Annotated in this window: 50 protein-coding genes (2 of these 50 running past the window's edge); 25 read left to right on the forward strand and 25 right to left on the reverse strand. The window is 61.4% G+C overall.

Annotated elements, in window-relative coordinates:
* Positions 1-865: the 5' portion of a rhamnan synthesis F family protein gene (locus ASD50_RS04805; protein ID WP_056236832.1), read on the reverse strand. It extends 305 nt beyond the left edge of the window; 865 of the gene's 1,170 nt are visible here — the first part of the coding sequence; its start codon is at positions 863-865; its stop codon lies off the left edge, out of view.
* Between the two features lie 146 nt (positions 866-1,011).
* Here ASD50_RS04805 and ASD50_RS22275 point away from each other — a divergent pair, with 146 nt between their 5' ends.
* Positions 1,012-1,962 carry a methyltransferase domain-containing protein gene (locus ASD50_RS22275; RefSeq protein ID WP_162251984.1) on the forward strand — a complete coding sequence of 317 codons (951 nt, stop codon included), beginning with the start codon at positions 1,012-1,014 and terminating at the stop codon, positions 1,960-1,962.
* Positions 1,963-1,988: 26 nt separating this feature from the next.
* Here ASD50_RS22275 and ASD50_RS04820 read toward each other — a convergent pair whose 3' ends face one another.
* The 3 genes from ASD50_RS04820 to ASD50_RS04830 all read right to left on the reverse strand — a co-directional run bounded on the left by ASD50_RS04820 (position 1,989) and on the right by ASD50_RS04830 (position 4,315).
* Complete coding sequence (locus ASD50_RS04820) at positions 1,989-2,852, reverse strand: FkbM family methyltransferase (RefSeq protein WP_056236839.1); 864 nt, start codon at positions 2,850-2,852, stop codon at positions 1,989-1,991.
* Positions 2,849-3,766, reverse strand: coding sequence for a class I SAM-dependent methyltransferase (locus ASD50_RS04825; protein ID WP_082549493.1), 918 nt, complete (start codon positions 3,764-3,766; stop codon positions 2,849-2,851). The genes ASD50_RS04820 and ASD50_RS04825 overlap by 4 nt, the downstream gene beginning before the upstream one ends.
* 78 nt (positions 3,767-3,844) lie before the next feature.
* Entirely contained in the window at positions 3,845-4,315 is a 471-nt protein-coding gene (locus ASD50_RS04830; RefSeq protein WP_056236844.1) for an Lrp/AsnC family transcriptional regulator, read from the reverse strand.
* 247 nt (positions 4,316-4,562) lie between these two features.
* On the opposite strand from ASD50_RS04830, the gene trxB reads away from it, so the two are divergent.
* Complete coding sequence (gene trxB, locus ASD50_RS04835) at positions 4,563-5,537, forward strand: thioredoxin-disulfide reductase (RefSeq protein WP_056237012.1); 975 nt, start codon at positions 4,563-4,565, stop codon at positions 5,535-5,537.
* A 53-nt stretch (positions 5,538-5,590) separates the two neighbouring features.
* Positions 5,591-6,487: a LysR family transcriptional regulator gene (locus ASD50_RS04840; protein WP_056236846.1), complete on the forward strand. Its 897-nt coding sequence runs from the start codon at positions 5,591-5,593 to the stop codon at positions 6,485-6,487.
* Between the two features lie 882 nt (positions 6,488-7,369).
* Here the strand turns inward: ASD50_RS04840 and ASD50_RS04845 are convergent.
* The 3 genes from ASD50_RS04845 to ASD50_RS04855 all read right to left on the reverse strand — a co-directional run bounded on the left by ASD50_RS04845 (position 7,370) and on the right by ASD50_RS04855 (position 12,986).
* Positions 7,370-9,421 carry an elongation factor G gene (locus tag ASD50_RS04845; RefSeq protein ID WP_056236848.1) on the reverse strand — a complete coding sequence of 684 codons (2,052 nt, stop codon included), beginning with the start codon at positions 9,419-9,421 and terminating at the stop codon, positions 7,370-7,372.
* Positions 9,422-9,604: 183 nt separating this feature from the next.
* Positions 9,605-11,563 carry a glycosyltransferase gene (locus ASD50_RS04850; protein WP_056236851.1) on the reverse strand — a complete coding sequence of 653 codons (1,959 nt, stop codon included), beginning with the start codon at positions 11,561-11,563 and terminating at the stop codon, positions 9,605-9,607.
* Positions 11,564-11,576: 13 nt separating this feature from the next.
* Positions 11,577-12,986, reverse strand: coding sequence for an HlyD family secretion protein (locus tag ASD50_RS04855; RefSeq protein WP_162251985.1), 1,410 nt, complete (start codon positions 12,984-12,986; stop codon positions 11,577-11,579).
* 223 nt (positions 12,987-13,209) lie between these two features.
* Between ASD50_RS04855 and ASD50_RS04860 the strand changes: the two genes are divergently transcribed.
* A complete protein-coding gene (locus tag ASD50_RS04860) occupies positions 13,210-13,605 on the forward strand; it encodes a cupin domain-containing protein (RefSeq protein ID WP_056236855.1) in 396 nt (131 codons plus the stop codon).
* 24 nt (positions 13,606-13,629) lie between these two features.
* Here ASD50_RS04860 and ASD50_RS04865 read toward each other — a convergent pair whose 3' ends face one another.
* Positions 13,630-14,493, reverse strand: coding sequence for a DMT family transporter (locus tag ASD50_RS04865; RefSeq protein WP_056237014.1), 864 nt, complete (start codon positions 14,491-14,493; stop codon positions 13,630-13,632).
* 85 nt (positions 14,494-14,578) lie between these two features.
* Here ASD50_RS04865 and ASD50_RS04870 point away from each other — a divergent pair, with 85 nt between their 5' ends.
* Positions 14,579-16,042 carry a PLP-dependent aminotransferase family protein gene (locus ASD50_RS04870; protein WP_156464940.1) on the forward strand — a complete coding sequence of 488 codons (1,464 nt, stop codon included), beginning with the start codon at positions 14,579-14,581 and terminating at the stop codon, positions 16,040-16,042.
* A 60-nt stretch (positions 16,043-16,102) separates the two neighbouring features.
* Here the strand turns inward: ASD50_RS04870 and ASD50_RS04875 are convergent, their stop codons facing one another.
* On the reverse strand, positions 16,103-17,305 hold the full coding sequence (locus ASD50_RS04875) for a pyridoxal phosphate-dependent aminotransferase (RefSeq protein WP_056236860.1): 1,203 nt from the start codon (positions 17,303-17,305) through the stop codon (positions 16,103-16,105).
* A 189-nt stretch (positions 17,306-17,494) separates the two neighbouring features.
* Between ASD50_RS04875 and ASD50_RS04880 the strand changes: the two genes are divergently transcribed.
* The 3 genes from ASD50_RS04880 (at position 17,495) to ASD50_RS04890 (ending at position 19,951) form a co-directional block, all read left to right on the forward strand.
* Entirely contained in the window at positions 17,495-18,394 is a 900-nt protein-coding gene (locus tag ASD50_RS04880; protein WP_056237016.1) for an EAL domain-containing protein, read from the forward strand.
* Positions 18,391-19,248 carry an EAL domain-containing protein gene (locus ASD50_RS04885; RefSeq protein ID WP_056236863.1) on the forward strand — a complete coding sequence of 286 codons (858 nt, stop codon included), beginning with the start codon at positions 18,391-18,393 and terminating at the stop codon, positions 19,246-19,248. The genes ASD50_RS04880 and ASD50_RS04885 overlap by 4 nt, the downstream gene beginning before the upstream one ends.
* A 91-nt stretch (positions 19,249-19,339) precedes the next feature.
* On the forward strand, positions 19,340-19,951 hold the full coding sequence (locus tag ASD50_RS04890) for a glutathione S-transferase family protein (protein WP_056236866.1): 612 nt from the start codon (positions 19,340-19,342) through the stop codon (positions 19,949-19,951).
* 1,493 nt (positions 19,952-21,444) lie between these two features.
* Here ASD50_RS04890 and ASD50_RS04895 read toward each other — a convergent pair.
* Complete coding sequence (locus ASD50_RS04895) at positions 21,445-21,657, reverse strand: cold-shock protein (RefSeq protein ID WP_056105757.1); 213 nt, start codon at positions 21,655-21,657, stop codon at positions 21,445-21,447.
* 295 nt (positions 21,658-21,952) lie between these two features.
* On the opposite strand from ASD50_RS04895, the gene ASD50_RS04900 reads away from it, so the two are divergent.
* A complete protein-coding gene (locus ASD50_RS04900; RefSeq protein WP_056236869.1) occupies positions 21,953-22,276 on the forward strand; it encodes a hypothetical protein in 324 nt (107 codons plus the stop codon).
* Between the two features lie 10 nt (positions 22,277-22,286).
* On the opposite strand, the gene ASD50_RS04905 is transcribed toward ASD50_RS04900, so the two are convergent.
* Positions 22,287-22,865 (reverse strand): methylated-DNA--[protein]-cysteine S-methyltransferase, encoded by a 579-nt coding sequence (locus tag ASD50_RS04905; RefSeq protein WP_056237018.1) that lies wholly within the window; start codon positions 22,863-22,865, stop codon positions 22,287-22,289.
* A gap of 178 nt (positions 22,866-23,043) precedes the next feature.
* Here ASD50_RS04905 and ASD50_RS04910 point away from each other — a divergent pair, with 178 nt between their 5' ends.
* Positions 23,044-23,877: a lytic transglycosylase domain-containing protein gene (locus ASD50_RS04910; RefSeq protein ID WP_244484434.1), complete on the forward strand. Its 834-nt coding sequence runs from the start codon at positions 23,044-23,046 to the stop codon at positions 23,875-23,877.
* Between the two features lie 6 nt (positions 23,878-23,883).
* On the opposite strand, the gene ASD50_RS04915 is transcribed toward ASD50_RS04910, so the two are convergent.
* Positions 23,884-24,222, reverse strand: coding sequence for a hypothetical protein (locus tag ASD50_RS04915; RefSeq protein WP_056236870.1), 339 nt, complete (start codon positions 24,220-24,222; stop codon positions 23,884-23,886).
* 143 nt (positions 24,223-24,365) lie between these two features.
* Between ASD50_RS04915 and ASD50_RS04920 the strand changes: the two genes are divergently transcribed.
* The gene (locus ASD50_RS04920) at positions 24,366-24,821 is read left to right on the forward strand and encodes a GFA family protein (RefSeq protein WP_056236873.1); all 456 of its coding nucleotides are present in this window, start codon (positions 24,366-24,368) and stop codon (positions 24,819-24,821) included.
* A 1,184-nt stretch (positions 24,822-26,005) separates the two neighbouring features.
* Here the strand turns inward: ASD50_RS04920 and ASD50_RS22930 are convergent.
* The 3 genes from ASD50_RS22930 to ASD50_RS04940 all read right to left on the reverse strand — a co-directional run bounded on the left by ASD50_RS22930 (position 26,006) and on the right by ASD50_RS04940 (position 32,165).
* On the reverse strand, positions 26,006-27,658 hold the full coding sequence (locus ASD50_RS22930; protein ID WP_156464941.1) for an RNA-directed DNA polymerase: 1,653 nt from the start codon (positions 27,656-27,658) through the stop codon (positions 26,006-26,008).
* 461 nt (positions 27,659-28,119) lie between these two features.
* Entirely contained in the window at positions 28,120-31,602 is a 3,483-nt protein-coding gene (gene carB / locus ASD50_RS04935; protein WP_056236879.1) for a carbamoyl-phosphate synthase large subunit, read from the reverse strand.
* Between the two features lie 230 nt (positions 31,603-31,832).
* Positions 31,833-32,165, reverse strand: a complete 333-nt coding sequence (locus ASD50_RS04940; protein ID WP_056236881.1) for an ArsR/SmtB family transcription factor — start codon at positions 32,163-32,165, stop codon at positions 31,833-31,835.
* Between the two features lie 192 nt (positions 32,166-32,357).
* Between ASD50_RS04940 and ASD50_RS04945 the strand changes: the two genes are divergently transcribed.
* On the forward strand, positions 32,358-33,536 hold the full coding sequence (locus ASD50_RS04945) for an MFS transporter (RefSeq protein ID WP_056236884.1): 1,179 nt from the start codon (positions 32,358-32,360) through the stop codon (positions 33,534-33,536).
* 6 nt (positions 33,537-33,542) lie between these two features.
* Here the strand turns inward: ASD50_RS04945 and ASD50_RS04950 are convergent, their stop codons facing one another.
* Both ASD50_RS04950 and ASD50_RS04955 read right to left on the reverse strand, forming a co-directional pair.
* Positions 33,543-34,208, reverse strand: coding sequence for a dihydrofolate reductase family protein (locus ASD50_RS04950; protein WP_056237021.1), 666 nt, complete (start codon positions 34,206-34,208; stop codon positions 33,543-33,545).
* 128 nt (positions 34,209-34,336) lie between these two features.
* The gene (locus tag ASD50_RS04955) at positions 34,337-35,704 is read right to left on the reverse strand and encodes an Nramp family divalent metal transporter (RefSeq protein ID WP_056236886.1); all 1,368 of its coding nucleotides are present in this window, start codon (positions 35,702-35,704) and stop codon (positions 34,337-34,339) included.
* A gap of 275 nt (positions 35,705-35,979) precedes the next feature.
* On the opposite strand from ASD50_RS04955, the gene mntR reads away from it, so the two are divergent.
* From mntR to ASD50_RS04975, 4 genes are all read left to right on the forward strand, one after another.
* Positions 35,980-36,432, forward strand: a complete 453-nt coding sequence (mntR, locus tag ASD50_RS04960; RefSeq protein ID WP_056236888.1) for a manganese-binding transcriptional regulator MntR — start codon at positions 35,980-35,982, stop codon at positions 36,430-36,432.
* Between the two features lie 116 nt (positions 36,433-36,548).
* Positions 36,549-36,737, forward strand: coding sequence for a hypothetical protein (locus ASD50_RS04965; protein ID WP_056236890.1), 189 nt, complete (start codon positions 36,549-36,551; stop codon positions 36,735-36,737).
* 151 nt (positions 36,738-36,888) lie between these two features.
* Entirely contained in the window at positions 36,889-37,821 is a 933-nt protein-coding gene (locus ASD50_RS04970) for a neutral zinc metallopeptidase (RefSeq protein WP_056236892.1), read from the forward strand.
* 286 nt (positions 37,822-38,107) lie between these two features.
* On the forward strand, positions 38,108-39,379 hold the full coding sequence (locus tag ASD50_RS04975) for a TCR/Tet family MFS transporter (protein ID WP_056236895.1): 1,272 nt from the start codon (positions 38,108-38,110) through the stop codon (positions 39,377-39,379).
* Positions 39,380-39,396: 17 nt separating this feature from the next.
* Here the strand turns inward: ASD50_RS04975 and carA are convergent, their stop codons facing one another.
* Both carA and ASD50_RS04985 read right to left on the reverse strand, forming a co-directional pair.
* A complete protein-coding gene (carA, locus tag ASD50_RS04980) occupies positions 39,397-40,599 on the reverse strand; it encodes a glutamine-hydrolyzing carbamoyl-phosphate synthase small subunit (protein ID WP_056236898.1) in 1,203 nt (400 codons plus the stop codon).
* Positions 40,600-40,806: 207 nt separating this feature from the next.
* Positions 40,807-41,250: an SRPBCC family protein gene (locus ASD50_RS04985; RefSeq protein ID WP_056237023.1), complete on the reverse strand. Its 444-nt coding sequence runs from the start codon at positions 41,248-41,250 to the stop codon at positions 40,807-40,809.
* Positions 41,251-41,507: 257 nt separating this feature from the next.
* On the opposite strand from ASD50_RS04985, the gene ASD50_RS04990 reads away from it, so the two are divergent.
* Both ASD50_RS04990 and ASD50_RS04995 read left to right on the forward strand, forming a co-directional pair.
* Positions 41,508-41,957: a GatB/YqeY domain-containing protein gene (locus ASD50_RS04990; protein WP_056237025.1), complete on the forward strand. Its 450-nt coding sequence runs from the start codon at positions 41,508-41,510 to the stop codon at positions 41,955-41,957.
* Positions 41,958-42,002: 45 nt separating this feature from the next.
* Positions 42,003-42,467: a pyridoxamine 5'-phosphate oxidase family protein gene (locus tag ASD50_RS04995; protein WP_056236900.1), complete on the forward strand. Its 465-nt coding sequence runs from the start codon at positions 42,003-42,005 to the stop codon at positions 42,465-42,467.
* 71 nt (positions 42,468-42,538) lie between these two features.
* Here the strand turns inward: ASD50_RS04995 and ASD50_RS05000 are convergent, their stop codons facing one another.
* The 4 genes from ASD50_RS05000 to ASD50_RS05015 all read right to left on the reverse strand — a co-directional run bounded on the left by ASD50_RS05000 (position 42,539) and on the right by ASD50_RS05015 (position 44,921).
* On the reverse strand, positions 42,539-43,072 hold the full coding sequence (locus tag ASD50_RS05000) for an SRPBCC family protein (RefSeq protein ID WP_056236903.1): 534 nt from the start codon (positions 43,070-43,072) through the stop codon (positions 42,539-42,541).
* A complete protein-coding gene (locus ASD50_RS05005; RefSeq protein WP_056236906.1) occupies positions 43,069-43,449 on the reverse strand; it encodes an ArsR/SmtB family transcription factor in 381 nt (126 codons plus the stop codon). Before ASD50_RS05005 ends, ASD50_RS05000 begins: the two co-directional genes overlap by 4 nt.
* A gap of 121 nt (positions 43,450-43,570) precedes the next feature.
* Positions 43,571-44,464, reverse strand: a complete 894-nt coding sequence (locus tag ASD50_RS05010) for an NAD(P)/FAD-dependent oxidoreductase (protein WP_056236908.1) — start codon at positions 44,462-44,464, stop codon at positions 43,571-43,573.
* On the reverse strand, positions 44,454-44,921 hold the full coding sequence (locus ASD50_RS05015) for an Rrf2 family transcriptional regulator (RefSeq protein ID WP_056236910.1): 468 nt from the start codon (positions 44,919-44,921) through the stop codon (positions 44,454-44,456). Before ASD50_RS05015 ends, ASD50_RS05010 begins: the two co-directional genes overlap by 11 nt.
* Positions 44,922-45,123: 202 nt before the next feature.
* On the opposite strand from ASD50_RS05015, the gene ASD50_RS23760 reads away from it, so the two are divergent.
* Together ASD50_RS23760 and ASD50_RS23765 are read left to right on the forward strand one after the other, a co-directional pair.
* Positions 45,124-45,816 (forward strand): hypothetical protein, encoded by a 693-nt coding sequence (locus tag ASD50_RS23760; RefSeq protein ID WP_244484435.1) that lies wholly within the window; start codon positions 45,124-45,126, stop codon positions 45,814-45,816.
* On the forward strand, positions 45,723-46,655 hold the full coding sequence (locus ASD50_RS23765; protein ID WP_244484436.1) for a WD40 repeat domain-containing protein: 933 nt from the start codon (positions 45,723-45,725) through the stop codon (positions 46,653-46,655). The genes ASD50_RS23760 and ASD50_RS23765 overlap by 94 nt, the downstream gene beginning before the upstream one ends.
* Positions 46,656-46,660: 5 nt before the next feature.
* Here the strand turns inward: ASD50_RS23765 and ASD50_RS05025 are convergent, their stop codons facing one another.
* Together ASD50_RS05025 and ASD50_RS05030 are read right to left on the reverse strand one after the other, a co-directional pair.
* Positions 46,661-47,845, reverse strand: a complete 1,185-nt coding sequence (locus ASD50_RS05025; protein ID WP_056236912.1) for an MFS transporter — start codon at positions 47,843-47,845, stop codon at positions 46,661-46,663.
* Between the two features lie 92 nt (positions 47,846-47,937).
* Positions 47,938-49,602, reverse strand: a complete 1,665-nt coding sequence (locus tag ASD50_RS05030) for a Na/Pi cotransporter family protein (RefSeq protein WP_056236915.1) — start codon at positions 49,600-49,602, stop codon at positions 47,938-47,940.
* A gap of 396 nt (positions 49,603-49,998) precedes the next feature.
* Here ASD50_RS05030 and ASD50_RS05035 point away from each other — a divergent pair, with 396 nt between their 5' ends.
* From ASD50_RS05035 to ASD50_RS05055, 5 genes are all read left to right on the forward strand, one after another.
* Positions 49,999-50,379, forward strand: a complete 381-nt coding sequence (locus ASD50_RS05035; protein WP_056236917.1) for an RcnB family protein — start codon at positions 49,999-50,001, stop codon at positions 50,377-50,379.
* Positions 50,380-50,520: 141 nt separating this feature from the next.
* Positions 50,521-52,458, forward strand: coding sequence for a DNA primase (gene dnaG, locus ASD50_RS05040; RefSeq protein ID WP_056236919.1), 1,938 nt, complete (start codon positions 50,521-50,523; stop codon positions 52,456-52,458).
* A 323-nt stretch (positions 52,459-52,781) separates the two neighbouring features.
* On the forward strand, positions 52,782-54,806 hold the full coding sequence (gene rpoD, locus ASD50_RS05045) for an RNA polymerase sigma factor RpoD (protein ID WP_056236921.1): 2,025 nt from the start codon (positions 52,782-52,784) through the stop codon (positions 54,804-54,806).
* 224 nt (positions 54,807-55,030) lie between these two features.
* Entirely contained in the window at positions 55,031-55,324 is a 294-nt protein-coding gene (locus ASD50_RS05050) for a GYD domain-containing protein (RefSeq protein WP_056236923.1), read from the forward strand.
* A 126-nt stretch (positions 55,325-55,450) separates the two neighbouring features.
* Positions 55,451-56,011 carry the 5' portion of a glutathione S-transferase family protein gene (locus tag ASD50_RS05055; protein ID WP_056236926.1) on the forward strand. 63 nt of this gene lie beyond the right edge of the window, so 561 of the gene's 624 nt are visible here — the first part of the coding sequence; its start codon is at positions 55,451-55,453; its stop codon lies beyond the right edge, outside the window.

Here is a 56,011-nt window from a genome sequence, read left to right on the forward strand (position 1 = left end):
TGATGAGCCGCTCGAGGATCAGACGCACACGCTCATCGGGCAGATAGGCGAGTTCAGTGTTGAGGTGATTGAGTGAGAGCGTTACGTCGTGAGCATATCCGTTCCGGATCACCCATTGTGTAAGCCCGATTTCTCCGCGCCTTACAGTCCGACCCTTGCTACCTGAAATCCACAACTGCTTCCAGTAGCGTTGGAACGATGGCGCACTGAGAAGAGGTTGGGAGATGAGCAGGGCATACGAACAATAATGGAAGTTCTTGTGCTCGGCCGAGTAACGCCAGCGGATTGAGAGGTAGTCCGCCACGTTGACGCGATCGAGGCCATAGTTGGAGGCTGCTCCAACGAAGGGCATGTTCAGATCTTCCGCCCGTTTAAGCCAACTTTGGGAACCCGGGATCGGAAACCATGTGGAGTCATTCAGGATTGCGAGTTTTTCCAGGCGTCCTAGATGTTCCCGCAAAAACAGGATCCCATCGCGATAACCGCCGAAATCATACCCGTAGTTCGGTCGCTCGATTATCTTCCAACAATGTTGGGACAATTCATGCCGGTCCGGTTCACTGAGCGGCAAATTCGATATCACCAGCGGCGCGTAACCACAGCTGATCAGGTATCTTAGCGCCTCCTTGTGCGACCCAAGCAGACCGTGCTGCGGAAAGACAAGATAGATTGCGACGCGAGCATCCAGGGGCACATCTCCGTCAGAGATGCGGGAATTCCTGGCGAGCACAAGGTCGTAAAAGTATGTGGAAAAGAACCGCGACATCAACGCGCCTGGAACGGCCATCGCTTGATGGAGCAGGCGCCTGATTTCTCGTTTCAGTTTCCAAAATGGAAGGGAAGACAACAACAGTGCCTTTTTCATTGCTCAGTCAGGACGCTACGCGATCCTTCCGAATGAGCCGTACCTCAAGATTACCTCCTTCAACACATCGAGGTGCGTTTTACAAGATTGACTGCGGTTGCAACTGTCGTGACTATCGAGTGTTCGATAAATCACACTGGGGCTCCATGGGACGGAAAGAGAAAATTCTTGCGAGGATCGGCAAGCAGGATAAGGGCTTGGAAATAGCGCCTTATCACTCACCGCTTGCGGCCCGGAGCGAAGGATACAACGTCCGGATCCTTGATGTTTTTGATCAGGAGGAGCTGAAAAGCCGGGCGCTTCGGGACCCGCTGATACCTGACGAACTGGTCCATGCAATTGAAGAAGTCGACTATGTCGGTAGCGCCACTGAAATAGTCAAACTGGTGCCCGCCGAAGAACATGCTAGCTTCGATTACATAGTCAGCTCCCACAATTTCGAGCACTTGGCCAATCCCATCAAGTTCCTTCAGGGGTGCGAAATCCTGCTCAAGCAGGGCGGCGTGCTGACAATGGCCGTGCCGGACGCCCGTGCCTGCTTCGATTATTTCCGACCAAGGACCGTGCTCGGCGAATGGCTGGAAGCATATTTTGAAGATCGGCAAAAACCGTCGCACAGGCAGCTTTTCGATTCACGAGCCTATATGTCGTTTCGCAAGAAGGGGGACCTGGAACAGCACGCGTTCCATGGTGATGCCGGCTTGAAGTCGATGCTTCTCAAAGGCGATCTTTGGAAAGAATTCGAGGCTTGGAAGGCGAGGGCTGACGATGGCCCGTATGAGGATGCCCATTGCACTGTGATGACGCCGGATACGCTCCGTCTGCTTTTGACGGAAGCCCAGATGCTCGGATTGGTAAATCTGGACATAGTGGAGATATCTCCCACTGTTGCGCATGAATTCTACGTTCGATTGAGCAAACGTGGTGGTGGCACTACACGCGAGATGCCATCAAAAGAAGGGCTGTTGATGAGGGATGGCCTGTTGAAAAAAGCCATGCAGTTTCAATATTCGAGCGGACCGTTCGCCAGGCCACGCCGGCTGCTGAATAAATTGAAGCGCTCGATCCAGAAGCGGCTTGACCGATTTGGCGGTTGACGCCGGCTCCGGCTTACCTGACCGGTTCAGCCGCGCTGATAAAATGAATTGTTCCGGGAACGGCCTATCAGCCTGTAGCCTCGCTTGGCGAAGGCGGCAGCGCAAGCGGGATAATCGACGTTGCCGGGCAAGTGCTCAATCACGATGCGGCCGGGAAGCAATGCCGGGTCGCAAGTCTCGATGAATGGGGCGAGGACACGATCTTCATGGCCTTCGATGTCGATCTTGAGCCCGTCGATATGATGGACGCGTGATTCAGCCAGGATCGAGGGCAGGGTACGGATGGGGATAGACCCTTCGATGTCGTCCTCGAGCGATACGATTGCTACGTCGCCCTTGTGGATGCTGAGCGAACCGCTGCCTTCGTGATCGCTGACGGCGCAGCGAAAGATCGAGACATTGCCGAGTCCGGACGCGGCTGCGTTCCATTGGAGCCTTCTCGCCATCAATGGATTGGCGTCGATGGCGACGACCTTGCCGTTCTCGCCGACCTTCCTTGCCAATGGCAAGGTGTAGAGGCCGATATTCGCACCAATGTCGACAAAAGTGCCGTTCGGGCCGACACCTTCCAGCAGGAAATCGATGTCTGCCGCATTGTAGCGGGGATGGAGCAGGAGGCCGTTCTCGATCAGATTGCCGGGGTCACGCAGGCGGTAGGCGCAGCCGCGGAACCACACGTCGACCGTTCGAGCCGGGGAGCCGGTGATGAGCTTCGTCACTCGCCGGCGGAAAGCGCCGCGATGCAGCGGCGTGGTCTTTGCAATCGCGATCAACGCGGCCTGCCATCCGTCCGGTGCGAAGTGCCCGAATGGCAACGCTTCGTCGGGGTCAATTACGGCCTGTTCGGTCTCGGACAGAAGCCGTGCCGAGTTGGTCGGGGCGGGGCTCAAGCCTTGGCTCCGCCCGACAGTCCGAACTTGCTCAACTGGTGCGTCAGGTAGCGGCTGGCCGGTCCTATGGCTGTCAGTTGCCGAGAAGTAGCCAAGCCTGATGCGGCATGAGCGTCTTGATCCTCGACCGCGCCTTGCTCGAAGATGATGCCAGTCGGCGAAACCACTTTGAGTGGACGCAAGCCGACCTTGGCCGCCGCGAGCGTGAGGTTGCCCTGGTTGAAGCCGAGGACATGGGCGAAATGCAGGCTGCCGAAGCCTTTGCGAGCGAACCATTCGGCCGTATCAGGGACTTCGAGATAGACTTTTCCACCGGGTTTCAGCCATCGCGCGATGCGCTGGAGCGCCGGCAATGGCGTGCTCAGATGCTCGAAGACGTGAAAGCTGGTGACGAGGTCGAACTCCGGCCCGAAATCGGCTTCCTGCCAACCGATCTGCCGCATGCGAGCGCCCAGTTGTTCGATCGCGTGCGTCGCGTAGGTTTCGCCGGGTTCGAAGCCGTGTGCGTCGTATCCCTTTTCAAGCATCATGGTGATGAATTCGCCGGAACCCGCGCCGAAGTCGAGGGTGCGGGCGCCGTCAGGCAAAAGGCCTTGCAATTGCTGGACCCGGCCCAGTGCCTCGCGCTGCCGCTTGAGGATATGTTTCTGCTTCGGTTTGGTTGATGCAAGCTGATAGTCGAAGCGGTAGTATTTTTCGTAGTAGGTGCCGAGTTCCGACTCTGTCGGCATGGGGTTGGTGTAGAAAAGGCCGCAGCGGTTGCACATGACCGTGGGCAATCGTTTCAACCGGCGATCGATGCCGGCGACCGGCGCAAACGAACGCTCCCCGCAGACGGGGCAGGGTACCACGCCGCCCGAATAGGGATAACGGGTCATCGGCAGCATATATCTGGCTATCGAGAAGATATTCATGGGCTGTCGGAGTGGCTCGTAAATAATCCGGCGGGTGATACTTCACCCCAAGTCGAATAGCTATAGGGGCAGCTCCGGCTAAATCTCCACCGGGACCTCGTCCTTGATCTTGCGGATGGTCAGTGCGGTGCGCACGGTGCCGACGTTCGGCGTGGAGGTCAGTTCCTCGATGACGAAGGTCTGGAATGTGCCGATGTCGCTGGTTACGCAATGCAGCAGGAAGTCGGATTCGCCCGATACCATCCAGGCCTCGCGCACGATCGGCCAGGCGCGCGTGCGCTCGGCAAAGGCTTTCAATTCCGCATCGGCCTGATGGTGCAGACCTATCAGGCAGAATGCGACCACTTCCATGCCAAGCGAAGGCGCGTCGAGCAGGGCACGGAACCCGCGGATGATGCCTTTTTCCTCCAGTCGGCGGACGCGCCGCAGGCAGGGAGGGGCTGAGATGCCGACCCTTTGCGACAACTCGACATTGGTCATGCGGCCGTCATTTTGCAGTTCGCGCAGTATCTTCCAGTCGATGGCGTCGAGGTCAGCCTTGATCGGCATTTGGGAAAGTCCGCTGCGCAAGAATCTGTCGTTCATCGGTAATTAAACGACTTTTTGCCGCACGCCAGCGTTTTCATGCGGAATTTCGTGGGTTTCCAACGCTTCCAGAGGCCATTTGGGGCGACAACGTTTCCGGGGACACTTTCCGCGCCTCCTTGCTGGCTCGGCGGCCAACACTTACATTGCGCATTCAAGATTTCAGCCAGATGCGGGCCGCATGACAGCCCGCCGTTGCGAAGGCCGCTCCATGACCGTCAAGCACGCCCCTGTTCTCATCATCGGCTCAGGCCCGGCCGGCTATACCGCCGCGATCTATGCCGCACGCGCCATGCTGAAGCCGGTCCTGGTGGCCGGACTGCAACAGGGCGGGCAGTTGATGATTACCACCGATGTCGAGAACTATCCGGGCTTTGCCGAACCGATCCAGGGGCCATGGCTGATGAGCGAGATGCTCAAGCAAGCCGAGCATGTGGGCACAGAGGTCATCAACGACATCATCGTCGAGGTGGACATTGATAAACGTCCGTTCGTCGCCAAGGGCGATTCCGGCACGACCTACACAGCCGATGCGCTGATCATTGCCACAGGCGCACAGGCAAAATGGCTCGGCATTCCGAGCGAACAGACCTTCATGGGTTTCGGGGTTTCGGCCTGTGCCACCTGCGACGGCTTCTTCTATCGCGGCAAGGATGTGGCGGTTGTCGGCGGCGGCAATTCAGCGGTCGAGGAGGCGCTCTATCTTGCAAACCTCGCCAAGAGCGTAACCGTCATCCATCGGCGCAGCGAGTTCCGTGCAGAGCGCATCCTGCGTGAACGCCTGATGGCGAAGGAAAACGTCAAGGTGGTCTGGGATACGGTGGTTGACGAAATCACCGGACGCCCGGGCAAAACGCCGCTGCCGCCTTCCGTTGAAGGTTTGAAGCTCAAGAACGTCGTGACCGGGCAGGAGAGCCAACTCAAGGTGGATGGCGTGTTCGTGGCGATCGGACACGCGCCTTCGGTCGAGCTTTTCGCCGGCAAGCTCAAGCAGAAGTCGAACGGGTATCTGTGGACGGCGCCGGATTCGACGCGCACGGACGTGCCTGGCGTTTTCGCAGCCGGAGACGTGACCGATGACATCTACCGCCAGGCGGTGACGGCGGCAGGCATGGGCTGCATGGCGGCGCTTGAGGTGGAAAAGTATCTGGCCGGGATAGAGGTACACCGGGAAGCGGCGGAATAAGCCGCAAAGAAGCCCGATTTCTTCATCAAACGCCGCACAGAACGAGGGGAATCATGGCGTTAGATTGGGATAAATTACGCGTGTTTCACGCAGCGGCGGAGGCTGGTTCCTTCACCCATGCTGCGGAAACGCTGCATCTTTCGCAATCGGCGATCTCCCGGCAAGTGAGTGCGCTCGAACATGACGTCGGCGTGCCGCTGTTCAACCGGCATGCGCGCGGCCTTGTGCTGACCGAACAAGGCGAAATGCTTTTCCGCACTGCGCACGACGTGTTGATGAAGCTGGAAACGATCAAGTCGCGGCTGTCGGAAACCAAGGACCTTCCTACCGGGATATTGCGGGTGACGACCACGGTGGGCCTCGGCACAGGCTGGCTGACCGAGCGGGCGAAGGAATTTCTCGACCTGTTCCCTGAGATCAATTTGCAGCTTGTGCTGACCAACGAGGAACTCGACCTCACCATGCGGCAGGCCGATTGCGCTGTCAGGCTACGCCAGCCGCAACAGCCGGACCTGATCCAGCGCCGGCTGTTTACCGTGCACCTGCATGTGTTTGCCTCGCAGGCCTATCTCGACAAGCACGGCGTGCCGAAGTCGGCTGCCGATCTCGACCACCATCGCATCGTGACCTTCGGAGAACCGGTGCCGCCCTATCTGGCCGGCCTCAATGCGCTTGAAACCGTCGGGCGTCCTGATGGCGACAAGCGCCCGACGGCGCTTCAGATCAACGATTTGATGTCGATCCGGCGCGCGGTGAAGCGCGGCGTCGGCATCGCCATGCTGCCCGACTATATGGCAGGCAAGGATTCCGGCCTTGTGCCGGTGCTTGAGGAACTGGAAGGGCCGTCCTTCGACACCTTCTTCGTCTATCCCGAGGCGATGAAGAACCAGGCCAAGCTGAAGGCGTTTCGCGACTTCATGTTCGCCAAGGCGCGCAACTGGTCGTACTGAGCGGCAGAGCCCACGAGTTGCCTGAGTATCGGGCAGTGCTGTGCAATAATTCCGCTGAAGCCCGCACACCGTTCCGAAGAAGAGCGTCCATGCGCTGAAAAACGGCGATTTTCTTTCAAATAGGCCCGGTTTCTGGCCTTATTGCCGCTAAATTGGTCTTGGACCACAGCCTGTGTCTTTTTGCATGTGTGCGTTGCAAAATAGATGCTTGTTTCTGAGGCAGGAGGGTCCCATATATTGTGCATCTCCTGAGCGCGTTCTCCTCCCATTAGCGCTCACGAGTGTTCCCCTCTGGAGGTTTAGCCCTAGCGGGCACTTCCAATCAACTCAGCCGGATCTTCTTGGATCCGGCTTTTTTGTTGCCTGCATCCAGCCGCGTCCGGACGTGCGGTGTGGCGGCGGCAAACATCCAAGCCAATCTTGAGTTCAGTGCAGTTCTTGCGGGACGGCGCTTTGGTCGTCGTCACGGCAGTTGGGACCCCGTGGAACTGTTTCGTCACCTGCCGCTCTAGGCATTCCACGCTTGCCATCGGCACGACAGAAGACGTGTAGGCGGCGCGTAACAGTCATGTAACCCCTGTAACATGACGCCCGCTTTCGTTCTTGACTAAGGAGTAGGCAGGACGCGGCGCGGTGGTTCGAGCGATGGGGGCATCGTTCGTATCGCGGGCTCAGGTAGCCGCCGCGTCCAGCTTTTTCCCGCCGGTGGATGCCGGCCAGGGTGCCGTTTCGCGGAGTTGCCGCGACCCTGAATCCAGTGGAAAGCCAGCGTGGGTTTTCCTGCAGTTTGCCAATATGCGGCGGACCTGCCGTTACCTCCCCGGAAACGGTCCGCAACAAACGGCGCCCGGTTGAACCGGACGCCGTTTGTGGTTCTGGACCTCACGCGGCCTTGCCGTTCGCGTTCATCGCGTCGTCCGCCAGCCGGCCGGTCAGTTCGGACATGTGGCTGAAGCTGGCGCTATATGTGGCGACGCCTGCCGTCGCCGAGCGCAGTTCGATGATGAGATCGCCGATTTCCGCCTGTGGCATCGTTGCCTCGACCACATCCCAGCCCGGCCAGCCTTCACGCGCATCGTAGCCCAGGATCTGGCCGCGCCGTTGCGGGATCAATGCGATGATCTTTGCCGTGGCATCGGATGGGGTGAGGATGACCACTTTCATGACCGGTTCGAGCAGCACCGGCGAGCAGGCGGCCATGCCTTCCTTCATGGCGAGCTTTGCGGCCATCTGGAAAGCCATGTCCGAGGAATCGACGGCGTGATAGGAGCCGTCGGAGAGATTGACGGCGACATCGACCACCGGAAAGCCCAGTGGGCCTGACTTGAGATAGTCGCGGATGCCGGTCTCCACCGATTGGATATAGGTCTTTGGCACGACGCCGCCGGTGATCGTGTCGGTGAACTGGAAGCCGCTGCCGCGGGCCAGCGGCTTGATCTGCAACACCACATCACCGAACTGGCCGTGGCCGCCGGATTGCTTCTTGTGACGCCCGCGCTGCTCGACCGGCTTGCGGATGGTTTCGCGGTAAGGCACCGCAGGCGCATGACCCTCGACCGGGATCTGGTTCTTGCCCTCCAGGCGCTCGCGGACAACGCGCAAGTGCATCTCGCCGTGACCGGACAGGATGGTTTCCGCCGAATCCTGATTGTGATGGAGGTTGAGCGAGGGGTCTTCCTCGGCCAGCCGCTGGATGGCTGCCGACATTTTCACATCGTCCTTGCGTTCCTTCGGGCGCAGCGCAAACGCATAGACGGACTGAGGCGGCGATAGCTCCACGAGGGAGGCAATGCCGCCCTTGGCGGAGGTCAAGGTCTGGCCGGTACGCACATCGTCCAGCTTGCCGAGCGCAACCGTGTCGCCGATGGCCGCGGACGGAAGCTTCGACTGGTCCTTGCCCAGCATGCGGTAGATGCCGGACACCTTGTTGACCTCGCCGTTGGAAAGATAAAGCTCGCTGCCGTCGGCGATCTGGCCGGACAGGATGCGCGAGACGGAAAGCTTGCCGCCGTGCGCGGTATGAATGGTCTTCATGACCTGCACGACGGTGGCGTTGCCTTCCGGCGCGCCAAGCCGCCTGCGGGTCGCCTCGATGTCGGGCGCGTCGTGGCGGATCGCTTTCAACAGGCGCAGCACGCCGTTGCCTTTCTCAGCCGTGCCGATCAGTACCGGCGTGACGGCGCCGTCACGAAGATCGGCGGCGAGGTCGTCGAAGATGGCATCTTTCGGCGGCTCGATCTCTTCGAGCAATTGTTCCATCAGATGGTCGTCATGATCGGCCAGCGTTTCCAGCATCGAGAAACGGGCCTCGATCTCGCGCGCCTTGTCGTCGCCGGGAATTTCCGCGACTTCGCTTTTGGCATATTCGCGGTAGATGTAGGCGCGCTCCAGCGCGAGATCGATGGAGCCGATGACGGCGCCGTCCTTGCGCAAGGGAATCTGCCGCAACAGCAGCGGCAAGGTGCTGGCCGGCTGAAGCATCTTCAGCGTTTCGCGAACGCCTGCGATCGACTTGTCGATCTTGTTGAGGAACAGGATGCGCGGCACGCGCAATTCGTCCAGGCGGCGCATGATGAGCTGCAGCGCAGGGATCTTCTTTTCGTCGGCCTCCGCCACGACTACCGCGACGTCGCAGGCAGCGAGCACAGGCTCGGCTTCGAAGGCGAATTCGATCGAACCGGGGCAGTCGATGAACGTCATGGTGTCGCCCATGAATTCGGTGGTGGCGACTGTCGCCTCCACGCTCATCGCATGGGCGCGCGCTTCTGCGGAATGATCGGAAACGGTGTTGCCGGATGAGACCGGGTTCTGGCGCGGGATTGCGCCGGTGCGGGCAAGTATGGCTTCGAGAAGTGTCGTCTTACCGCTTGAGAAGGGACCGACTATGGCGATGCATTTCGGTCCCGTGCGTCGTCCTCCGGCGCGATTACCCATGACTGACCTCCGCTCAGGCGTTTTTTCAGGAGCGGCGGCCGGCCTGACGACCGTCGCGCGGCGGCAGCATTGTGAGGAAACTGCCTGCCTGGAAGCATCGTCCCACGGCTTGGCGGGCAGGGCAAGGGAAATAGAAATTGAGGGCAGTTAGAGGTTTGAGAGTGCCGCGCCCGGTGCGGCGCGCTATTTCATCAAGCGTCCGATGACCTTGCGGGCTACGGCGCCAGGTTTGACGTTGCTGATCTGGCCCTTGTATTCACCGGAATAAACCTTGCGCACCATGGCGGTGCGGTTGGACACGTTTTCATCGAGCGAGACGGCGAAGTCCGATTCGGATCGCCTGACGATCGTGCCATCGAAGTGGGCGTGACCGAGTTGAACGGACACGCGCGTTCCGAGCGGCGCGTGCACATTGCCCAGCAGGCGCATACCGCCCACCGAAACATCCGCAGTGACGAAGATGTGGTGCTCGTTGTCGAAGGACACGATAACGGTTTCCTTGCCTTGGAGGCGTTCGTGGCGGCGCATGCGAGGCTTTTCGACACAAACGGCAATCGCGGAAACCAGGATGACGATGTTGTACCAGGACCAGTAGAGCGCAACCATGCTGGAATCCTGCAGCGGGTCTCTGCCGCCGAAGGAGAGCAGCACGCCTAGAACGGTCAGGCCGAGCAGGAAGCTGAACAGGCTCATCATGCGCCACTGGATGACCGTCTTCGAACGGTCGCCGCCCTTGGCCGTCACCTTGAACTTCTGGCCCTTTGGCTTGAACAGCCCGATGGCGACGGCGGTCAGGATTTCGCGCGCGGCAAGAAGCTGCGAGATGTCGGTCATCACCGGCAGCACGCGCTGTCCGGAGAGCCACGCCATCACCGCAATCTGCGAGAGGTAGTAGGGCAGGAAGTTGGCGATGCCGTCTGCCGTGCCGACATTGACGGCGTTGATGCCGAGCAGGAGATAGAAGATCGGGACGAGGATGCCGGCCACGCGAAACGGATAGGCCATGCTCCAGTAGAGCATGCTCTCGACAAGGCTGACGCGGTCGATGAACTGAAGGCCGTTGCCGAAATTGAACGGTCCATCCTTGCCGCGGATGATCTGGATGAAGCCGAGACACCAGCGCGAGCGCTGCGTAATGTATTCCTGCAGGCCCTCGGGCGCCAAGCCGAGCGACAGGCGCTCGTTGAGATAGACGGTGCGGAAGCCGTTGCGCTTGAGCCGCAAGGTGAGGAGGTAGTCTTCCGTCACCGATTCGGTCGGAAAGCCGCCGGCGCGCTGCAGTGCTTTCATGCGGATGACCGACGACGTGCCGCAGCAAAATGCCGTGCCCCACGCATCCTTGGCCGGCATGAGCACGTCGAAGAAATAGCGCTGTTCGTCCGGCCATGCGTCCGAAGCCTGGAGGTTGGCCTGGATCGGGTCCGGGTTGATGAAGTGCTGCGGCGTCTGCACGATGCCGACATCCGGTTCCTTGAACAGCGTTAGTGCACGCGAAAGGAACATCGGCGTCGGTACGAAGTCGGCATCGAGAATGGAGATGAAATCCGGCGGCTCATCCAGGCCCGCAACGTGGCGCAGTGCGTGGTTGATGTTGCCGGCCTTGGCGTGGGCGTTGTCCGGCCGGGTCAGGTAGTTCGCGCCGAGTTCGTCCACCAATTCAGCCAGCCATTGCCGCTTTCCGTCATCCAGCACCCAGACGCGGAAGTTGGCATAGGTCATGCCCGTTGCGCCGACGATGGTGCGCTCGAGGATTTCGCGTTCCTCATTGTAGGTGCAGATGAAGACATCGACCAACGGCATATGCGGCAGGGCATTCAGCCACGGCGTGTTTTTCTCGACTTCGCTCGTGCGCTCGGTGGTGCGGGTCAGCGTTATATAGGAGATGATCGAGCCCGTAACCGCTCCAACCTCGATCAGGAAGAACAGCCATCCGACGACGAAGTCGACAGGATTGGCAAGGGAGGGGATGGTAGCGGTGACGCGCCAGAACAGATATTTGGCCGTCAGGGCCAGAACCAGGATGATCGGCAGAATTCGGAAGCGGCTATGGCGATTGATCCAAGGCATCACGGCCAGCAGCAGGCCGGCGATGATACGGCCGGGCACTGCGCCTTCCGATAGAACCGACAGGATCGGGTTCATGGCTGGGTCGCTCTCAGGAAGAGGTCTTGCCGAAAACCACGCGACCTGTGCGGCCAACCGGGCAAGAGCCTTCGTGCTGCATGCCTTCAACCGCGACCAAGGCGCGATAGGCCTCTTTCGTCAGAGCCGACGGCAGGATTGCGAAATTCGATGCGGCCGATGAAACGCCGCTCAGTTGGACCACTTTGCCCGGCAGGGCGCGCGAACCTTCACGGAAGGTGAAGCTTGCCGGCATGCCGACCGAAAGCGTGTTGTAGACAGCCTCGGTGACCGCTGCGGTGACAAGCAGCTTGGAACAGTCCAGCACGCTGATCAGGGGCTGGCCGGCGACGACCTGTTCACCGGGAGCGGTGAATAGTTCCCACACCTGGCCAGCGGTCGGCGCGGTCAACTTTGCTTCGCTTGCCAGATCAAACAGCGATTTTTCCCGGGTCAGCCCTTCTTCCAGCCTGGCTACACGCGCATCCTGCCTTGCCTTGTCGGCTTCGAGAGAAGCCATCGTCTCGGCAATATCGTCGAGGCGCTGGGCGGAGCGAGGTTCGTCGTCATAACCGTCGCCGAAGAAGCGGCTTTGCGCCAATGCTTCGGCTTCGACCGCAAGGGCTGCTTTGCGCGCCTTGGCCTGATCCAGTTCAGCGGCAGCGACATCAAGGTCGCGCTTGGCGGTTTCCCGCGCAGCCTTTGCCGCCGCGCCCTTGGCTGTCAGCGAGGACTGCCGCTCGAATTCGGCTTCGGCGCGCGCCAGGACCGCTTCGGCTGCGGTCAATTGGGCATCTATCTCGGCAATTTGCGCAGCAACACGGTTCTTGCGATCGATGCGGAATGCCTCGACCCGCTTGCCGATGCCGGAGCGCAGTTCGGCCAGACGGGAAATACGGGCGGCAAGTGCATCCTGTTCTTCGCGGGCGGCTCCCAATTCTTCGCCGGCGTGTTCGATGGCGGTGTGATCGGCGCGGGCGTTGGTTACCGTCGCCAATTCCCAGCCAGCCGGAATCGTGCTTCCGACGCGAAGCCCTTCAAGGCCTTCTGCGATGACGCCGCCAATCGGGGCCCGGATGGTTACAATCTGGGCATTGACGACGGCTTCGACGCTAGAGACCTGGAATAGACGCTGCATCGGCATCCATCCGACCGTCAAAAGGATGGCGAGGCCTGCGACGGTTTTGAGAATGCGCGACCATAGCGGCGAAAGTGGCTGACTGAGGCGCGATGGCGCGGGCTGCGGAGCCGAGGTTTCCTTGATCTCCTCGTTGCCAAATTCCTTGGCAAGCATGGTCTGCAAGGCTCCGGCACCCTTCACCTCGGAGGACGGGGTTGTCTGGTTGTAGGTGAAGCGGCCTGCGGGCGAGGCTTCGGCATCCTTGTCCGGAATCGGCTGGGCATTGGTGACTTTCCTGGGCTGGGCCCCGGTTTTGGACGTCATCTCGACCATCCCGCCGCTCGCGGGTTCCCTGTTGAGCCGAACGTGTAGGTTCTTTCTTTCGGCCTTTATCTGCCGACATTGTTACCGGGTGGAGTTTCGAGACCCTAAAGTTCTATGCAATTTTTACGCGATGGCTAATGCATCGTGAAAATAGCGCTGGTTGCGAGCAAGCCTTATAATGCGTTGAATCAGCCGGAAATTTATGGGGAAACGAGGTTTCAGAATGAAGATCACAGCATGTGGAAGCGTGCCGACACGACTTGCTTCCGACCAGTACTTTACAGGCCGGGTGATGCAGGATCCGATCATCGAGACGGAGGCCCCGGCCCATTTGCGGGCGATTTCCGTGCGGTTCGAGCCCGGCGCGCGCACGCACTGGCATACCCATCCGCTCGGGCAGACGTTGCATGTGACGGCAGGTGCGGGACGCGTGCAAAGCTGGGGCGGCCCTATTCAGGAGATCAGGGCCGGCGACACCGTTTGGTTCGAACCCGGCGAAAAGCACTGGCACGGCGCCGCTCCGCTCACGGCGATGACGCACATCGCCATGCAGGAAGCGAAGGACGGCAGGGCCGTCGACTGGCTGGAGCCGGTCAGCGATGAACAGTACGGTAGATGATGCCGGGGAAGCGCCGTCCGTAAGCTAGTTGGCGAATTTGCGCGCGCCGGCCACGCACAGGATGACCGCGACGGTGACGGCAAGCATGCCTGGCGTCACCGGCTCGTGCAGGAGGGTTGCTGCCAGCGCCAAACCGAAGAATGGCTGCAGGAGTTGCAACTGGCCGACCGCTGCGATGCCGCCTTGTGCGAGGCCGCGATACCAGAACACAAATCCGATTAACATGCTGAACAGAGAGACATAGACAAGGCCGATCCAGGCAGGTGGATTGATGTCCGCGAATGTCGGCGGCATCCGGCTGATCATCAAAGCTGCCATGACGGGCAGCGACAATACCAACGCCCACGAGATGACTTGCCAGCCGCTAAAGACACGAGACAGCTTGGCGCCTTCGGCATAGCCCAATCCGCACACAATCACCGCCGCGAGCATCAGCGTGTCGCCAATCGGCGAGGCGGTGAGGCCTTGCGAGAGCGCAAAGCCCGCCACAAGCGCGCTGCCAAGGACCGAAAATGCCCAGAAGGCGGGCTTGGGCCGTTCGCCGCCACGGATGACGCCGAATATGGCCGTCGCCAGGGGCAGCAGCCCTATGAACACGATCGAATGCGCGGACGTGACGTGCTGAAGCGCAAACGCCGACAGCAGCGGAAATCCGACGACGACACCCAACGAAACCACGACAAGCGAGGCGATGTCGGCGCGAGTGGGGCGCTTCTGCTTGAAGGCAACGAGCAGGCACAAGGCAAGCGCGCCGGCGATCGCAGCCCGGGCCGCCGTCAGGAACACCGGGTCGAACTGCAATACGGCAACGCGAGTGGCAGGCAGAGAGCCGCTGAATATCACCACGCCAATAAAGCCGCTGATCCATCCGGTGGTCGTCCGGTCCATGTCGCACTCCATCGATTGCAGCTTTCTATGGGCTTCGATGGCTGGCGCAGCCAGTGACAGTTCGGTACAATTAGGCTGAACTGTACTGATACAAGAGGCAATACGGATGAATGGAAACGCCCATCGAGGGTCGCGGGTCGAGATGGTGATGGCAACGGTGCGCCGGCGGATTTCCGGGCGCAGCCTGGGGTCAGGGGCCAAGCTGCCATCTATCCGGGGGCTGGCTGCGGCGCTGAAAGTGTCCGCCTCGACCGTGGTGGAGGCCTATGAAAGGCTTGTCGCGGAAGGCGCTATCCATTCCCGGCCCGGCTCCGGCTTCTACGTCGCCAACCAGACCGCGCCGCTGTCGCTGTCCGAGATCGGCCCGAAGCTCGACCGGGAAGTCGACCCGTTCTGGGTTTCGCGCCAGTCGCTGGAGACCAGCGACAGCAACATGAAGCCGGGCTGCGGGTGGTTGCCCGCGCCGTGGCTGCCGGAGAGCGGCATCAGGAAGGCGCTGCGTTCGCTTTCGCGCGCCGAGGAAACTGTGTTGGGCGACTACGGCTCCCCCTTGGGCCTGCCGCCTCTGCGCCAACTCATCGTCCGGAGAATGGCGGAACGGGGTATCGAATGTCCGCCGGACCAGATCATGCTGACCGAGTCCGGCACGCAGGCAATGGACCTGCTTTGCCGCATGCTTCTGGAACCCGGCGATGCCGTGTTGGTCGACGACCCTTGCTACTTCAATTTCCAGGCCCTGTTGCGTGCCCATCGCGCCAAGATGGTCAGCGTGCCCTATACGCCTTCCGGTCCGGATACAGAGCGCCTCGCCGCGGTGCTGGCCGAACACAGGCCGCGGCTCTACCTGACCAATTCGGCGATCCACAATCCGACCGGTGCAATCCTGTCGCCTGTTGTTGCCCACAGGGTCCTGAAGCTCGCCGACCAATTCGGGCTGACGATCATCGAGGACGATATTTTTGCCGACTTCGAGCGCAGCCCGGCTCCACGCCTGGCGGCGTTCGACGGTCTCGACCGCGTCATTCACATCGGCAGCTTTTCAAAGACGCTTTCGGCCTCGGCGCGCTGCGGGTTCGTGGCTGCCCGGCCTGATTTGATTGAAAGCCTGATCGACCTCAAGATCGCAACATCGTTTGGCGGCGGAAGGCTTGCCGCAGAAATGGTTCTCTCGGTCTTGAGCGATGGCGGTTACCGCAAGCACATGGAAGGTTTGCGCAATCGTCTTGCCCGCGCAATGTCTGATGTCGCGATCCGGCTGAAGGCCATTGGCATCATGCCGTGGATCGAGCCGCAGGCCGGCATGTTCCTGTGGTGCCGCCTGCCGGACGGCCTGGATGCTGCTGATGTCGCGCGGGCGGCGCTTGAAAGGGGTGTGGTGCTGGCGCCCGGCAATGCGTTCAGCCTGTCGCAATCCGCCAGCGACTTCATGCGCTTCAATGTTTCGCAAACGCTGAGCGACCGCACTTTCCAGGTGATGGACGAAGCGATGCGATCAGCGCGAAAGACGGGTGACGGAGAAAGCATCAAGCCGGGACCGGATACCCGCTGACCAAAACACAAAGCCCGGCGGTGCGCCGGGCCTTGGAGTCTTTTCAAGAGGTTGAGCCGATCAGCTCAAGCTAGCCGTAAACCGCTGGATGCGGGTGCAGGCTTCCTCAAGCAGTTTTTCCGACGTGGCGTAGGAAATACGGAAGTTCGGACCGAGGCCGAAGGCCGAGCCGAACACCACCGCGACGCCCTCTGCTTCAAGCAACTCCGTGCAGAAGGCTTCGTCGTTTTCGATGACCTTGCCGTTGGGAGCCTTCTTGCCGATCAGGCTGGCGCAGGACGGATAGACGTAGAACGCGCCTTCCGGCGAGGGGCAGGAGATACCGCGCGCCTGGTTTAGCATCGACACGACGAGATCTCGCCTGCCCTGGAAGATCGCCTTGTTCTTCTTGACGAAGTCCTGCGGGCCATTGAGCGCTTCGACCGACGCCCACTGGGCTATGGTGCAGGCGCCGGAGGTCTGCTGGCCCTGGATCATGTCCATCGCCTTGATGAGCTGGAGGGGACCGGCAGCGTAGCCGATGCGCCAGCCGGTCATGGCATAGGCTTTCGAGACGCCGTTCATGGTCAGCGTGCGCTCGTAGAGGTTCGGCTCGACCTCGGCGATGGTCTTGAAGACGAAGTCGCCATAGGTGAGGTGCTCGTACATGTCGTCGGTCAAAACCCAGACCTGCGGGTGCTTCAGCAATACGTCGGCCAGCGCACGAAGCTCGGCTTCGGTGTAGGCGGCGCCGGAAGGGTTGGAGGGCGAGTTCATCAAGAGCCACTTGGTCTTGGGCGTAATCGCCTTTTCGAGCGCCTGAGGGGTCAACTTGAAGCCGTTGTCGATCGACGTTTCGGCAAAGACCGAGGTACCGCCGCAAATGGCGACCATTTCGGGGTAGCTCACCCAGTAAGGGCGCGGGATGATGACTTCGTCGCCCGGGTTGAGCGTGGCCATGAAGGCGTTGAACAGGATCTGCTTGCCGCCGGTGCCGACGATGGTCTGCGCGGGCGTGTAGTCGAGATTGTTCTCGCGCTTGAACTTCTTGGCGATGGCCTCGCGCAGCGGCGCGATGCCGGAGACCGGCGGATACTTGGTTTCGCCGCGGCGGATTGCTTCGATGGCGGCATTCTTGATGTTGTCCGGCGTGTCGAAGTCCGGCTCGCCTGCGCCGAGGCCGATGACATCGCGCCCGGCGTTTTTCAGCTCGCGCGCTTTCTGCGTCACCGCGATGGTCGCGGAAGGCTTTACGCGGGAAAGGGCGTCGGCGAGAAAGGCCATGGGAAATGTCTCCAGTGTGTGGCTGAAACCAGTCGTTCGACTGCGCGCTTCTATTGTCGCATCGGCTGGCGAAGTGCAAGCTTCACGAAATGGCCAGCGTTGAATTCCGAACTCTGCTACATTAACGGGCGGTAAAATATTGGGCCGATAGAATGGCCTGATTTGCAACTGGTTATGCGGAGTGCCGATTTGTCTCGGAGCATCGGGCTTGCCCATGTCATTCGTCACGAAGACGGCACCGCAACCGGCGTGTGGGGCGTCTATACGCTGAAGAGTGCCTTTCAGCCGATTTTTACGTTCAAAGAGGGCAAGCTTTCAATCGTTGCCTTCGAGGGGCTGATCCGTCCATTCCGCAATGGAGAGCCGGAAACGCCAGCGGTGTTTTTTTCAGGATGCCCGCCGGTAGACCGCCTGCATATCGAGGGGCTGACGCGAACCATGCATCTTTTGAACGCCGGGATTTGCCTTCCGGAAGAAATGTCGGTGTTCATCAATTTCGACCCTTCCGTCTTTACGGACAGGAGCGTCTCCGATGCTGCCATGCGCGACATGCGGCTGGTGCTGCATGAGGCAAAGATCGATCCGCGCCGTGTGGTCTGCGAAGTGACCGAGCAGAAGACGATATCCCAGGAAGCGCTCTACGAGTTTGTCGCGGCACTGCGCGCCAGCGGCTTCCGCATTGCGGTAGACGACTATGGCGCCGACGAATCCGACATAACCCGCATCCAGGAACTCAAGCCAGACATCGTTAAGTTCGATGCGGTATGGATCGGCCAGTTGATGGAATCGGGTGCGGGCTTCGCCTTGCTGACGGCAATGGTGAAGTCCTTCGAGGAGCAGGGCATTCATACCGTGTTCGAGGGCATCGAAGAGAACTGGCAGCTCGAACTTGCAGAAAAGTCCGGTGCCTCGATGGTGCAGGGCTTCGTGCTGGCGCGTCCGGAGATCGCTTCGCCCTCGCTGCGCAACATGGGTGGCATCAGCGAGATGCAGGCGACGCTTGAGCAGGCGGAGGAGGCCGAAGCGGCACGGCCGGCGCGCGCAACCGGACGGGCGGCCAAGGTGTTTGGCCGCAGACCCCTCAGATGACACGCAAGCCTGACCGGCGCCGCGATGTCAGCGGGGCAATCTTTGCTGACGAAATCGGCATCGAATACGGGGTCTATGGCGACTTCCGCCTTCGCAGCGCCTACCAGCCGATCTTTGCGCCTCGTGACGGCGCGTTGAAACCGGTGGCCGTCGAGGCGCTTATAGAACCTCATGTGACCGGCCGGCCCGTTTCTCCCGCCATCTTCTTCGAAGGCATTGCAGCGAAGGATCGGCTGTTCGTGGAAACGATGTGCCGCACGCTGCACCTGCATAATTTCCGCCATATCGGCGTCAGCGACCTGGACCTGTTCTTCAATTTCCATCCCGGCGTCAACGATCATCCGGGGCGCGTTCTTGCAGAACTGCGGCTGATGATGGGCGGGCTCGAAGATGTCGAACTGCATCCCGGCATGCTTGTCTGCGAGATCACCGAACACGCTGCGCCAAATGACAAGGTTCTTGTGGCGATCGCCCGTGAAATGCGCCGCAACGGCCTGCGCATTGCCGTTGACGATTTCGGAGCGGGTCATTCGACGGAGGACCGCCTCAAGCTGATAGAGCCGGATATCGTCAAGATCGATGGGCCGTGGTTTACGCTTTTGTGCCGCTACCCGGCGGCCGAACGTCTTTTCAAGTCGCTGGTCGGCCTGTTGCACGACCGTGGCGTAAAAATTCTGGTCGAAGGCATTGAGCAACCCAACCAGTTGCGGGTTGCGCTCGAGGGTGGCGCGGATTTGCTGCAAGGCTTTCTGCTCGGCCGCCCGGCGCTGGCCGGCACCATTTTCAACGAAGAGCCACTTGATGTGGCGCGCTTGCTCGGCAGCGCCGGCATAGCATCGCCGCTGATCGGCTGACCGATCAACGGAATCGATTGCTCCACCAATATTAATCACTGGAAGCGCGGTTTTGGCAGGCGCAATAGTTCGGCATGGGGAGACTGACTGAATGACCGTGCTTTATGGAATGATCGATAGCGGCAACTGCTACAAGCCGCGGCTTTTGATGGCAAAGCTCGGTGTGCCATTCACCAATGTCGAGGTGAGTTCGCATACCGGCCAGACCCGCGCGCCCGAATTCGTGGCCAAGAACCCAAACGCGATGGTGCCGCTGCTGGAACTCGACGACGGCCGGCGAATTGCCGAATCGAATGCCATCTTGCTTTACCTCTCGGAAGGGACCCGGTTTCTTCCGGAAGACCGCTACCAAAGGGCCATGGCCTATCAGTGGCTGTTTTTCGAGCAATACAGCCATGAGCCATATATCGCCGTGCGCAAGGCGCTTTTGACTTTTCCCGAACGCGCAAAGGACGCGACACCGGAGCGGCTGGCGCAGACGCTCGAGCGCGGCAACAAGGCGCTCGGGGTCATGAACAGGCATCTGGCGGGCAATGCCTATTTTGCCGGAGGCGCGCTCAGCGTTGCCGATATTGCGCTCTATGCCTACACGCACTCGGCAGAGCAGGGAGGCTTCCAACTCGATGCCTATCCGGCAGTGGCTGCGTGGCTGAAGAGGGTGGAAGCCGATCCGGGCCATGTGCCGATCGAGTGGCTGCCCTAGAGCGTTTCATGGTTGGCTGGAACCGTTCTGCCGGTGATGGTTTGGGCCAAATTCTTCGGCCTTCGTCTAAACACGCTTGCCATTCCGTGACTTTGCGGCAGCTCATCGACGGCGCAGAACCAGCTGCGCTTACCCCTCATCTGTTTCGGCTTCGCCTCGACCGTTGCCCAGCCCTTCACTATGGCTCGGGGCGTTTGTCGTTCGAAAAGCCCGTTTAGGGGCTTTTCGTGCGCTCCGCGCACCACTTCTCACCCCACAAGGGGCGACGGGGACGCTTGCATCGACCTCATCGCTAGGTACCCATGCTGAACGTTGGCCGGAACGCTGACGCCGACCTACCTTCGCCCCTTGTGGGAGAAGGTGGCCGAGCGCAGCGAGGTCGGATGAGGGGTGTTTGAGCGTAAACGCCGACGCCTCCCTCTCCCCGCCTGCGGGGAGAGGGTAAGGGTGAGGGGCAGGTCGGAGCTAGCCAAGCGTGGATCAGACACAGGCTGACCGCCGCCTAACCAATTGATCCCACTCACTTCCGCAAAAACTTCACCTCTCACTTATCCCCACCCTGTCCGTCTCCCGCATACTCGCTGCCATCGCCCTTGCGGGAGACCTGGTGCGCACCGGGTATCAGGGAAGGGCGTCGGTGCCGGATTGGTCGCATGACGGTNCCCCAAGTCCGGGCCTCGACTGAGCCAGCGGGCCGCATTGGACGGCAGCGCCCCCTCAGGGAGGCAAGACCACCGGACGGGCGGCCGCAAGGCCGCACTACTTAACTAAACGAGCGACCGACCGGCCGCCCGTCCTCCCGACCTCTCAAATGAGGTCAGTTCTTTGACAATGGCCAGACGCGAAAGCGGGCGTGGCAACCATAAAGCACGAACTCCGATAGCCGTCTGGCCATTCCTCGGGGCCCCCGCCAGCGACGAGCGAAGCAAGGAGCTTAAGGGCGGGGCAAGGAAGCGTCCCCGCCAGCGACGAGCGAAGCAAGGAGCTTAAGGGCGGGGCAAGGAATCGTCCCCGCCAGCGACGAGCGTTAGCGAGCGAGTTCGGAGCAGTTCCAGGAAAAGTGGGAACCGGTTTTCCGTTCGGAATTGCGAAACAAAGAACCAGCGTGGCAAAAGGCTCCCAGACGCGAAAGCGGGCGTGGCAATGAATAGATGTGCAATTTCCAACTACTCCGGGATGACGGAGCTGAGGCACGCGCTTCAGTTGGTCGGGACTATCAAGTGAAGCGATGGCGTCGTGGGTTTGATGCCGCGAGGCTGTGATTCGAGATTTTCGGAAAACAGAAGGCGGGCAGAAAAACAAAAAGGCGGGATAAATCCCGCCTTTCGATTGCTTGGGAGCCTGATCGGGAGCCTGGTGTCCGGGCCGGCAGCAATCTGCTGCTTCGGCTGGTCGGGGTCATCATGCTCCGGCGCGCTTCTCGCGCAGCCGCCAGTACATCCGTGACTTGCTGCGCGCCCCGAACTATCGCCCGGCGCGCGCCTTGTGCAAAATCAGGCTGCCTTGCTCAGAGATCCAGCGGACGACTTGCCGGTGCGGCGGTCCTGCTCGATCTCGAAATTGACCTTCTGGCCTTCGTTGAGGGTCGACATGCCAGCGCGTTCGACAGCGGAGATGTGGACGAACACGTCCGCGCCGCCATTGTCAGGCTGGATGAAGCCGTAGCCCTTGGTGGCGTTGAACCACTTAACGGTCCCTGTTGCCATAGTAGTATTCCTTCGAGTTTGCTCATGTTTTCGGTGACCGGACCAAAGCCCGGCCGGTGGCATCGAGATTTTGGAGAAAGACGTCAGCAAACGCGAGGATCGCGAGGCCCGGATCGATCGGCCGAAATATCAACGGGGTGCATATAACCCTTGTTCGAGGCAAAAACAAGAGGTTACAGGAAGCAGCTTGCGGCTGGACGCCAAAAGGACGCCGCATTTGCGGCGGAACTTCGCGGTTCTGCTGGCGTTACGGCGAAAGCAATTGTTGCCGTGCGAGCTAGATCCGGAGGCACCCATGAAAGCAATCCTTGTTGCGGCGAGCCTTTGCCTGATCGCGGCGGAGGCACATGCAATCTCACGCTATGATCCCACCCGGATGAGCTGCGGCGAGGTGCAGGCGCGGGTTGACCGCGACGGAGCGGCTCTGTTGCGCTACCGCTCGCCGCGCAATCCGAACATCACGCTCTATGACCGCTATGTGCGCGACGACCGCTTCTGCGAAATGGGCGAAGTGCGCAGCCGCGCCTTCGTGCCGAGCGGGGACCTCAATTCCTGTCCGGTCTATAAATGCAAGCGGCCGGAATATGAGCAACGGTGGCGGCGGATATGGCCTGACTGAGGCCGAGCCCTCAGAACGCGAATGTAGACTGCGGCGACGGCGGCGGGCCGACATGCACGCCTTCCAGCGCCAGCATTTTTTCCTTCGACGCTGAACCTCCAGGAGCGGAGAAGCCGCCGATCTTGCCGCCGGCGGCAAGGATGCGATGGCAGGGAATGACCAGCGGCACCGGGTTCGCCCCGAGTGCTGCGCCGGTTTCGCGTGGCAGGCCGGCCTTGCCGGCGCGCTTGGCAAGCTCGCCATAGGTGGTGGTTTCACCGAAGCGAAGCTTGCGCGCGGCGTCGTAGATGGCCAACTGGAAATCGTCGACGCCGGAGAGGTCGACCGGGACGTCCGAGAAATCGACTTCCTCGCCTGCCGCATAAGCCTTGATGCGAACGACAAGGTCGGCCACCCATGCCGGCATATCGCGGCTTATGGGTGCGCCGGTGCCGATCTTGCGCAGCAGGTTGCGCTCGACGCTTTCGCGGCTCTTCTGCGCGAGATGCACACGGGTTAATCCGCGTTCGCTCCAGGCAATTCCCATGAAGCCGAGCGCCGTTTCGAATACGGAATGGCCGATGGTTTCAGGGCTGGCTTTGTCGTTCATCTTGTCATCCTTTCGCACTTTGGTACGAAGCGGGAACATTATCGCACCGGCCGGAGGGGATCGCCACCCGAAATACGCGCAAACAACAAGTTACCGGAGGACAGGTTGCGGGCCAGACTCGGCTGATGTAAGGAGCGGAAATCACGTTTTTCCGATCAACGGACTTCGAACCCCCGGTTTGCCAGCGAAGCTGCCCATTGCTGCCCTTGGTGTGATGCTGGCCGCGTTCGGCCTTGCCGGCTGCACCACGACCTCGCAATCGCCGCAATTGGCGCAGTCCGCAAGTGTCGACGAAACCGATGCCGGCTTCACCATTCCGCTGCCCGATACAGTCGCAGTCCTCCCCGAAAGCGCCTATGCGCAGGCCACGGTGAACCCCGACATGGCCGGTTTGCCGGCTCCGGCGCAACCGGGCGACGCGACGGTGGCCGACGCCACGCAACAGCCCGTTGCGATGCCCGGCGTGCAGGCGCAACCGGCGCTGCTTGCTTCGGCAACGCCTGAAATCCAGCCGGCCTCGTTCGTGGCGCCACAGCAGCCAGCCTCGCCGATTGCAGCGCCGCGCGGCCAGGTCGATATGCTGATCGCCAAATATGCCGCGATCTACGAAGTGCCGGAAAATTTCGTGCGGCGCGTTGTCAATCGCGAAAGCACGTTCAACCCGATGGCCTACAACAAGGGTCACTGGGGGCTGATGCAGATCAAGCACGCGACGGCGCGCGGCATGGGCTATGACGGTCCGGCCAACGGGCTGCTCGATGCCGAGACCAACCTTAAATACGCGGTGAAGTACCTGCGCGGGGCGTGGCTGGTGGCCGATGGCGACGAGAACCGCGCCGACCGGCTCTACCAGACCGGCTATTATTACGACGCCAAGCGCCGCGGCATGCTGGGCATCACCGGGCTCGGCAAGGACCGCAAGCGCCGCCGCGAGCCTGTTCTGGTCGCGCCGGCGCTGCCGGTGGAGACGCCGCCCGTGGTCGACCTGCCGGTTGCGCTGACCGATTCCTGATCCTTTTCATATGTCGGGCGCATTGCCGATGCGCTTCTTCAGTTCGAGCGCCCAGACGCGGCCTTCGTCGCCGCCCCACAGATGCCAGGCGATATAGCCGGCGGACGGATTTGCCTCGTTGCCGTAGTTCCTGCCGCGCTTGTCCACTTCATGGCGGGCGAAATAGCTGACCATGCGGCGGATGGTGGAGGGCGCGAGCGGCTTGCACGCCTTCAGTTCAGTGGCGCGCGCCACGCCGATCTCGGTGCCGCCGCGCTTGAACTGCGCGCGCATCGCCAGCCCCTTGGCGGCGTTGTCGGCCACGACCTGCGGCGGAATGAGGGAAACCTCGTCGGGATCGTCCATTGCACCTCCACAGGTATGGCCAAGCGTTTCGCGCACCTGGCGATTGTGCGCCAGTGCTTGTCGTTACTATAGGGCAAGCGCGGGACGAGGGGACAAGCCGGACCGGTTTTTGTTATAGCGGGGGAAACAGCAAAGAGGCCGTCATGCCACCCATTGCGCTTCCCCTTTCCGGTTCGTGCCGCTGCGGGCAGGTCGAAATCCGCATCACCAAGGCGCCGATCTGCACCGCCGCCTGCCACTGCCACGGTTGCCAGAAAATGGCATCTTCGGCCTATTCGCTGACCGCAATGGTGCCGGCGGACGGGTTCGAAGTGGCGAAGGGCGAGCCGGTGATCGGCGGCCTGCACGGCGCCGACCTCAACCATTATTTCTGCGCGCACTGCATGACGTGGCTGTTCACGCGACCCGTCGGCTTCGACTTCGTCAATGTGCGGCCGACCATGTTCAACGATACGAACTGGTTCCGGCCCTATATGGAAACCTATGCCAGCACCAGGTTGCCCTTTGCCGAAACCGGCGCGGTGCGGAGCTTCGAGACGTTCCCCTCGATGGAGGACATCGGCGAACTGATTGCGGGCTATGCGGACTGGGCCGGGTGAGGGGATTTTCGCTCCCCTGAATAGGGAGGGGCGCACCCCTTTCCACATCGTCATCCTCGGGCAAGCCTGAGCATGGCGAAAGGCGCGATCCGAGGATCCATGCCGCGAGGATCAACCTGTATGGGGCGGCTCACAATGAGGGGCTTTCTTATGCGCCCCTTGCGCGCTGCCGATTGGTCACGGAATGGATCCCGGACAGCATCGCCGTCGCTTCGCTCTGCTCGCTTCCGGGATGACGCGGTGGGGGTGGTTTGCTTCTTCGCGTGGGAGATTCTTCCCCCTCGTCATCCTCGGGCAAGCCTGAGCGCAGCGAAAGGCGCGACCCGAGGATCCATGCCGTGAGGATTGTGTGGTGCAGGGCGGCTCAGAATGGGGTCTTCTTTGCACCCTTTGCGCGCTTCCGTTTGATCACGGCATGGATCCTAGGGTCTGCGCGACGGCCTTCGGCCTGCTCCGCCCTGGGATGACGAAGGGACGGGTATACCTATTCGTTGCCACGCCCGGCTAAAGCCGTCTGGCCATTGTCAAAGAACTGACCTCGGTTGAGAGGTCGGGAGGACGGGCGGCCGTTCGGTCGCTTGTTTAGTTAAGTAGTGCGGCCTTGCGGCCGCCCGTCCGGTGGCTTCCCTCAACCGATGCACCGGCCATGCCGCAGCTCCAGCCTCAATGGCCGACAACTGCGGGCAACACTGCGCCCGGTTCGAGGGCCGAACTTAGGGGCTCATCACCCAGCCGCCTACCGCAGACGACCAGCCCGGCACCGACGCCCTTCCCTGATACCCGGTGCGCACCAGGTCTCCCGCAAGAGCGATGGGTGGATTATGGGGGAAGTGAAAAGAGGGTGGATAAGGGAGATGGAAGATTTTTCGGGAAGTGAGTGGGATCAAGGAGTTAGGTGGTGGTCAGGCCGAGGTTGGTCCACGCTTGGCCAACTCAGCGCTGCCCCTCACCCTTACCCTCTCCCCTGAGGAGAGGGAGGTGTCAGCGTTTGCGCCAGAAACGGTAGGTATCCTCCGCCTTCGCACTGCCGAACCGTCACGGAATGGATCCCGGACAGCTTCGCCTCACTTCGCTTCCGGGATGACGGATTTGAGATGAACGCCCATGTGCGGCGAAATCGCCACCGAATGTCGCACCGCCTGCGCACAATGGCGCTACTGGATAAGCTCGCCCAGTCAGTCTAGTCAGAATTCATCGTCATCGTCATCGTCATCGCCGTCTTCGTAGAGGCTATCGTAACCACCGGCGCCCTTTTCTATTGCGAATTTTACGCTCCCCTTGTCATCTTCGTCTTCGAACACCCACGATTCAGCGTCTCTATTATAGAATGAAACGTCATCATCATATAGCTGCTTAAAGAATTGATTTCCTTGAATATTCTTTGATTTTATCTTGAGCCCAAACTGCCGGTCCCCCTCGTAGGCCAATAGCCAGTTGTTGCTCAACATCGGCTGATCACCGAGTCTCTCCAAAAGTGCTTCTTTAGGTATCTTGTAGGGGGCTTTCGATTTCTCGTGAATGTCGAGCGCTATCAAACAAGGCATTGGACCACAGCGCAGAAGGACCGCTTCAAATATTTCCTTATCTAATGGCCCCTCAATCTCCTTAAGAAGCCACAAAGCCCATGATATTTCTGAATCGTGACCGGATTTCACATTTTGGCGGATAGATTTGTCGATCACCTCTATCCATTTTTTTTGATCGATCGATTTCACAACATTACGCCACGCAACAACGCGCGCGACATAGTCCCAACAATGAGGAAAATTAATCGCAGCTCGCACTAGAAATGGTTCTATAATGTCCCAGTATTCCGTCCAAATTGCGAGTTCGTCCATTTTTCGAACCGCAAATTTGACAATGCCTTCATCTTTATAAGAAGCGGCTTTGCGAAGAATTTCATCCATAAAATGTACAAAGTCAGCCTTCATCTGACTATTTGGCAAGCCTTCTGATTTATAACGTTCAAGCTCTCTACGTATTTCAACAGGCCAGTACGGCTCAAGATCATCGCTAGCACTTAGGATGACTGTCTTAGATTCGTTTATGTCCAGCTCGAAAGCGCGTATGGCATCCCTTATTCCGCTCAAATAAGTATGCGCATCGTCAATATTATCGCTTCCAATATATATATCATCGACGAGTCGAAGCATTGGAATATTGTGACCATGCGCTTTTCTAAAACGCTGATCAATCGCTACGCCTATGATTTCGGATGTAATACGGGAAACATCTGGTCCGATAGGAATTCCAACGGTCTGACCATCTTGAGCTTGCCTAGTTAGCCAATCTAGTCGATTTCCATATACGTCAATGGAATCCGGCTTTCGGTCTTTTTTTGCTGCAGGCTTGCCATGTAAGGCCCAAGGCAATGAATGAGTGTAAATAGAATGGTAGTAGCGTGATATGTCGGTTCGCACCACGTAGCGTGATAGTGACAGGTCTCTGCGCCTACGCTTGTGAAATTCCGCATAGCTGCTGATACCTATTGGTCTTGTTGTTGTCGCTGAGAATTCGGGATTCGAACTGCTGTCTTCAGATTTCGATAGGTGCTCGTCAATTTCATACTGATGCAACGTGAAAAAATGAACTGTGTCCACCATGTACACAGGGTTAGGCATGGTGAAGACACGTCGTTGACCTCCTCTTTTCGAAGAGTTGTATTTGCAGGCCTCGGTTGGCTTATCCGTCAAGAACTGGTCGGCGCTAAGCGGCTTTATTGCCGCCTCGTGGAGGTTCTCGACAGCAAATACAGGCGGCATGTTTTCTGGAAAATAGCCATGTTCAAGAACCCGTTCAGCAAAAATGCTCTTGGAATCCCCTAAGAACTTTGGCATTGCAATCAAACCGTTCCGAAAGTTAATTCTTATTTAGTCCGCAAGTGAGTTTGACTGTGCGGTAGAATCAAGTCGAAAGCAACATGGTCAATTGGGCCTAATTGGCGGCCAGCGCTTTCCGCGAGAGCGGCCGCCTCAAAGTGCCGCTTTGGCGTCGGTGCGAAGTTGGTGAGCTCGTGCTTGCCCTTTTCCTACAAATGGAGGGTGAGGATTGGTAACTTGCGCCGCGCCGCTCCTTCTCCGCTGCGTACGACAACTATTGCCAAAAGAAGGCGGGGAATGGCGTCGCGCACCTCAAGGGTTCTGTTATTCGCGGGCGACACTATTGAGATGTTGGCGAGATAGCCGTTCAATCTCTTGGTGTCGGTGCTCGAAAGCCAAGTAATTGGGCGTTTTGCCCGCTTTTCGGACAGCATCTCTCCCCGTAGAACGGGGAGAGAAAAGCAGCTTCGGCGCTCGCCTTACAGGAAGTATTCCTGCAGCGGTCTGACTTCCAAGCTTCCCGCACGCAGGGCGGCGATGGCCTCGGCCACGGCGGCGGCGCCGGACAGCGTGGTGTAGTAGGGCACCTTCTGCATCAGCGTGGCGCGGCGCAGCGACTTTGAGTCCGAGACCGCCTTCTGTCCGTCCGTGGTGTTGAAGACGATCTGCACCTGGCGGTTGCGGATGGCGTCCTCGATATGCGGGCGGCCTTCCAGCACCTTGTTGATCTTTTCCGCCGCGACGCCGTTTTCACCGAGGAAGCGGGCGGTGCCGGAGGTGGCCAGCACCTTGAAGCCCTGCTCGGCAAGGCGCTTGACGGCAGGCAGGATGCCTTTCTTGTCTTCATCGCGCACCGAGACGAACAGCGTGCCCGAACGCGGCAGGTCCACGCCGGCGCCGAGCTGGCTCTTGGCGAAGGCCAGCGCATAGTCGGTGTCGAGGCCCATGACCTCGCCGGTGGAGCGCATTTCCGGGCCGAGCAGCGTATCGACGCCGGGGAAACGGGCGAAGGGGAACACCGCTTCCTTGACCGCGATGTGGCCGGGATTGCGGGGGTCGGGCTTGGCGCCATAATGGGCGAAGGCCTCGTCCAGCGTTTCGCCGGCCATGATGCGCGCGGCGATCTTGGCGATGGGGCGGCCGATAGTCTTGGCAACGAAAGGCACGGTGCGCGAGGCGCGCGGGTTCACTTCCAGCACGTAGATGGTGCCGTCCTTGATGGCGTACTGCACGTTCATCAGGCCGCCGACATTGAGCGCCTTGGCAAGCGCCGCCGTCTGGCGCTCGATCTCGTCAACGATCTCGGTCGAGAGCGAATGCACCGGCAGCGAGCAGGCCGAGTCGCCGGAATGGATGCCGGCTTCCTCGATGTGCTCCAGGATGCCGGAGATGAAGGTTGACTTGCCGTCGCACAGGCAATCCACGTCCACCTCGACGGCTTCGGTGAGATAGGTGTCGAACAGGAGCGGGTTCTTGCCGAGCAGGGTATTGATCTGGCCGGTCTTGTCGTTGGGGTATTTCTGCTTGATGTCTTCCGGCACGAGGCCGGGCACGGTGTCGAGCAGGTAGGTCTGCAGCATGCCCTCGTCGTAGATGATCTGCATGGCGCGGCCGCCGAGCACATAGGACGGGCGCACGACCAGCGGGAAGCCGAGCTCGCCGGCGACGGTGCGCGCCTGCTCGACGGAGAGGGCGATGCCGTTCTTGGGCTGGGTGAGGTCGAGTTTCTGCAACAGCTTCTGGAAGCGGTCGCGGTCTTCGGCAAGGTCGATCATGTCGGGCGAGGTGCCGAGGATCGGGATGCCGTTCTTTTCCAGCGCCTCGGCAAGCTTCAGCGGGGTCTGGCCGCCGAACTGAACGATGACGCCGACGAGTTCGCCACGCGTCTGTTCCATCTTGAGGATCTCGATGACGTCCTCGGCGGTGAGCGGTTCGAAATAGAGGCGGTCGGAGGTGTCGTAGTCGGTCGAGACCGTCTCCGGGTTGCAGTTGATCATGATCGATTCGTAGCCGGCCTCGGCGAGCGCAAAGCAGGCGTGGCAGCAGCAATAGTCGAACTCGATGCCCTGGCCGATGCGGTTGGGGCCGCCGCCGAGGATGACCACCTTCTTGCGGTCGGAAATGCCGGCCTCGTTGGCGAGGGAGCCGGCGAACGGCACCTCGTAGGTGGAGTACATGTAGGCGGTGGGCGAGGCGAATTCGGCGGCGCAGGTGTCGATGCGCTTGTAGACGGGATGGACGGCCAGCGCGTTGCGCAGATGCGCGACTTCCTTGGCGGTCTTGCCGGTGAGCGAGGCGAGGCGCGCATCGGAGAAGCCGGAAGCCTTCAGCATGCGCAGGTTCTCGGCATCCTCAGGAAGGCCGTGCTCGCGGATGCGGGCTTCAAGGGCGATGATGCCGGCGATCTGCTCGAGGAACCACGGGTCGATCTTGCACATGGCATGCACGTCTTCGAGCGAGGTGCCCATGCGGATCGCCTGCGCCACCATGCGCAGCCGGTCGGGCGTGGGGGTACCGAGCGCTGCGCGGATGGCGTTTCTGTCGTCGCCGGTTCCAATGCCGGGGATTTCGATCTCGTCGAGGCCGGTGAGGCCGGTTTCGAGACCGCGCAGCGCCTTTTGCAGCGATTCCTGGAAGGTGCGGCCGATGGCCATGACTTCGCCGACCGACTTCATGGCGGTGGTGAGCGTGGGTTCCGCGCCGGGGAATTTCTCGAAGGCGAAGCGCGGGATCTTGGTCACGACATAGTCGATGGACGGCTCGAAGGAGGCGGGCGTCGCGCCGCCGGTGATGTCGTTTTCGAGCTCGTCCAGCGTGTAGCCGACGGCGAGCTTGGCGGCGATCTTGGCGATGGGGAAGCCGGTCGCCTTGGAGGCGAGCGCGGAGGAGCGCGAGACGCGCGGGTTCATCTCGATGACGACGAGGCGGCCATCGGCCGGGTTGACGGCGAACTGGACGTTGGAGCCGCCGGTCTCGACGCCGATCTCGCGCAGCACCGCGATCGAGGCGTTGCGCATCATCTGGTATTCCTTGTCGGTCAAGGTGAGCGCAGGGGCAACCGTGATGGAATCGCCGGTGTGAACGCCCATCGGATCGACGTTTTCGATCGAGCAGACGATGATGCAGTTGTCGGCTTTGTCGCGCACCACCTCCATCTCGTATTCCTTCCAGCCAAGCACCGATTCCTCGATCAGCACTTCGGTGGTGGGGGAGGCGTCGAGGCCGGACTGGACGATGTCGAAGAACTCGGCGCGGTTGTAGGCGATGCCGCCGCCGGTGCCGCCGAGCGTGAAGGAGGGGCGGATGATGGCGGGCAGGCCGACGGCGTCGAGCGCCTGGGCGGCGACGCCCATGGCGTGCGCGACGTAGCGCTGCTTGCGGTCGCCTTCGCCGAGGTTCCAGCGGGTTTCGAGCGCATCGAGCGCGGCGTCGAGATTGGCGGGGCTTTCGGCCTTGAGGGCGGCGCGGTCGGCCTCGTGCTTCTTGCGGTCGGCGTCCTTGACGTCGGTGGCGTTGGCCAGCATCGATTTCGGCGTTTCCAGCCCGATCTTCTTCATCGCCTCACGGAACAGGGCGCGGTCCTCGGCCTTGTCGATGGCGTGCGCGTCTGCGCCGATCATCTCGACATTGTAGCGCTCGAGCACGCCCATGCGGCGCAGCGACAGCGCGGTGTTGAGCGCGGTCTGGCCGCCCATTGTGGGGAGAAGCGCGTCGGGGCGCTCCTTGGCGATGATCTTGGCGACGACTTCGGGCGTGATCGGCTCGATATAGGTGGCGTCGGCTAGCTCCGGGTCGGTCATGATGGTGGCCGGGTTGGAGTTGACGAGGATGACGCGAAAGCCCTCCTGCCTGAGCGCCTTGCAGGCCTGGGTGCCGGAATAGTCGAACTCGCAGGCCTGGCCGATGACGATGGGGCCGGCGCCGATGATCAGGATGGATTTGATATCGGTGCGTTTTGGCATGGCGGGTCCGTCGGGTCTGGGCTGCACGAAAGACCGGCGAGGTTTCTCCGTTTCGCGTGGAACGCGTCGTGGAGGACCGGGCCAGTGTGCGGGCAAGGTTCTTAGTGGCTAAGGGGGCCTTATAGGGGAGAGTTCCGCGCGATGTAACCCCGAAAAGTACGCTTTTAGGCCAATGAACTGTGCGTAATCGGCGCAGGCGGAAATCTCGGGGGCGGAGGCTCGGGCCGACGCTATTTCCGGCTCTCTGCAGGCGCGGCGGAATCCCGCGCCGCGGCAATCACCGAATCGAGCAGACCGGGAAAAAGCGTGTCGAGGTCGGCCCGGCGCAAGGTGATCAGCCGGCTGGTGCCGGCGACCTCGGTGTTGGTGATGCCGGCCTCGCGCAGCTTGGCGAGATGGTAGCTGACATTGGTCTTGGAGCCGAATTCGTTGAAGCGGCCGCAATTCAGCGGCGTGCCGGTGCGGTTGAGCGTGGCGACGATGGCAAGCCGGGTCGGATCGCCCAGCGCCGAAAGCACGTTGGCGAGCGTGATCTGTTCGGGAAGAGGATGGGGCAGGTTCATGGGCGAAGGCTACAACATTGGCGGCCGGTTTCAATTCGGCCTGGCCGCATTTTGCGGCTTGCTTCAACTCGGTTTGGCCGCGCTGGCGGCCGGGTTCATGACACAGGGCTGTCAGCAGCCTTGCGATAGGTAATTGATATATCGAGGCAACAAGTTCAATAGTTCAATAAATCTTGAACTAAGGACAGTTCCATGGACAGACGCCTTATATGGCTCGCGGTCGGCTCGTTCGCAATGAGCACCGTCGGCTTCGTCTTTTCGAGCCTTTTGCCATCGATTGCGGCTGACGCGCATGTTTCCATTCCGAGCGCCGGCTACCTGATCACCGCCTTTTCGCTGGCCTACGCGATCGGAGCGCCGACGCTATCGGCGCTGTTCGGTGCGGCCGACCGCCGCAAGCTTCTGGTCGTGGCGATGCTGATATTCGTGGCGGGCAACGGCGTTGCGGCGACGAGTTCCTCGTTTACAGCCCTTGCGGCGGCGCAGATCATCATGGGCATGGCTGCGGGCCTGTTCGCGGCAACCGCACAAGCGACCGCCGTGGCGCTGGCTGGACCGGAGCACAGGGCGCTCGCCATTTCGGTCGTGGTTGGCGGGACGACGTTTGCCGTGGCGCTGGGTGCGCCGCTGGGAGCCTTGATTGCCAATTTCTGGGGCTGGCGAGGTACCTTCGGGGCCATTGCGCTGCTTGGCCTTGCCTGCTCGTTCGTGCTTTGGCTGCGCCTGCCGCGCGGGCTGCAAGGCACGCGCCTGACCATGCGCGAGCGGCTGCACAGCCTTGGCCAGCCGGGCATTCTGCCGTCACTGATGGTGACGCTGCTCTACCTGACCGGCGGCTTCATGCTGATTTCCTATTTCGCGCCGCTGGCCATGGAAGGCGCCGGCCTGCCGGCGCTCGCCTTGCCCGGCATGCTGCTGGCCTTCGGCGTCGGTGCGGTGATCGGCAACCTGTCCAGCGGCTTCCTTGCCGACCGCTTCGGGGCGACGCGCGTGGTTGTGCTTTCGCTCATCCTGTCTTCGCTGGTCTGCCTGACGATTTCGTTCGACCTGACATTCGTTCCGCATGAGCTGGCCGGCCCGATCCTGATCGGCCTGATGGTGCCGTGGGGGATCATCGGCTGGGGGTTCCCGCCGGCTCAGGCGAGCAGGCTCGTTGCCTATGCACCGGAGATCGCGCACCTGACGCTGTCGCTCAACGCCTCGGCAATCTACCTCGGCATCGCTATCGGCACGGTGTTCGGCGGAAGGGTGCTGGAATATTCGACGCCGGCCAATCTCGGCATCATCGCAGCGGCGTTTCCGATTGCGGCGCTTGCCGTCCTGACTGTGAGCCTCAGGACGGCAAGGGTTGCGCCGCTACCGGCAGAGTAAACGTCGTCAGCTACCGGCTTCGAGCCCGGCGCGGCGTTCGACCTCCGCTTCGCTCGGCTCCTCCAACGCAAACGAGCCGGTCTTGATGTCGCCGCTGCGCAGGTAAGTGGCCATGATGACGCCGGTGCTCGAAGCCTGCGAGGAGACGAGCTTGAGGGCGGCGGGCATGGCTCCGTTACCGAACAGGCGCTTGCCGGGGCCAAGGATCAACGGGAACACCAGCAATGTGATCTCGTCGATGAGGTCGGCGGCAAGCAAGGTCTGGATAAGCTCGCTGGAGCCCTGGATAAGCAGGTCGGGGCCGTCTTGCTGCTTCAGCTTGCGCAAGGTTGCGACCACGTCGGGACCGAGCGAAATACTGTTTTGCCAGGCAAGCGTGTCGGGCGAATGGGTGGCGACGTATTTGGTGACGGCGTTGAAGGTTTTCGCTATCGGGTCTTCTTCAGGCGCATGCGGCCAATGGGCGGCGAAGATGTCGTAGGTGCGCCGTCCAAGCAGAAGGTCGAAAGGCTTGGAAAAGGCTTCGTCCATGACCTTGCCCATGACGTCGTCCCAATAATGGAACGTCCAGCCGCCATATTTGAAACCGCCCTCGGTATCTTCCTGCGGCCCACCCGGAGCCTGCATGACGCCATCGAGGCTGACGAAAGTCGCGGCTTTGATCTTGCGCATGGGAACCTTCCCTTTATCCCGTTGCTGCTGGCCCGTAGTGGCCTGCTTCATCAGGAATGACGATTGAGCGGGCCGCTATCCGACAGGCTTCAGCGAAAATTTGCAAGGAAGGGCAGGGTCTCTCCAAGTCAACCGAAGCCGACGATGGTGTCGTAGAGGAGCTTGAAGTTCAGCATCAAAATGAGGCCAGCGACGAACCATGCCAGTACCGACACGGCGCGCGGGATGGCGAGGCTGCCCATTTTCTTGCGGTCCGAGACGAAGGATACGAGCGGGACGACGGCGAAGGGAAGCTGCATCGACAGGATGACCTGGCTGAACACCAGAAGCTCGGCGGTGCCCTTCTCGCCATAAAGAATGGTGACGAAGACAACCGGGATGATGGCGAGGCCGCGCGTGAGCAGGCGGCGAGCCCAGTGCGGCAGGCGCAGGCGCAGGAAGCCTTCCATGACGATCTGGCCAGCCAGCGTGGCGGTGACGGTGGAGTTGAGGCCGGAGGCGAGCAGCGCCACGGCAAACAGCGTCGAGGCAATGCCGAGGCCGAGGAGCGGCGAAAGAAGCTGATAGGCATCGCCAATCTCGGCGACGTCCTGATGCGGCGTGCCGTGGAAAGCGACGGCGGCGACAATCAGGATCGAGGCATTGACGAACAGCGCCAGCATCAGTGCGATGGTGGAGTCCACTGTGGCCCACTTGATGGCATCGCGCTTGCCCTTGTCGGTGCGTTCATAGGCGCGCGTCTGCACGATGGAGGAGTGCAGGTAGAGATTGTGCGGCATGACGGTGGCGCCGATGATGCCGATGGCGACGTAGAGCATGGCCGGGTTGGTGACGATCTCCGATGAGGGCATGAACATCGAGTGCAAGATGGTGCCGGGTGCCGGGGCGGCAACGAAGATCTGCACGGCAAAGCAGCCGAAGATGATGATGAGAAGCGCGATGACGAAGGCTTCGAGATAGCGGAAGCCCTTGTTCATCAAGAGCAGCACCAGGAAGGCATCAAGCGCGGTGAGCAAAACGCCGCCGATAAGCGGAATGCCGAACAGGAGCTGGAGCGCGATGGCCGTGCCGATGACTTCGGCCAGATCGCAGGCGATGATGGCAAGTTCGCAGGCGACCCAAAGCGCATAGGCGACGGGCTTCGGATAGTAGGCGCGGCAGGCCTGGGCGAGGTCATGCCCGGTGGCGATGCCGAGACGGGCGGAAAGCGCCTGCAGGAGGATCGCCATCAGGTTGGACAGCATGATGACGAACAAAAGCGTGTAGCCGAACTGCGCGCCACCGGCGAGGTCGGTGGCCCAGTTGCCCGGATCCATGTAGCCGACCGAGACCATGTAACCCGGCCCCATGAAGGCGAACAGCCGGCGGAACCAGACGCCGGTGGTGGGAACCGCGATGGAGGCGTGGACTTCCGGCAGGCTGGGCATGGCTTCTTGCGAGCGCTGGAAGAAACGCCTGCTCTTGTGCGGCGATGCGACGAGTTCGGTTTCGGACATTGTGGACTTTCGAGACGGGTGAGGCTCCGATAGCCAATAATTATGCCAAGGCTCAACATTATACAATATGCTATATTTCATAATGATGGCTTCCTTTGGCGTTGGACGAAAGCCTATCGGGGTGAGGGTTGCGGAGCCTGTCGAATGGGTTAAACAGGTTTGGGGTGGGTGAGGCAGGTTGCGTGCGCGACTGAACCAAGCCTGTGCTATGAATGTGAAAGCTGGTTTCGATCCCGCCAGGGGTCGCAACTGTAACTGCGAGGAAGGAGGAAGCGGTGGCGCCCAGAAAACGTCCCATTGCGCGCGACGAACCGCTTCCCGATGCCGAAGTGCATTCGGAAGGGTTTCGCGCCACGCGTGAAGCGCGACGCGGCGCACTGGTGGAAGACTATGTCGAACTGATTGCCGACCTGATCGAGGATGGCAACGAGGCGCGGCAGGTGGACATTGCGGCAAGACTTGGCGTGGCGCAGCCGACGGTGGCCAAGATGCTGAGCCGCCTGTGCATGGATGGGCTGGTGTCGCGCAAGCCTTACCGCGGCGTTTTCCTGACCGAAGCGGGTCGCAGAATGGCGGAGGAAAGCCGCATCCGCCACCAGACGGTGGAAGCCTTCCTGCGCTCGCTGGGCGTGAGTGCCGAAACCGCGCGCATAGATGCCGAAGGCATCGAACATCATGTCAGCGCCGAGACGCTCGCCGCGTTCCGCCGTGCAATGGCTGCCGACTGACGCCGCCGGCTTTTTCCCGCTACTTCGGAAGTACGACTAATTCGGAACCGGCGGGCCAGCGCCGCGTTGACTGCGACGCCCGACATTCCGTGCGGGTGCCAGCGGAGGACGACGACATGGGTGCGCAAAAGGCCGTGACGGCAAAGGGCAAGGCAGCAGCCAAGGGGCTCAAGCAGGCGGCGGCGAAGGAAGAGCGCAAAGTGGAGGCTGCAACCGGCAAGGACCTGAAGAAGGGCGCCGAGCGCTTCGAGGAACGTTCGAAGAGTTCGGACGGCAAGAGCGCCGGCAGCAAGCAGCGCGGGTAAGCTGCGTTCGGTATCGCGTGGCTGGCGGCATGACGGCAAAGAATGGTCATGACTCGCCGCAACCATTGAGATATTTGTTGGAAAGTTCAACCGCAGCGACGACGCCCCCGCGGCCTGCGACCACCGATGCAATATCAGATGAGGGTTTGAGATGCTTTGGAGAGGCCGTCGTCAGAGTGACAATGTCGAGGATTCCCGCGGACAAGGCGGCGGCTTTGGGCGACCCGGCGGCGGACTGCGCGGCGGACCCGGCCAGTTTCGCATTCCGATAGGTGGGCGGGCCGGCGGCGGCGGACTTTCCACCATCGTCATCCTCGTCGTGCTGTTCTTCGCGCTCAAGGCCTGCGGCATCGATCCGATGCAGATTCTCGCCGGTGGCGGCCTTGGGCCCGAGGACGGCAGTGGACGCGTCACGCAATCCGATTCGGGGACCGACGCTCCGGCCAATGATGAGATGAAGCAGTTTGTCTCGACCGTGCTGGCCGAGACGGAAGACGTGTGGAACGGCATCTTCAAGGCCAATGGCCTGACCTATGAAGAGCCGACTCTCCACCTGTTCGATGGGCAGATCCGCTCGGCTTGCGGCTTCGCATCGTCGGCATCCGGGCCATTCTATTGTCCGAGCGACCGCAAGGTCTATCTCGACACATCGTTCTTCCGGCAGTTGTCGCAGCAGTTCGGTGCGTCGGGCGATTTTGCCGAGGCCTATGTGGTTGCGCACGAAGTTGGCCACCATGTGCAGAACATGATCGGGGTGCTGCCGAAGTTCAACCAGATGCGCCAGCAGATGAGCGAGGCGGACGCCAACCACATGTCGATGCAGGTCGAGTTGCAGGCGGACTGCTTTGCCGGCGTGTGGGGGCACTTCACCGCGCAGAAGGGCATTCTGGAACAGGGCGACCTGGAGGAGGCGTTGAACGCAGCCCAGCAGATCGGCGACGACACGCTGCAGAAGAAGACGCAAGGCTATGTGGTGCCGGAAAGCTTCAACCACGGCACCTCGCAGCAGCGCCAGACATGGTTCGCGCGCGGCTTCAAGAGCGGCAAGTTGTCGGATTGCGACACGTTCAACAATCCGATCTAGGATTCAGGTGATGGTGGTCTGCAAATAGCGACTTCCTGCGCTTCCGGTGCCCACGTATTTTTAGAGGGCACCGCGCTCCGGTTCTCGAAATCCCCAGTTTGGTCGCTTCGCGCCCATCTGTGATTCCGACGCATCCTGACCTGAACCTCGACTTAAAAGCCTCCGTTTTCATGCTGGCAAGTAATGTCAGCATGAAGATTTTTGATATGTTCCATTATTGTTCTGGTGGGGCAACTCCCGTATAAGGGCTGTTCGCTGGCGATGCGGCTCGACACAGGAACACGGCATGATTGACGCGGTTCATAAAAAGCGCGCGCTGGCGCTCGTTTTCACCACGCTTCTGCTCGACATCATCGGTTTCGGCATCATCATGCCGGTGCTGCCGGCCTATCTGCAGGAATTGTCGGGCGTCAGCATCAGCGATGCGGCGATAGAGGGCGGGTGGCTGTTCTTCGTCTATGCGGCGATGCAGTTCTTCTTCGCGCCGCTGATCGGCAATCTGAGCGACCGCTTCGGGCGGCGGCCGATCCTGCTCGCATCGGTGTTCACCTTCTCCATCGACAACCTGATCTGCGCGATCGCATGGTCGTATCCGATGCTGTTCATCGGGCGCGTGCTGGCCGGCATCAGCGGGGCGAGTTATTCGACCGCCTCGGCGCTGATCGCCGATGTCAGCGATGACGAGAACCGGGCGAAAAATTTCGGCCTGCTGGGCATCGCCTTCGGTGTCGGCTTCGTCATCGGGCCGGTGCTGGGCGGGCTGCTCGGCCAGTTCGGGCCGCGCGTGCCGTTCTATTTCGCGGCGGGACTTGCCTTCCTCAACTTCGTGGTCGGCTACTTCCTGCTACCGGAAACGCTCGACGAGAAGCATCGGCGCAAATTCGAATGGAAGCGGGCCAATCCGCTCGGCGCGCTGCAGCAGATGCGCAACTATCCCGGCATCGGGTGGATCGGGCTGGTGTTCTTCCTGATGACGCTTGGCCACATGATGTATCCGGCGGTGTGGGCGTTCGTCGGCACCTACCGCTACGGCTGGAGCGAACAGCAGATCGGCTTTTCGCTGGGCGCTTTCGGGCTATGCGGCGCAATCGTCATGGCAACGGTGCTGCCGCGCGCGATCCCGAGGCTGGGCGAATGGCGCACGGCTGCGATTGGGCTTGCCTTCACAGCGGCGAGCGCCTTCGGCTACGCTTTCGCCTGGCAGGGCTGGGTGGTCTATGCGGTGATCGTGGCGGGCTGCCTCGAAGCGCTGGCCGATCCGCCGCTGCGCAGCCTTGCCGCCGCCAAGGTGCCGCCGTCGGCGCAGGGCGAACTGCAGGGCGCGATGACGTCGATCTTCTCGATCACCTCGATCATCACGCCGATCCTCTATACGGCGATCTTTTCGTGGTTCACCGGGCCGAGCGCGCCGGTGGAGTTTGCCGGCGCACCTTACGTGGTGGGCGGTGTGTTCCTTGCGCTGGCGCTTCTGGTGTTCGTGACCAAGGTGGCGAAGCCGACGCCTAAGGAAATGGAGCAGATGCACGCCGAAGAAGCTGCCGCAGCGGGCGGACACTAGAAGGGCTGGGCGATGCCTTAAGCGCGCTCTGCCAATGCGGGCTGCCCCTGCCGTTCGCGGACCAGATTGGCGAAGCGGCGGAAGAGATAGTGCGAATCCTGCGGGCCGGGGGAGGCTTCGGGATGGTGCTGGACGGAGAAGACCGGGCGGCCGGTGAGCGCGATGCCGCAGTTCGAGCCGTCGAACAGCGAGACGTGGGTTTCCTCGACGCCAGCAGGCAGCGAATCTGCATCGACAGCAAAGCCGTGGTTCATCGACACGATCTCGACCTTGCCGGTGGTGTGGTCCTTGACCGGGTGGTTGGCGCCGTGGTGACCCTGGTGCATCTTCTCGGTCTTGCCGCCAAGCGCCAGCGCCAGCATCTGATGGCCGAGGCAGATGCCGAAGATCGGCAGGTCGGTATCGAGCAGGTCCTGGATAATCGGCACGGCATATTCGCCGGTGGCGGCGGGGTCGCCGGGGCCGTTGGAGAGGAAGATGCCGTCCGGCTGCATGGCAAGGATTTCTCTCGCCTCGGTCTTGGCCGGGACGACCGTTACCTTGGCGCCGAGACCGGCCAGGAGGCGCAGGATGTTGCGCTTCACGCCGTAATCGACGGCGACGACGTGCATGGTCGGCTCGGCCTGTGCGCCGTAGCCTTCGTTCCAGACCCACGGCGTCTCGTTCCAAACCGAGGATTGGCCGGAGGTGACTTCCTTGGCGAGATCGAGGCCGACGAGGCCTGACCACGCGGCGGCGCGGCGCTTCAAGTCATCAATGTCGAACTTGCCGTCGGGATGATGGGCGATGACGGCGTTGGCGAGGCCCTTTTCGCGGATGAGGGCGGTCAGTGCGCGGGTATCGATGCCCGAAAGTGCGACGATGCCGCGCCGCTTCAGCCACTCGTCGAGATGGCTGGCCGCACGGTAGTTCGACGGATTGGTGACGTCGGCCTTGAACACGGCGCCGACCGCGCCGGCGCGGGCAGCGGGGTGCAGGTCCTCGATGTCCTCGTCATTGGTGCCGATATTGCCGATGTGGGGGAAGGTGAAGGTGACGATCTGGCCGGCATAGGAGGGATCGGTGAGGATTTCCTGATAGCCGGTAAGGGCTGTGTTGAAGCAGACTTCCGCCACCGCATCGCCGGTTGCGCCAAGGCCGCGTCCCTCGATCACCGTTCCGTCGGCGAGAACGAGCAGGGCGGTCGGTTTTTCCGAAACCCAGGGGGCAGTCGAAGCCATGGCGGCGCTCCATCAAGTGGCTGCGGGCGAAAGCAATCTTTCGCGCAGCAAAAAACGCGCAGCGGCGATGCCGGCAGCCTCCACGCGTATTCAAAAGTGCGGTTGCAAGACCTTCACATAGGGGAAGGCGGGCGCAGGGTCAATCACTGCGTCCCGCCTTTGCCTTGCTTAATCGATGGCTGGAACTTCTGATCGCCGGCTTGGATTTTACTGGGTGATTTCAGGCTCGACGAGCCTGGCCAGATTGCGCAGCGATTCCTGCCAGCCGAGATAGCAGGCTTCGGCCGGGATGAGATCGGGTATTCCGGTCTGCTCGATGTTCAGCTCGGTGCCGCAGGAGACTTTCTTCAACTTCACCGTGACCTGCATTTCGCCGGGCAGGTTGGGATCGTCGAACTTGTCCGTATAGCGCAGGCGCTCGCCCGGAACGAGCTCGTGATATTCGCCGCCGAAGGAATGGCTGTCGCTGGTGGTGAAGTTGCGGAACGACATCCTAAACGTGCCGCCAACCTTCGGCTCGAGATGATGCACGGTGCAGGCAAAGCCGTTCGGCGGCAGCCACTTGGCAAGAGCATCCGCCTCGATGAAGGCGCGGTAGAGCTTTTCCGGCGTGGTCGCCAGGACACGGTGCAGGTGGACGGTGCTGGGCATGTCGTTCATCCTTGTTGTTGGTCTTCAACTGTCTTTCGCAATGGCCGGTTCCATCTTGCGGGCGATCAGGCGCCGCAAAACCCGTTCCAGCCCCAAGGACGGGCAGGCGTCGCCCGATCCGACAGGTTGTGCGATTTTCCGCAGAAGCCGCCTTCGCTCGCGGGCCGCATGACGCGTCGCCTACTTGAGATTCAATCCAGAATGCCATTTATCGGTGCCAGTTTTAAATCATGCACGCATAGTGAAGGACAATGGCCATGCGCGAACGGCTGAGCGAGGAAGTGAAGACCGCGATGAAGGGCGGCGACAAGGCGCGCCTTTCGACGCTGCGGCTGATGCAGGCTGCGATCAAGGACCGCGACATCGCCAATCGCGGGGCGGGCAAGGACGCCGCCAGTGACGACGAGATCGCGCAATTGCTGGCCAAGATGGTCAAGCAGCGCGAGGATTCGGCCAAGGCGTTCGACGATGGCAACCGGCCCGAACTCGCCGCCAAGGAGCGCGAGGAGATCGTGGTGATCCGCGATTTCATGCCGAAGCAGCTCGACCAAGCGGAAACGGAAGCCGCCATACGTGCCGCGATTGCCGAGACCGGCGCGGCAGGCGTCAAGGATATGGGCAAAGTCATGGCTGCCTTGCGCGAGAAATATGCCGGCCAGATGGATTTCGGCAAGGCAAGCGGGCTGATCAAGGGCTTGCTGGGGTAGGACGGAGCGCTTCTATCCCGACGTGAAACGCTCTAGCATCCTGCGATGACAGAGTTCGACCCGGAAGATGTCCTGTCCCGCCCTTTGATGGCGAACCTGGCCACGGTCAGCGTAGACGGCGCGCCGCGAAATGCGCCGGTATGGTTCATCTGGGAGGAGGAGGCCATCTGGCTTCTCGGCTCGTCTGACGGCAGCGCGGTGAAATGCCTCGAGCGCGAGCCGCGTTGCGCGGTGGAAATCGTCCATTTCGACAACGAAGCAGGCATTTTGCTGCATCTTGGATTGCGCGGCAGCGCCACCATCGAACCGATGGCTCCGGACCGTTTCCGGCGGCTGCTCAACAAGTATCTCGGTCCGGAAGCGGACTGGAACACGTGGTTCATCGACAATGTGGCCGAGATCGATCATCCGGATGGCCGCATGATCAGGCTTGCCCCGGCCAGCATCTTCACCAACAACGTATCGTTTTTCAGGACAGGCCCCGAGCTTGCATGGCCGCCGAAGCGGTGAATTTCTGACCATCGCCGCTGGCGCAAGCAATGGACCGGGCGTCGAAACGCCCGGTCGGCCAGCTGTTGGTTTCAAGCCGGAAGGCGCTTGTCGTAGTCCTTCTTGAGACGGGCCCAGCCATCCCAGAACGGCTGCGGTTCCTCGCCTCTCGCCCGGGCGACCAGAATATCCAGATGCATGTGCCAGCCGGCGCTGACGTTGAGCAGGATGGACCGGTCGGGAATACGGTGGTGGATGAGGGTGAGCAGGACTTCCTTGCCTTGCTCCTTCAATTCGAAGGTGACGCCGCCAGTGCTGCCCCAGGTGATTGCCAGTTTATGGGGCGGGTCGAGTTCGGTGATCTGGCACTGCATGCGGTGGTCTTCAGGGAAGTTCGGCGGACGCTGGCCGGGTGGGTTTGTCAGTTCATCGTTGCGCCAGACGAAATCGACCGTGGAGCCGACCTTCATTTTCATTTCGCCCGAGGCCAGCCATTTGCGGCGCAGCTCGCTTTCGGTGAGGTAGGCCCAGATGCGCTCGATCGGGCCGGGCAAAAGGCGTTCGATCGTCAATGTGGCAGGCTCGGTGAGCACGCCATAGGAGCCTGTTGTTGCGAGGTCGTTCATCGGTCGTCTCCTTTCTTTTCGTCTTTGGTGGTGGAAGGGGATTTGAGCGCATCTTCCTGTCGCAGCAGGTCTTCCAATGCGTCGAGGCGGCCGATCCAGAAGCGCTGGTAGTGGCTCAGCCATTCATGCGCGCTGGCGAGGGGGCCGGGTTCGAGGCGGCAGAAATGGGTGCGACCACGCACTTGCCGACGGATCAGTCCGGCATTTTCCAGCGCCTTGATGTGCTTGGAAGCGGCGGCGAGGGAAATGGAGAATGGTTCCGCCAACTGGCTGACCGTGCGTTCGCCGGAGGCGAGATCGCCCAGCATGCGCCGGCGCGTGGCGTCGCCAAGGGCGTGGAAGATGGAGTCGAGTTGGGGCGTAAATAATTCAACCATGTGGTTGAATATCTACCTGTAAAAAATAAAAGTCAACCGTTTGGTTGAATATTTTCTGAGACGGGAATGAAGTGCTGGCGTTCGGGCCGTGTGTTCCTCGGCCCGAACGTGCGCGGGCTGCTCAGAACACCAGCGAGCGGTGGGCCGCAACACCGGCTGTGATACCGTCGGCGCTGGCCCAGGTGACGCTGTGGGCGCCGCGTGTGATGTCGCCGGCGGCGAAGACGCCGGGAACGCTGGTTTCCTGCATTGAACTGGTGCGGATGATGGTGCCGGCGGGGTTGGTGTCCATGGCGCAGCCGAGTTGCGCTGCGATGTCGCTGTTCAAATGGTTCTGCGGAGCGACATAGAGTGCGTCGATGGCGGGACGCCTGCCGTCGGACAGCTCGATGGCGGAAAGGTTTGTCCCTTCTCCGTGCAGGGCTGCCACGCCGGTGGGCTCAATAGCGACGTTGCGGTTTTCCAGTTCGGCAAGCGTGGCGCTGTCGGGCAGGGGAGCGCCGTTGAGATAAAGGGTCGCCGGTCCCCATTCGGCAATCAGCATCGCTTGATGCAGCGACTTCTCCGAGGAATACAGTACACCGAGGCGTTGGCCGCTGAATTCATAGCCGTGGCAATAGGGGCAATGGATGACGGTTTTGCCCCACCGCTCCGCGATACCCGGAACATCGGGCAGTTCGTCCGCGATGCCGAAAGCGAGGATCAGCTTGCGGCCTTCGAGAGTTTCGCCGGTCGTCAGTTCAATCGAGAAACCGTCGGGCTGCTGGACGGCCTTCGTGGCCTTCGTGTTGATGAAAGTGGTTGTCGGGTAGGCCCCGACCTGCGAACGCGCGGTGGCGAGCATGGCATTTGGGTTGCTGCCATCCTGCGCCAGGAAGCCGTGCGAGTGGGCCGCGAAGCGGTTACGCGGTGTGCCGGTGTCGACAATGGCGACGGAGCGGCGCGCCCGGGCGAGATAGGTTGCAGCGGAAAGGCCGGCGAAGCTGCCGCCAATGACGATTGCGTCATGAAGCATGAATGGTCTCCAGATCTTGGGGGGTGCCGCCTCGGGCGAGCATGCGGCGGTGAAAATCTGCGCTGAGAGCGGCGAGCGTGACCTCGCCGAAGCGGGCAAGGAGGAAGGCTTCGGCATCCTCGAAAGCCTTGCCGAGCGCGGCGTTGACGGATTGCTCGACGAGACAGCCGGGCGCTTCGGTGCGGTTGCCCATGGCAAGCAGCGAGGGATTGCCGAGAGCGTGGTAGATGTCGCGCAAGCTTATCTTCGACAGGTCGCAGGCAATGGACCAGCCGCCGCCGTGGCCTTTTTCGGACTGGACATAACCTTGGTCGCGCAGGCCGGCCATGATGCGGCGGATGACGACCGGGTTTGTGGTCATCGCCTTGGCCAGTGTCTCCGAGGTGACGGGATGGCGGTGTTCGGCCATGTGCAAGAGGACATGGAGCACACCGGAAAGTCTGCTATCTCGTTTCATGTAACTTCATATGTTTCGTGAGTGTGCGAGTTTCAAGATCGCGGCTGAAGTTTTTCTGAAATTGTGATTTGCGTGACGGGAGGATGCTCAACGATCCGGTGCTGGCGCACGTTGGCCTGTGGGATCGGGCGGGGTATCGGCAAGGCTGCGGTTTTGTGCAAAACTGGCCGGGTTGGTGGTGAGCCTGGGGGAGGCCAAGAGCGTGATCAGGCTTGTCGACCGGCTCTTCGCCATCCTGCTCCTGATCGCCGCGCTGCTTTGCTTCCATCGTCTCTATCTGGCATTGGCCGGTGAAGGCGTCGGCGGGACTGCCCTTGCCGGGGACGGCAGTCTGTCGGCGGTTCGCATTGCCGTGTTCCTGGTGGGCGGGCTTGCTTGCGTCGTTGGCGCGTGGCGGCTGTGGAATCTGGATGCGGATAGCGGCGAAGCAACCGCTGCTGCGCCGCTGTTCGGCAGGGACGCCGTGGCTCGCCCCGAACGATCGACCTGGGCGCGCCGCCTGCTCTACGCCTTGCCGCTCATCGCCTTTGTCGCGATCCTCGCGGACCAATCCACTCAGGGGCCTATTCCCGATGGCGGCACGGACGTGGTGGGCGATGGCAGCACCGCCGCGCCTGACGCCGCTGTGCCGGCGCCCGTGCAAACTGAGCAGGCCGCACCAGAAGTGGTTGCGCCGGTGGAAAAGCAGGCAGAAGAAGCGTGGCCGCAGTTTTCGCCTGCGCCTGATCTCGCCCAGCCGCCGCGCATCGCCGCGGAACCTCGACTGTTCAACAGCCCGAGCCGCCGCAGACGACCGCGCCCTTGCCAAAGGCCGAGCCGCCGCCGCCCGAACAGGCTGAGGGCCACCACGATGCGGTTGTGTGGCTGGCAGTCTCGCCGGATCGCCATTTCCTGATGAGCGCCAGCACCGACCGCACGATCAAGCTTTGGAACCTGGACGGAAAGCGACTGGCCAAGACGCTTGGCGTTCACAAGGACATGGCGCGCACGGCGCTGTTCCTGCCAGACGGCAAGCGCGCGCTGACCGCTGGCGACGACGGCGAGATCGTGCTGCGGTCCATCGAGGATGGTGCGGTGCTGCACGTGTTTTCGGCCGGCGAGAATGGCGGCGCGAACAAGCTGGCGCTTTCGCCGGACGGAAAACGCGCCGTCAGCGGGCACGACACTGGAACGGTGATCGTGTGGGACATCGATGCGGGCAAGGTGTTGCACGTGCTTTCAGGGCATTCGTGGTCGATTTCGTCGGTAGCGATTTCACCTGATGGGACAAAGGCCGTCAGCGGCAGCATCGACGGCATGCTCAACCTTTGGGATATCGGCGAAGGCCGGCTGATACGGACGTGGCAAGGGCATGAGCGCGGCACCTATGGCGCGGCGTTCACGGCTGACGGCAGCAAGCTGGTGACGGGCAGCGGCGACTACACAATCAAGCTTTGGGACGTGGCCTCCGGTGAGCAACTGCGCCAGTTCAACGGGCATTCGGGAACGGTCTACGCGCTGGTGTTGTCCGAGGACGGCAAGCGCATCCTGAGTTGCTCGTTGGATGGCACCGCGCGGATCTGGGACATGGAGACCGGCCGCGAGGTGGTGCAGTTCGTTGGCAGGGCATCGCTCTATTCGGTGGCCTTTGCGCCGGACGGCTCGGTGCTGACTGGCGGCAAGGATCGCTCGATCCGGACGTGGCCCGCAAGCGGCGGCACCTCGACGGTCCTGTTCGCCGGCGCGCGCGACTAAGCTCTCTATTCGGCGGGTGCAGGCAAGGGCGGCGTCTGGTTGCGTTGGCGCTCAACTATGTAGGAAGCTGCGGCAACCGCGACGGCGACCAGCATGGCGATGGTGCCGAGCAGGGGTAGGGCGCGGTAGCCGTAACCGGCGTTGAGAACGGCGGCGCCCAGGGACGCCGCAATGGCGATGCCGATGTTGAAACCGGACGGGATAAGCGATGAGGCCAGGCCGGATGCATCTGCCGTCCACGACAGGATGCGGGTCTGGATCGGTGTGCCGATGGCAAAGTTAAGGCCGCCCCAAACGGTGATCGCCGCGATCATCGGCAACGGATAGGGGCTGGCCGTGTAGATGACGGCGAGCATGAGCGCCTGCATGGCGAGCAGTGTGATCAGGGAGGGCATCAGCTTCCAGTCGGCGAGACGTCCCCCGAGAAAGACGCCGATGGTTGCACCGACACCGTTGAGGAGAAGCACCCACGGAACCCAGGCCTCGCTCAATCCGGTGACTTCCTGCAACATGGGCGCGATGTAGGTGAAGGGTCCGAACTGGCCGATCATCAGCATCAGCATGATGATGAGCGAGGTCCAGACCTGCTGACGCCCTAGCGCGCGAACTTCATGAATGAGGCCGGGCTTTTGGGCGGCGGCTCCGGTCGTCGCAGGCACGAGGGCGGCGATGGCGGCAATGGCAACGACGCCGAGCCCGCCCATGACCCAGAAGGTGGCGCGCCAACCCCAGATGTTGCCGATGGCGGTTCCCGCCGGAACGCCGATGACGTTGGAGACGGTGAGGCCGGCGAGGATAAGCGCGACGGCCATGCCGCGCTGGTCTTCCCGCACCAGCCCCGCGGCCACGACCATGGCGACGCCGAAATAGGCACCGTGCCCAACGGCAATGGCGACGCGCAGCGCCAGCATGGAGGTAAAGTCGGGGGCAAGAGCGCAGGCGACCTGGCCGAGCGTGAACAGGATCGTCAGGCACAAAAGCAGGGTCTTGCGCGACAGCCTGTGCGTGGCGAGCGTGAGCAATGGCCCGCCGAGGGCGATGCCGAGCGCATAACCGGAGACCAGGTAGCCTGCTGCCGGAATCGATACATCGAGGCCCTGCGCGACCTGCGGCAGCACGCCGGCGATGACGAATTCGGTGGTTCCGAACGCGAAGGCCGCGATGAACAGGGCAATCAGCGGTAGCGGCATGACAGGCTCCAGGGAGCCGCCTCAAACCACGGATGCCCGAGGGGGGCAATCCGAAAATTCTTCACGCAGGATCAGATTTCTTGGGCCGAGGGTCAGCTTGCCTTGAGCCGCGATCCGGAAAGCAGGCCGTGTTCTTCCAGCACAGGATAGGCCATCGAAGCGAGCAGCGAATTGATCTGCTTGAGGTCGCGGATGGTGTCGAGGTGGATCGAGCTGGTTTCGATCGACTTCGGGGTGCCGTCGCGCAAGCGCAGGAAATGCTTCTGGCTGGTTTCCTTCTCGAAGTCGCGCAGGCGGTCCTTCTCCAGTACGAGCTGGCGCGCCGTCTCCGCATCACGCGAGACGAGGACGTTGAAGGACAGGCGGGCGTTGGCGAGGACCGAAGCGTGGAAGGCGCAGAGTTCCTGCCAGCCTTCCGGCGTGAATTCCAGGCCCTGCGCCAGTTTCTTCTGCACGTGCACAAGCATGTTGCGCACGATGATGTCGCCGACCTGCTCCAGCTTGACGCAGGCGCCGATGAGTTCCTGACAACGAAGGGCCTGATCTTCCGCCAGCGAATTCTTGGTGAGCTTGGCGAGATAGATCTTGATGGCCGCATGGCGGGCGTCGACGCGGTCGTCGAGGGCGGCGAGTGCCTTGATCTTGTCTTCGTCGGCGTTTTCGTAAAGCTCGATGATGCGCTTCAGCATGATCTCGACCGTCTCGCACACGCGCACCACTTCGCGGGTGGCATTGCCGAGCGCCTGGGTGGGATTGGACAGCGCCGCCTCGTTCAACGCCGACAGTTCCGCAACCTGCAAGGCATCTGCGGGCTCGGGCTTGGCGCCGAGCGCGACGATCTTTTCGGAAGCCTTATAGACCAGACCCGCCAGCGGAAGGCCGGCGAGCAGGATGATGACGTTGAACAGGATGTGCGCGTTGACGATCTGATCGGAAGCCGTTGCGCCGAGGAAGGCAACGTCAGGGCGGAAGCTCATGACGAGGATGAGCATGATGACGGAACCGACGCCGCGCATCAAAAGGTTGCCGACCGGCACCACGCGGACGCCGGACTCGGCGTTGCGGGTGAGCATGGGAGCGATGACCGAGGAGCCGAGGTTGACGCCAAGAACCAGCACGACGCCGAGTTCGGGCGTGATCAGGCCGCGCCCCGCCAAGGTGGCCATCAAGAGGACAGATGCGATGCTTGACTGGAACAGCCAGGTGATCAGCGCGGCGAGCAGATAGGCCGTGACCGAATCGCCGGAGAAGTAATTGATGATGATTGGCATCAGCGCGCTTTCGCGCAGCGGCTCGGAAGCTTGGCCGATCATTTCCAGTGACAGGATGAGCAGGCCGATACCGACGAGGATGCGGCCGATCTGGCGCCAGTCGCGGCGTTCCGTGGCCATGAACATGAAGGTGCCGGCGATGAGGCAGAGCGGCACGAGCAGCGTGAGATCATAGGTGAGCAGCTTGGCGACCAGAGCCGAGCCGATCTCGGCACCGCGCACGGCAAGCTGGCCGGCAAGGCCGGAGACGATGCCGGCACCTGCAAACGAGCCGACCAGAAGAGTGACGGCGGTGGAGCTTTGCAAGGCGATGGCGAGCGCCGTGCCGGCCAGCACCGCCATGATGGGGTTGCGCATGGTGGCGCGCAATTTGTGGCGCAGCACGTCGCCATAGGCGCGTTCGACGCCGGTCTTGACCAGCCGGGTGGCGAATAGCATGAGCGCGACGGCACCGGCCAGATGGATGAGAACGACCGAGCCGCTCATGCCTGCATGTTCCTCGACGAGGATGGCAGGGCAGGGAGTGCGCGGACCAATGCTGAATGCCGCGACGGAAAGGTCGCGGACGTTGTGGAGGCAAGGGTGCGAATCAGGTTCATGGGCTGGCTCATAGCATAGCGCTCGACATTAGCCGGATAATAAATTTTGTCCATCGTCCGCGCGTGTTTGCGCGACCAATGTGGTCGCGTGGAGGCAAGGGCGTGGTTTGCGATGTTTGTGGCACGTTGTGTCTGTGACGTTGATGCAGGGGGGGGTCTGCAACGAATCCGAACTCTCTGATAAGCATTGGATTTCATTACATATTTGTAATGCGCTTATTCAGTTTCGGTTCATGCGGCGGCTTCTATTCCTCACTGCGTTGTCAATCGAGGAGTGCCTCCCATGAAACGTATCATCCTCTCCGTTCTCGCTTTTTCCATGCTTGCCGCGACGTCGCTGCAAGGCCAGGCAGCGCCCATCAACATGCCGGCCCAGCCGCAGGGCAACTACGCCCAGGTCGACTGGAAAAAGCCTGCCCACCGCTACGATGAGCGCCGTGTCGAAAAGCGGGTCATCATCAAGAAGCAGAAGGTGGTGAAGCGCCACGACTGGAAGCGCGGCCAGCGCTACGGCGAATGGCGCCGTCACCAGCCGGTGCGCGACTATCACCGCTACGGCTTGAAGCGGCCGGGCCACGGCCAGGAATGGATCAGGGTCGGCAACGACTACCTGCTGGTCGGCATTGCTTCAGGCATCATCGCCGGCATGATCGTGGCCCGGTAAGGACTATCTTTTTCGATGCGGCAAGGGCGGCCGGTGCGGCCGCCCTTTTTATTTTCGCCTGTGAACAACGGGCATGGGCTGGATCGGGAGTCGTCTTGGCCGATGCAGATGGCTATATGAAGTTAAAAGAGCCATTTCCCGATGCGTTTTTCGCCCTCATTCCTCGACGAGATCCGTGACCGCGTGCCGATTTCATCGGTTATCGGCGCGCGCGTTTCATGGGATCGCAAGAAGACGAATGCCAGCCGGGGCGATTACTGGGCCTGCTGCCCGTTCCATGGCGAGAAGTCGCCGTCCTTCCATTGCGAGGACAAGAAGGGGCGCTACCACTGTTTCGGCTGCGGAGTGACGGGCGACCATTTCCGCTTCCTCACCGAACTCGACGGCTTGAGCTTTCCGGAAGCGGTCGAGCGCATCGCCGATCTGGCCGGGGTGCCGATGCCGGCGCGCGACGAGCAGGAGGAGCAGCGCGAGCAGCAACGCGCCAGCCTGACCGATGTCATGGAGATGGCGACTGCCTTCTTTCAGGACCGGCTGCATGGCAGCGATGGGGCAAAGGCGCGCGCCTATCTGCGCGACCGGGGCCTGACCCCGGTCACCCAGCAGTCGTTCCGGCTGGGCTACGCACCGGACAGCCGCAATGCGCTGAAGGAGTATCTTGCCGCCAAGGGCGTCACCAAAGAGCAGATGGAAGCGTGCGGGCTTACGGTTTTCGAGGGTGTGGCGGTTTCCTATGACCGTTTTCGCGACCGCATCATGTTTCCGATCCCAGATTCCCGCGGACGGATCATCGCATTCGGCGGGCGGGCCATGTCATCGGACGTCCCGGCCAAATACCTGAATTCGCCCGAGACCGAACTCTTCCACAAGGGCAATGTGCTTTACAACTTCGCCCGCGCCCGCAAGGCGCTCGGGAAGGCCGGAACGGTAATTGCGGTCGAAGGCTACATGGACGTGATCGCACTGGCGCAGGCCGGTTTCGAGAACGTCGTGGCGCCGCTCGGCACTGCGCTGACCGAAAACCAGATGGAGTTGTTGTGGCGCATGAACGGCGAACCCGTGCTGTGCTTCGACGGCGACGGAGCCGGCCTGAAGGCGGCGTGGCGGGCGGCCGACCTGGTGCTGCCGTCGATCCAAGCTGGCAGGACAGCGCGGTTTGCGCTTCTGCCGGAAGGCAAGGACCCGGACGACCTGGTCAAGGCCGACGGGCCGGACGCGTTCCGCGCCGTGCTGGACGAAGCGCGGCCACTGGCCGATCTCTTGTGGATGCGCGAGACGGCAGGCGGCGTGTTCGAGACGCCGGAGCGGCGGGCGGAACTGGAAAAGACGCTTCGGGACCTGACCAACCGCATCCGCGACGAGAGTGTGCGCTTCCATTACAATCAGGAGATGCGCGAAAGGGTGCAGAGCTTCTTCGGCACGCAGCGCAACAGGCCGCCGCGCACCGGGGAACGTCGCGGACAAGGCGGAAATTACGGCGCGCCGGGGGGCGGCCAATGGTCGCGCGGTGGTGCCGGAGGGCGCAGCGCGATCAGCGAAAGCCTTGGACGCTCGGCCCTGCTCAAGCGCGGCGGCGAGGTGATGTCGGTGCGCGAGGCCACGATCATGGTCGCGCTGATCAATCATCCGGCGCTGATCGACGAGAATTTCGAGTATGTGGAGTTCCTCGACCTTGCAAACAGCGACTTGCGCAAGCTTCACGCCGCCTTGCTGGATGCGCTTGCGCACGATCTCGCCAACGAGCGCAACGCGGTGGTCGAAGCGATCGGGCGGGCCGGCTGCGCGGACATCTGGGAACGCGCGGTCGGGCTTATCAAACGCACGAGGCAATGGCCGGCACTGGAAAGCGCCGCACTTGAGGATGCACGCGACGCCTTCAGCCAGGCGCTCCACTTGCACCGCAGCGCGCGAACTCTACATAAGGAGCTGAAGCAGGCCGAAGCTGCGCTGGCTACCGATCCCACGGATGAAAACTACCGGCGACTGGTCGAAATCCAGGCGCAATTCAGGGACGTGCAGGCAACGGAGGCGCTGATCGAGGGATTTGGTGTTTCGTCGGGACGAGTCGGGCGTGTTTAGCCTCTACGAGGCATATACAGGCATTTGATTCGCTTTTTTGACGCGAATCATGCGACAGGCGCTTGACCTCAAGGCAGAATGACGGAATCAGGTCGATTCGAAAACTTTAACCCACTGGCGTCGACGAAAAAAGCGCAGATGCGAGGGTACCGGTCACTGGACGGATGGAAAACCGACCACAGATATCAGGGTTAATCCAGACTTAACGAGACATGCGGCAACTGTGATGGTGGGGCGCATCGTTCCTGACGAACGCCCATGACATTACCCGGTTCGATAGCTTGCCCGGCTTACCAGTAAAGCCGCTTGGAGACATAAAAAGAATGGCGACAAAGGAAAAGGAAGAGGTCGAGACCGAGCGCGAAGGCACAACCGATGGCCCCTTGCTCGACCTTTCCGACGATGCTGTCAAGAAGATGATCAAGGTCGCGAAGAAGCGCGGCTATGTGACCATGGACGAGCTGAACGCGGTGCTGCCGTCCGAGGAAGTGACTTCCGAACAGATCGAAGACACGATGGCGATGCTTTCCGACATGGGCATCAATGTCGTGGAAGATGACGAGCAGGGCGAGGAAGCCGAGGGCGAAGGCCAGGCCGACGCCGAAGAAGACGCCAACGAGCTTGCCGAGCAGACCGGCACGGCGGTGGCTGCCGTCGCCAAGAAGGAGCCGACCGACCGAACCGACGACCCGGTGCGCATGTACCTGCGCGAGATGGGCTCGGTGGAGCTTCTGTCGCGTGAAGGCGAAATCGCCATTGCCAAGCGCATTGAGGCTGGCCGCGAAACGATGATCGCCGGCCTGTGCGAGAGCCCGCTGACTTTCCAGGCCATCATCATCTGGCGCGACGAACTCAACGAAGCCAAGATCCTGCTGCGCGAAATCATCGACCTCGAAGCGACGTATGCCGGCCCCGAGGCCAAGCAGGCGCCGATCGTCGAGCGCGTTGAGGAAGACGCGAAGCCCAAGACCGACGAGAAGCCGCGCCGCGCTTCGCGCGAAGACGAAGACGACATCACCAATGTCGGCGGCGATACGCGCGGGCTGGAAGAAGACGAGGAAGACGAGGACGAGGCGAACCTTTCGCTGGCGGCCATGGAAGCCGAGCTTCGGCCGCAGGTGATGGAGACGCTCGACGTCATCGCCGACACCTACAAGAAGCTGCGCAAGCTGCAGGACCAGCAGGTGGAAAACCGCCTGGCGGCTGCCGGCACGCTGTCGCCCAGCCAGGACCGCCGCCTGAAGGAGCTGAAAGACCAGCTCATCAAGGCGGTGAAGTCGCTTTCTCTCAACCAGGCACGTATCGAATCGCTGGTCGAGCAGCTTTACGACATCAACAAGCGGCTGGTGCAGAACGAAGGCAAGCTTTTGCGCCTGGCCGAAAGCTACGGCGTGCGCCGCGAGGAATTCCTGCGCGAATACCAGGGCTCGGAACTCGACCCCAACTGGACGCGCTCGATCGCCAACCTGACTTCGCGCGGGTGGAAGGAATTCACCAAGAACGAGAAGGACACGATCAGGGACCTTCGCGCCGAGATCCAGAACCTTGCGACGGAAACCGCGATTTCGATCCTCGAATTCCGCAAGATCGTCAATCAGGTTCAGAAGGGCGAACGCGAAGCGGCCATCGCCAAAAAGGAGATGGTGGAGGCGAACCTACGTCTCGTCATCTCCATCGCCAAGAAGTACACGAACCGTGGGTTGCAGTTCCTCGACCTGATCCAGGAAGGCAATATCGGCCTGATGAAGGCGGTCGACAAGTTCGAGTACCGCCGTGGCTACAAGTTCTCGACCTATGCGACATGGTGGATCCGGCAGGCGATCACCCGCTCGATCGCCGACCAGGCGCGCACCATCCGCATTCCGGTGCACATGATCGAGACGATCAACAAGATCGTGCGTACCTCGCGCCAGATGCTGCACGAGATCGGCCGCGAGCCGACGCCTGAGGAATTGGCGGAAAAGCTCGCCATGCCGCTGGAAAAGGTGCGCAAGGTGCTGAAGATCGCCAAGGAGCCGATCTCGCTCGAAACGCCGGTGGGCGACGAGGAGGATTCGCACCTCGGCGATTTCATCGAGGACAAGATGGCGATCCTGCCGATCGACGCGGCGATCCAGGCCAATCTGCGCGAGACGACGACGCGGGTGTTGGCTTCGCTGACGCCGCGCGAAGAGCGCGTGCTCAGAATGCGCTTTGGCATCGGCATGAACACCGACCACACGCTGGAGGAAGTCGGCCAGCAGTTTTCGGTGACGCGCGAACGTATCCGCCAGATCGAAGCCAAGGCGCTGCGCAAGCTCAAGCATCCGAGCCGTTCGCGCAAGCTAAGGAGCTTCCTCGACAGTTGATCGGCTATTGATCGCATTCAATAAAAAGCCCGGCTTGTGCCGGGCTTTTTGCGTTTTGAGCCGCAGTGCGGGCAAGGCAAGGTTCACCAAAGAGATGTAGCCGCCGCATCCGGCGGTTGTGGCGCGACGGCTCGCCCAGGTTCATAATTGCGATTGGGGGGCGGTTATTCCCGGCACCGGAAACGTGCTGCCTGCACGGCAAGGTGGCGGTAGGGAGGTGAACCGTGACCACTTACATCATGCTTCTGAACTGGACTGATCAAGGTGTGAAGACAGTGCGTGACTCACCCAAGCGGCTGGATGCGGCCAGGAAGGCCCTTGCCGACATGGGCGGTTCTTTCAAGGAATTCTACATGACCATGGGCGAGTACGACATGGTGGCGGTGTGCGAGGCGCCCGACGATGCCGTCGCCGCGCGTTTTGCGCTGCAGATCGGCGCTGCCGGAAATATCCGCTCGCGCACACTGAAGGCGTTTCCCGAAAATGCCTATCGAGAGGTGATTGCCTCGCTCGGCTGATGCCAAGGCGGCGCGCCGCGAACCGGCGCGTCGCCTTTCTGTCCATATGGGGCGGTGCCTGAGGCACATTGCAATTCAGGACCCCAAAGGCCAGCATGGCTTGAAGATGAAATTTGCAGGATTGCCATGCTCACTCTGTTTTATGCTCCCCGGACCTGTGCCCTTGCTTCCCATATCGCGCTGGAGGAGGCCGGTGCCGACTACCAGCTGAACCGTCTCGATTTTTCCAGAATGCAACAGCAATCGGCCGAATATCTTGCCCTGAACCCGAAAGGCCGGGTGCCGGCATTGGCAACCGAACGGGGTGTTTTGACGGAGACGCCGGCGATCCTTGCCTTTGTCGCGCAGACGCATCCCAAGGCAAAGCTTGCGCCGCTGGACGATGCCTTCGCCTTTGCCGGACTTCAGGCCTTCAACAGCTATCTGTGCTCGACCGTACACGTCGCACACGCCCACAAGATGCGCGGGAGCCGATGGGCAGATGACGAGGCTGCATTCGAATCGATGCGGCGCAAGGTGCCGCAATCGGTTGGCGCCTGTTTCGATCTCATCGAGAACGGAATGCTGAAAGGACCGTGGGTGATGGGGGAAGCATATACGATTGCCGACCCTTACCTGTTCACCATCGCGCAATGGCTCGAGGGCGACGGGGTCGATACTGGACGCCTGCCTCGTGTGATGGATCAT

The organism is Mesorhizobium sp. Root552, assembly GCF_001427285.1.
Lineage (GTDB): Bacteria > Pseudomonadota > Alphaproteobacteria > Rhizobiales > Rhizobiaceae > Mesorhizobium.

Bases quoted from the DNA above. Each gene is read 5' to 3' on its own strand.
- ASD50_RS22275 (WP_162251984.1), top strand. From the start codon at position 1,012: ATGGGACGGAAAGAGAAAATTCTTGCGAGGATCGGCAAGCAGGATAAG.
- ASD50_RS04825 (WP_082549493.1), bottom strand. From the start codon at position 3,766: ATGAATATCTTCTCGATAGCCAGATATATGCTGCCGATGACCCGTTAT.
- ASD50_RS04830 (WP_056236844.1), bottom strand. From the start codon at position 4,315: ATGCCGATCAAGGCTGACCTCGACGCCATCGACTGGAAGATACTGCGC.
- trxB (WP_056237012.1), top strand. From the start codon at position 4,563: ATGACCGTCAAGCACGCCCCTGTTCTCATCATCGGCTCAGGCCCGGCC.
- ASD50_RS04840 (WP_056236846.1), top strand. From the start codon at position 5,591: ATGGCGTTAGATTGGGATAAATTACGCGTGTTTCACGCAGCGGCGGAG.
- ASD50_RS04845 (WP_056236848.1), bottom strand. From the start codon at position 9,421: ATGGGTAATCGCGCCGGAGGACGACGCACGGGACCGAAATGCATCGCC.
- ASD50_RS04850 (WP_056236851.1), bottom strand. From the start codon at position 11,563: ATGAACCCGATCCTGTCGGTTCTATCGGAAGGCGCAGTGCCCGGCCGT.
- ASD50_RS04855 (WP_162251985.1), bottom strand. From the start codon at position 12,986: ATGACGTCCAAAACCGGGGCCCAGCCCAGGAAAGTCACCAATGCCCAG.
- ASD50_RS04860 (WP_056236855.1), top strand. From the start codon at position 13,210: ATGAAGATCACAGCATGTGGAAGCGTGCCGACACGACTTGCTTCCGAC.
- ASD50_RS04865 (WP_056237014.1), bottom strand. From the start codon at position 14,493: ATGGACCGGACGACCACCGGATGGATCAGCGGCTTTATTGGCGTGGTG.
- ASD50_RS04875 (WP_056236860.1), bottom strand. From the start codon at position 17,305: ATGGCCTTTCTCGCCGACGCCCTTTCCCGCGTAAAGCCTTCCGCGACC.
- ASD50_RS04885 (WP_056236863.1), top strand. From the start codon at position 18,391: ATGACACGCAAGCCTGACCGGCGCCGCGATGTCAGCGGGGCAATCTTT.
- ASD50_RS04890 (WP_056236866.1), top strand. From the start codon at position 19,340: ATGACCGTGCTTTATGGAATGATCGATAGCGGCAACTGCTACAAGCCG.
- ASD50_RS04895 (WP_056105757.1), bottom strand. From the start codon at position 21,657: ATGGCAACAGGGACCGTTAAGTGGTTCAACGCCACCAAGGGCTACGGC.
- ASD50_RS04900 (WP_056236869.1), top strand. From the start codon at position 21,953: ATGAAAGCAATCCTTGTTGCGGCGAGCCTTTGCCTGATCGCGGCGGAG.
- ASD50_RS04905 (WP_056237018.1), bottom strand. From the start codon at position 22,865: ATGAACGACAAAGCCAGCCCTGAAACCATCGGCCATTCCGTATTCGAA.
- ASD50_RS04915 (WP_056236870.1), bottom strand. From the start codon at position 24,222: ATGGACGATCCCGACGAGGTTTCCCTCATTCCGCCGCAGGTCGTGGCC.
- ASD50_RS04920 (WP_056236873.1), top strand. From the start codon at position 24,366: ATGCCACCCATTGCGCTTCCCCTTTCCGGTTCGTGCCGCTGCGGGCAG.
- ASD50_RS22930 (WP_156464941.1), bottom strand. From the start codon at position 27,658: ATGCCAAAGTTCTTAGGGGATTCCAAGAGCATTTTTGCTGAACGGGTT.
- carB (WP_056236879.1), bottom strand. From the start codon at position 31,602: ATGCCAAAACGCACCGATATCAAATCCATCCTGATCATCGGCGCCGGC.
- ASD50_RS04940 (WP_056236881.1), bottom strand. From the start codon at position 32,165: ATGAACCTGCCCCATCCTCTTCCCGAACAGATCACGCTCGCCAACGTG.
- ASD50_RS04945 (WP_056236884.1), top strand. From the start codon at position 32,358: ATGGACAGACGCCTTATATGGCTCGCGGTCGGCTCGTTCGCAATGAGC.
- ASD50_RS04950 (WP_056237021.1), bottom strand. From the start codon at position 34,208: ATGCGCAAGATCAAAGCCGCGACTTTCGTCAGCCTCGATGGCGTCATG.
- ASD50_RS04955 (WP_056236886.1), bottom strand. From the start codon at position 35,704: ATGTCCGAAACCGAACTCGTCGCATCGCCGCACAAGAGCAGGCGTTTC.
- ASD50_RS04965 (WP_056236890.1), top strand. From the start codon at position 36,549: ATGGGTGCGCAAAAGGCCGTGACGGCAAAGGGCAAGGCAGCAGCCAAG.
- ASD50_RS04970 (WP_056236892.1), top strand. From the start codon at position 36,889: ATGCTTTGGAGAGGCCGTCGTCAGAGTGACAATGTCGAGGATTCCCGC.
- ASD50_RS04975 (WP_056236895.1), top strand. From the start codon at position 38,108: ATGATTGACGCGGTTCATAAAAAGCGCGCGCTGGCGCTCGTTTTCACC.
- carA (WP_056236898.1), bottom strand. From the start codon at position 40,599: ATGGCTTCGACTGCCCCCTGGGTTTCGGAAAAACCGACCGCCCTGCTC.
- ASD50_RS04985 (WP_056237023.1), bottom strand. From the start codon at position 41,250: ATGCCCAGCACCGTCCACCTGCACCGTGTCCTGGCGACCACGCCGGAA.
- ASD50_RS04990 (WP_056237025.1), top strand. From the start codon at position 41,508: ATGCGCGAACGGCTGAGCGAGGAAGTGAAGACCGCGATGAAGGGCGGC.
- ASD50_RS04995 (WP_056236900.1), top strand. From the start codon at position 42,003: ATGACAGAGTTCGACCCGGAAGATGTCCTGTCCCGCCCTTTGATGGCG.
- ASD50_RS05000 (WP_056236903.1), bottom strand. From the start codon at position 43,072: ATGAACGACCTCGCAACAACAGGCTCCTATGGCGTGCTCACCGAGCCT.
- ASD50_RS05005 (WP_056236906.1), bottom strand. From the start codon at position 43,449: ATGGTTGAATTATTTACGCCCCAACTCGACTCCATCTTCCACGCCCTT.
- ASD50_RS05010 (WP_056236908.1), bottom strand. From the start codon at position 44,464: ATGCTTCATGACGCAATCGTCATTGGCGGCAGCTTCGCCGGCCTTTCC.
- ASD50_RS05015 (WP_056236910.1), bottom strand. From the start codon at position 44,921: ATGAAACGAGATAGCAGACTTTCCGGTGTGCTCCATGTCCTCTTGCAC.
- ASD50_RS05025 (WP_056236912.1), bottom strand. From the start codon at position 47,845: ATGCCGCTACCGCTGATTGCCCTGTTCATCGCGGCCTTCGCGTTCGGA.
- ASD50_RS05030 (WP_056236915.1), bottom strand. From the start codon at position 49,602: ATGAGCGGCTCGGTCGTTCTCATCCATCTGGCCGGTGCCGTCGCGCTC.
- ASD50_RS05035 (WP_056236917.1), top strand. From the start codon at position 49,999: ATGAAACGTATCATCCTCTCCGTTCTCGCTTTTTCCATGCTTGCCGCG.
- dnaG (WP_056236919.1), top strand. From the start codon at position 50,521: ATGCGTTTTTCGCCCTCATTCCTCGACGAGATCCGTGACCGCGTGCCG.
- rpoD (WP_056236921.1), top strand. From the start codon at position 52,782: ATGGCGACAAAGGAAAAGGAAGAGGTCGAGACCGAGCGCGAAGGCACA.